Genomic DNA, 57,107 nt, shown 5'->3' on the forward strand with positions numbered 1-57,107 from the left:
CGATGGGGAGGTACTCGCGGCTCGTGCCCTCCTGCCGGATGGCGCCGGTGGCAATGACGATATCGCCGCCCTTTACCTTGTCCACAATGCCGCCGGACGTGCCCACGCGGATGAACGTATCCGCACCGCACTCGACCAGCTCCTCCATGGCAATGGCCGCAGACGGACCGCCGATGCCGGTCGAGCAGACCGCAACCGGAACACCGTCCAGAGAGCCTGTCCACAGCGTGTACTCGCGGTTGTGGGCGATCTGCTTCGGGTCGTCGAAATACTGCGCGATCTTCTCGCACCGTGCCGGATCGCCGGGCAGAATGACGTACCGCCCGATATCGCCCTTGGTGATTTGAATGTGCATTTGCTTGCCGTCGATCAACATACGATTTCACCCTCCCGTTCTACGGTTCTGATGTTTTTCTCCGCCTTGCTGCGCGGCAGCATGACCTCATGCCCGCAGCCGAGGCATTTCAGCTTGAAATCCATACCGATACGCAGCACCTGCCACTGCTTGCTGCCGCACGGGTGCTGTTTTTTCATGGTAAGAATGTCGTTTACCTGTATATCCATTGGGTTCACTTCCTTTGTGGGGGGGTAACACCGCACAATTAAACTGCGGCTTCTTGCGCAGGCTCCGGTCGCGCTGCCGCGGCGCTTTGCGGAAATTTTGTGCCCTGACTTCGTTACGGCTTTTTGCAATACACAAAGTATTGCTGCAAATCCGTGCCTCGTCAGAACGCAAAATTTGCTCGCAAATCGCTCTTGTTCAATTATGCGGTGTTGCCCCTATTATCCATATTATCCATAATGTATATGTAAGACTGTTCAGATTCGCTCTAAAAGGCACACGCAGTGCGCGGCAATGCCTTGTTTGGAGCCGGTAAAGCCCAGCCCCTCCTCGGTGGTCGCCTTGACCGAAACCTGCTCGACCGCGCAGCCGATGGCGGCGGCAAGGTTCTCGCGCATCTGCAGAATGTGCGGCGCGAGCTTGGGCGCCTGTGCGAGTACGGTCGCATCCAAATTGCCGAGCTGCCAGCCGCTTTCGCGCACGAGCGCGGCAACGTGACGCAGCAGCGCGATGCTGTCCGCGCCCTTGTAGCGCGGGTCGGTATCCGGAAAATGCTTGCCGATGTCACCGAGCGCGAGCGCGCCGAGCAGGGAATCCATGACGGCGTGCGTGAGCACATCCGCGTCCGAGTGACCGTCCAGACCAAGCTCAAACGGAATGTTCACACCGCCGATGATGCACGGTCTGCCGGAGACCAGTCTGTGTACGTCGTAACCGTGTCCGATGCGCATATCACTTGTCCTCCCTTGTGAGGAGCGCTTCCGCAACGAGAATGTCCTCCGGCGTGGTGATCTTAATGTTCTGGTAGCTGCCGTGGGTCGCCTTGACGATGGTGCCGAGCGACTCGACAGCCGCGCAGTCATCGGTGAAGCTGTAGCCGCGCTCAGCAGCCGAGGTGAGCGCGCGGCGGAGCAGGTCCTTGCGGAATACCTGCGGGGTCTGCACCGCGGCAAGCGTGTCGCGGGCGACATCGGCGGCGATATTTCCATCCTTGATGCGCTTGATGCTGTCCTTGACCGGAACGACCGGCGCGGCAGCGCCGTACTCGGCGGCGGTGGTAACCGCCTCGGTGATAACGGCCTCGGAGACGAGCGGGCGGGCACCGTCGTGTACGGCAACGAGCACGGCGTTTTCCGGTGCGGCCGTGATGCCCGCGAGAACGGATTCCGTGCGGGTCTCGCCGCCGCGCGTCACCGTGCACAGCTTGTCAATGGAGAAGGCCTTCGCCAGCTCGGTGTAGGGCATGATGTCCTGCTCACGGCAGACGAGCACGATATCGCGGATGGCGGCGCATTTCTGGAAGGCGGAAAGCGTGCGTGCGAGGACGGGTACGCCGTCAATCTCGAGCAGCAGCTTGTTTTCGCCGCCCATGCGGCGGGAGGAGCCTGCCGCTACGATAACAGCGCATACGGCGGGGAGATCAGTTTTTTTTCTGCGTTTTCCCAGCATAATTATTCGGTCCTTTCTATCAAAAGGCATTGTGAGCCTTTTGGTTCGTTTGGATAAATCTTTGTACCGTTATTTTACACGATTTCGGCAAAATTTACAAGGGTTGTGAGAATTTATCGCAGGGCGAGGCACTCCGGAGCGGCTTCATCTGCAACGATTATCCCGCAGGGGAGCACAGTGTGCTCCCGAACAGCGTAAAATCGAACGGTTTGCGGGCGAACAATGTTCGCCCCTACGGTTACGCTTGTGCATGCGGGTTGCATGCGGTGCGCCGAGGTCGGCGCCCCCTACGGAATGCACTGCCGGTTATCATAATGCCAACGAGCAACAGCCACCCGCCAAATCCCGACTTCCACAGGAGGACGCCGCCCGCAAGGAGGACGAGAACGGACACGCCCGCAATCCCGTTCAGCAGGCGTGTAAACCGCCCGTCCGCGAGGTGCCGGAGCGCCATGCCGCCATCGAGCGGGGGAATGGGCAGCAGATTGAACAGCCCGAGCAGCGCACTTGCGCCGGCAAGCCGGTACGCGCCGAGCGGGTTCGCCAGTGCGGTGAGCGCAAAGCTGGCCGCCGGTCCGGCGAGGCAGATGGCGGCGCGCGAAAACGGCGATGGCGGCAGGCTGCACCGCAGGACAGCGCCGCAGGCGGTCAGGCACAGGGCGTGCACCGTGCCGCCGGACAGACGAATGACGAAAAGGTGTCCGCACTCGTGTACAGCCGCCGCCAGCAGAAAAATGGGGAGCACGCCGCTCTCATCCGCGCACCAGAGCGCAGCCATGAGCACAAGAAAGCCGTCGCGGACCTGAATCCGGCTCACAGTGCGAGATAGTCGGCGGGATCGAGCGCCGCGCCATTGTGCCACAGCTCGAGGTGCAGGTGCGGACCGGTGGCGTTGCCTGTCTGGCCGACCTTGGCGATCTGCTCACCGCAGGTGACGGTATCACCGACTTTGGCGGAAATGCTGCTGCAGTGCGCGTATAAGGTTGCAAAACCGTCCGCGTGATCGACAATGACGTACAGGCCGTAGCCGGATTCACCGGTCTCGCGCACCGTGCCGTCCGCGAAGGCGGTGATGGGCGTGCCCTCGTCCGCGGCAAGGTCAAGCCCGTAGTGGAAGCCCGGCTGACCGGTGATGGGACTGAGCCTGCTGCCGAAAGAGGACGTCAGCGTGCCGGAAGTCGGCGTGGTGTGCTCGAACTCCATCGGATAGACGGTCTGGTCAACCGTGTCGGGGAACAGGGTCTGGTCGCGGTCTAAAATATCGTCCGCACCGCCGGAGGATTCCGCGGGAACGGTATCTGCGGGCATGGCAGAGCCGCCGAATACCGCAAGAACATGGTCCGCGTTTGCCGCGCCGGACAGGGCGGAAGCCGCCTTTTCGCGCACGGTCTGCGCGAAGGGGATATCGGCGTACTTGATCACACCGGCAGCGAGAACCAGCGTTACGATGAATAACAGTCCTTTTCCGTGGCGTTTTTCGGTCATGGGGTACCTCCTTGAAATGTTGCACAGATTGAATGAACACCGCAGGGCGGGGTACCCCGCCCTACGAATATCTTATGAATAGCGAAGATAGTCTATGATGTTCTCAGCGTGAGAAAAATTTTGCAGGCTCTCCCTGCAAAAATGACGGCAGTATGGAAGTAATTTGCAGGAATCCTTGCAGGGCGGACAAGTGTTCTTGTGAGAAGATACAAAAAACGTAAAGTTACTCAAAAGATAATCAGTAGATTGTCTGAAATTGTATTCTCAGCGCAAAAAAAGTGCGCCGAAATTCGGAAATGGTAGTATAATGTGAAGCATAATCCAAGACACCCGATAGGGTATGCCGATTCGGGGGAAACAAAGGAGAAGATTTCACCATGAAGAAAACACTCAGTATGCTTCTTGCCGGCGCTATGCTGGCTACGGCGCTGACCGGCTGCGGCGGTTCCGCTTCGAGCAGCTCCGATTCGCAGAACAGCGGCTCCGACAGCACCGCTTCCGGCACTGCCTTCAAGATTGGCGGCACCGGCCCGCTGACCGGCGCGAATGCTATTTACGGCAATGCCTGCAAGAACGGCGCACAGATCGCGGTTGACGAGATCAACGCTGAGGGCGGCGATATTCAGTTTGAGCTGAACTATCAGGACGACGAGAGCGACGCAGAGAAGGCGGTAAACGCCTACAACACCCTGAAGGACTGGGGCATGCAGCTGTCCCTCGGCTCCGTAACCTCCAAGCCGTGCGAGGCTACCGCCGCTGAGAACTACAGCGACCGCATTTTCGCTCTGACCCCGTCCGCATCCTCCGTTGCAGTAACCGAGGGCAAGGACAACGTATTCCAGATGTGCTTTATGGACCCGAACCAGGGCACCGCATCCGCACAGTACATCGCAGAGCAGAAGCTCGGCACCAAGGTTGCGATCATCTGGAAGAACGATGACGTTTACTCCACCGGCATTCACGACAAGTTCGTAGAAGAGGCAAAGACCAAGGGCCTCGAGGTCGTTTCCGACAAGACCTTCACCGATGCTTCCGCGAACGACTTCTCCGTTCAGCTGAACGAAGCAAAGAGCAAGGGCGCTGACCTGGTATTCCTGCCGATATACTATCAGCCGGCATCCCTGATCCTGACCCAGGCAAACGCAATGGGCTACAAGCCGAAGTTCTTCGGTGTAGACGGCATGGACGGCATCCTGACCATGGAAGGCTTTGATCCCAAGCTGGCCGAGGGCGTTATGCTGCTGACCCCGTTCAACGCAGACGCAACCGACGACAAGACCGCTTCCTTCGTTAAGAAGTACAAGGAGCAGTTCGGTGAAACCCCGAACCAGTTCGCAGCCGACGCTTACGACTGTGTTTACGCTTACAAGCAGGCACTCGAGAATGCAGGCGCTACGCCGGATATGTCCGCTGAGGACCTGTGCGACAAGATGATCGAGCAGTTCACCTCCATGACCTTTGACGGTCTGACCGGCGAGGGCATGACCTGGGATGAGACCGGTGCCGTATCCAAGTCCCCGAAGGGCATGGTTATCGAGAACGGCGCTTACGTTGGTATGTAAGACCCTCTAAGGGGGACTCTGGGAATCAAGCTGAACAAACAGCCACCGGCTGTTTGTTCACCACTTGCTCGTAAATCGCAAGTGGCCGCTTGAAACTCACACACGCAAACATTTCATGTTTGTTTTAAGGCGTGTGTTCGCCCACTTAGATACCAAAAAAGTTCCGAAGTAACTTTTTTGGATAACCCCCTCGCCTTTGCACGGCAAAGGCGGTCGCGCCACGATGGCGCGGGCAGCGGTGTCCCGGACGGGCAAAGCTCGCCCGGGACATATTAAGAACGCAAGGGCGAGTGAAGGAGGTCTGGAAGCAGTCCTCCTTTACGCCTATTATAAAGAGGTATCATCCACCAAACGTTATGGGGTGGGGCGGTGGCTTGACCATTGCCGAACCACTGCCCCATTTCATAAACAAGAGAAACAAAGATTTGAGGTGTTCCAAACCATGAGCTTTTTGAATCATTTGATCAGCGGCATCAGTCTGGGCAGCATCTACGCCATCATCGCACTCGGCTACACGATGGTTTACGGCATTGCAAAAATGCTGAACTTCGCGCACGGCGATGTTATCATGGTAGGCGGTTATATGTGCTTCTGCGCTACCACCTATCTTGGCTGGCCGGCGTGGATGGGCGTTGTGCTGGCTGTTATTGTCTGCACCGCGCTCGGTGTTGTTATTGAGAGACTCGCCTACAAGCCGCTGCGTATGGCGCCGTCGCTGGCGGTGCTGATCACGGCCATCGGCGTTTCGTACTTCCTGCAGAATGCGGCGCTGCTGGTCTGGTCCTCCAACCCGAAGACCTTTACCTCGGTCGTTACCGGCGAGGCGCTCAGCCTGTTCGGCGGTCAGATGCAGATCTCCAAGGTGACGCTCGTTGCCATCGCAGCCTGTCTTGTCATCATGGTCGCTCTGATGCTGTTCACCGGCAAGAGCAAGGTCGGCACGGCGATGCGTGCGGTTTCCGAGGACAAGGGCGCGGCCCAGCTGATGGGCATCAACGTCAATACGACCATTTCCATCACCTTTGCCATCGGCTCGGGTCTTGCCGCTATCGCGGGCGTGCTGCTGTGCTCCGCGTACCCGACCCTGATGCCGACCACCGGCTCTCTGCCGGGCATCAAGGCATTCACCGCTGCCGTATTCGGCGGCATCGGCTCGATTCCGGGCGCGTTCATCGGCGGCATTCTGCTCGGCATCATCGAGATTTTCGCCAAGGCGTACATTTCCACGCAGCTGTCGGACGCAATCGTGTTCGCAGTGCTCATCGTGGTGCTGCTGGTCAAGCCGGACGGCCTGCTCGGCAAGCACGTCAGCGAAAAGGTTTAAGGGGGCAGTCATATGAACAAGTTAAAATCCTATGCTGCGTCCAGGCGTGGACGTGACACGCTGCTGTGCTTCGGCATTGTCATCATTGCGTACATCATCGTGCAGGCAGCCATCGCGGGCGGCGGCATCTCCAGCCAGATCAAGGGTCTGCTCGTGCCGATCTGCTCGTATGTTGTCATGGCGATCTCGCTCAACCTGACCGTCGGCATCCTCGGTGAGCTGTCGCTCGGCCATGCGGGCTTTATGTCGGTCGGCGCGTTTGCGGGCATTGTCACCACCACCTGTCTGGCGGATGCGATTCCGCTTGCACCGCTGCGTCTGGCTGTCGCCATGGTCGTTGCCGGACTGTTTGCGGCGATTGCGGGTGTCATCGTCGGCGTGCCGGTGCTGCGCCTCAAGGGCGACTACCTCGCTATCGTAACCCTCGCCTTCGGTGAGATCATCAAAAACATTGTAAACGTTATGTATCTCGGTCTGGATGATGCCGGTCTGCATTTCAGCCTGGTCAACCAGAATTTCCAGCTGGGCGACGGCGGCAAGATGATCATCAACGGCCCGATCGGCGTATCCGGCGTCACCAAGATCTCCACCTTCACCTCGGGCGTTGTGCTCATCCTCGTTACGCTGTTCTTCGTGCTGAATTTTGTAAACAGCCGCACGGGACGTGCTGTTATGGCGGTCCGCGACAACAAGATCGCCGCTGACTCCATCGGCATCTCCACCTCGCACTACAAGCTGCTCGCGTTCGTGGTCTCTGCGGCGTTCGCAGGCATGGCGGGCACGCTGTACGCGATGAACTTCTCCACCGTTACGGCGGCAAAGTTTGACTTCAACACCTCCATTCTGGTGCTCGTATTCGTCGTTCTCGGCGGTCTGGGCAACATCTGGGGCTCCATTATTGCCGCAACGCTGCTGACGCTGCTGCCTGAGCTGCTGCGCGGCCTGAGCAACTACCGTATGCTCATCTACGCAATCCTGCTGATTGCAATGATGCTGTTCAACAACTCCTCCTTCAAGGTTCGCCTGCTGGAGAAGCGCGCGATGCGCCAGATGGAAAAGGCCGAAAAGGCCGGCGGCAAAAAGGAGGGTGCGTAAGCCATGGCAATGCTGGAAGTTACTTCGCTCGGCATTTCGTTCGGCGGTCTGCGTGCCGTTGACGAGCTGAGCATGAAAATCGAAAAGGGCGGTCTGGTCGGCCTCATCGGCCCGAACGGCGCAGGCAAGACCACCGCATTCAATATGCTGACCGGCGTGTACCGCCCGACCGACGGCGGCATCCGTCTGGACGGACAGAACCTCATCGGCAAAAAGCCGCATGAAATCTGCAAGCTGGGCGTTGCCCGCACGTTCCAGAACATCCGCCTGTTCTCGCAGCTGAGCGTGCTGGATAACGTAAAGACCGGTCTGCACAACCAGATCACCTACTCGTTCGCAGAGAGCATGTTCCACCTCGGCTCCTACCGCAAAAAGGAGAAGCAGATGGACGAAAAGGCGATGGAGCTGCTGCGCGTGTTCGATCTGGACGGCGTAGCCGATTACAAGGCAGCCAACCTGCCGTACGGCAAGCAGCGCAAGCTGGAGATTGCGCGTGCGCTCGCTACCAACCCCAAGCTGCTGCTGCTCGACGAGCCTGCCGCGGGCATGAACCCGAACGAGACCGAGGAGCTGATGGAGACGATCGAAATCGTCCGCAAGAGGTTCGGCGTAACCGTCCTGCTCATCGAGCATGACATGAAGCTGGTCTCCGGCATCTGCGAGTACCTGTATGTGCTCAACTTCGGCCGTCTGCTGGCGGAGGGAACGCCCAAGGAAGTGCTGAGCAATCCGGAAGTCGTTAAGGCATATCTGGGCGAATAAGAAAGGAGGAAACAAGTATGGCAATGTTGGAAGTAAAGGACATCAACGTGTATTACGGCCTGATTCATGCACTGCGTGATGTTTCCTTCGAGGTAAACGAGGGCGAGGTCGTAGCGCTTATCGGTGCAAACGGCGCCGGCAAGACCACCACGCTGCACACGGTCACGGGTCTGCTGCCGAGTAAGGGCGGCACGGTGACGTTTGAGGGCAAGGACATCACGCACAAGCCGGGTCACGCCATCGTGAAGCTGGGCATGAGCCACGTTCCGGAGGGCCGCCGCGTGTTCGCGGGTCTGACGGTCGCGGAGAACCTGCGTATGGGCGCGTATACCCGCCCAAAGAATGAGATCCCGGAGTCGCTGAAAATGGTCTACGAGCGTTTTCCGCGTCTGGAGGAGCGCAAAAATCAGGCAGCCGGTACGCTGTCCGGCGGCGAGCAGCAGATGCTCGCGATGGGCCGTGCGCTGATGAGCAAGCCGCGCATCCTGCTGCTCGATGAGCCGTCCATGGGTCTGTCGCCGCTGTTCGTAGGCGAAATCTTCAAGATCATCGAGGAAGTGTCCAAGGCAGGCACCACTGTCCTGCTGGTAGAGCAGAACGCAAAGAAGGCGCTGTCCATCGCGGACAGAGGCTACGTCCTTGAGACCGGCAAAATTGTCAAGACCGGCAAGGCGTCCGATCTGCTGAATGATGACTCTATTAAGAAGGCATATCTGGGAGAATAAAGGCAATCCCTGAATCATAGGGCGGGATGACCGCACCCCGCCCTGCGGAAAACGTGACCCATTGATAAAAGGGGGTAAAAACAATGAAACCATACGTTATCACCATCGCGCGCCAGTACGGTTCGGGCGGCAAGACGGTCGGCAAGATGCTGGCGGACAAGCTGGGCATTCCGTTCTACAACCGCGAGATCATCACCATGGCGAGTGAGGACAGCGGTGTAAATGCCATGCTGTTCTCGGACGAGCGTCTCAAGGGCGATTTCCTGACGCGCCTGCGCGCGCATTATCACGGCAACACGCCCGTGCCGAACGACTCGTCCAAGTCCTACCTCAAGGATGAGGCGCTGTTCGCCTATCAGGTGAAGATCATCCGCCGGCTGGCGGATCAGGGTCCGTGCGTTATGATCGGCCGCTGCGCCGACTATATTCTGGCAGGCCGACCGGATGTTGTGCGCGTGTTCGTCCATGCGGACAAGGATTTCTGTCTCGAGCAGGCCATGAAGGTGGACTCGCTGCCCGAGAACGAGGTGGCAAAGAAGATCGCCGAGATCGACGAGTACCGCGCCCGCTACTACAAGCACCACACCGGCCACGACTGGTATGACGCGCGGAATTATGATCTGTCGCTCAACAGCGGCGTGCTCGGCTTTGACGGCACCGTTGAAGAAATCATCAAGTATATGGAAGTGCGCGAGCAGTTTCAGAAGTAAATAGGGGAGAACCGTCTGTGAGAGCAGGCGGTTTTCTTTTTTGCGTTTGGCGGTTGAAAGGATTTACCGTACGGTATCCCATAATCGTTATGATTTACAGGTCGAACCCTTTGGTGGAATGTATGCCGTTGGATGGTCTGCGCAACGCCAAATCCTACGCCTGCAATCCGCCCCAATTCGACCTGAAAAAACTTTTTCAAAAAAATTTGAAAAAAGGGTTGACGAAACGGGGATTCTGTTATATACTAAACAAGTCGTCAGCGATGAGTCATCAAAAAACGACAACAACTTAACAAGATGGAGAGTTGGCTGAGTGGTCGAAGGCGCACGATTGGAAATCGTGTAGGCGTGATGAGCGTCTCTAGGGTTCAAATCCCTAACTCTCCGCCATAAAGGACTGAAATCGAAAGGTTTCAGTTCTTTTTGCATTACCTGTCGCGAAACTACAGTTTCGCCGACAAGGAGGAACGGACCGTAGGCCGTTCCAAAGTCGTACGAAAGTTCCTATGCAGGAACTTTCTCCCTCCGGAAGTGAAAAAACCGAGATACATGCTTCCGGTTTTTTCGGATTGCAGAGCAATCCTATTGAATACGCGCTTACGCGCGGGCTGCGAACAGATTTTAACATCCTCTGACTGTGAACAGGGGATGTTTTTTTGATTTCCCGGAAAATTTTTTTCGGAGTTGACCATTTGCGGTCAATTTTTTATCCGTTCCGGCGGTAGGGTAAAGGGAGGTGCTCACATGGGCAGAAACAGAAAAGTTGGATTGGACTGGTGGCCGCGCGACATCGGCCTGTACCGCGACCCGAAGCTGCGCGCCGCACGGCAGAAATTCGGCGTGCTCGGGCCGTATGTGTACGAATGCCTGCTCGACATTGCCTACGGCGACAAGGGCTACTACATCGCCTACAGCGGCGAGGGCCGCGAGGACACGCTGTGGCAGCTCCGCGAGTATACCGCCGGACTGGAAAACGTGACGATCGAAACACTGGCCGCGGTAGTCGATCAGCTGGTGGCAAGCGGCTTGTTCCATGCTGCGTTATATGAACGCGGCTTTCTCACATCCAAAAGAATACAGATGGGGTATTTCATCGCAACCGTGACGCGTAATGCAGTGCCCATCAATTTTGACATTTGGCTTCTCACCGAGCAGGAAATGCGGGAGAAGAATCCGAGTGGCAAGTCTTTTGTGCTGCGTGCATTTATTTCCCACACGGAAAATGCGATTTATCGTACGGAAAATGCGATTTATTGTACCGAAAATCCACAGAGCAGAGAAGAGCAGAGAACAGTAGAGCAGAGAACAGTAGAGGACAGTAGAGCAGAGCAGACCAGAGAAGAGAAAGCAGTTACGGCTGATTCTGGTCTGACGACCGAACTGGAAGAAAAACTGAATTGTAAGTTTGACCATAATTTCTGTCTGGAGCTGCGCAGGCTGCAGAACAAGGGTATGCAGCGTGAGGTGTTCTTAGATACCGCCCGACAGACGGCTGAGAATGCACCGCGCAATCCGGCAGGGTATTTCCGCACGCTGCTGCAGAACTGCGAGCGTGACGGCATTCTCACCGCTGAGGATATGCAGAAACGGGCAAAGCCTGCACCGGCGCAGCCTGCGATCGGGCCGTCGAGCGAACAGCTGTCCGCGTTCGATCGGGAATGGTACGAGCGGGTCAAGCGGTACACAAGGGAGAAGGCAGTGCCGTCATAACCCTTTTCAACCGCGCCCGTGTCTGCTATAATGAGACAGACAAGAGAGGTGATTAGGATGGGCTACATTCGCCGTCCTGCGTATTACAAGGCATTCCGGTGCATCGGCTCGGACTGCACGGAAAACTGCTGTATCGGCTGGGAGATCGACGTAGACGAGGATTCCCTTGCGTACTACGAGACCGTTCCCGGCGATTTTGGCGAGCGTTTGCGCGCGAGCATTGCGCCTGCGGACGAGCAGACCGGAGAGCCGGCGCATTTTCGTCTGGACGCCGAGGAGCGGTGTCCGCTGCTGAACGACTGCAACCTGTGTGAAGTGCTGCTTCACTTAGGGGAGGACAAAATGGCGCAGATCTGCACCGACCACCCGCGGTATTACGAGTGGTTTTCGGACGGCCGTGAGGACGGTCTCGGCTTGTGCTGTGAGGCTGCCGCCGAGTTGATTCTCGCGCAGACCGGCGCACCGGCGTTTGACGTGACCGAGGCGGACGGCGTATCCGAAACCGGCACGGAGGCGGAAACCGAACTGGAGAACGTGCTGTTTTCCATGCGCGATACGCTGTTCCGGCTGGCGTGCGAGGACGCGCCGTTCGATGACAAGGCCGACAGGCTCTACCGCACGGCAAAGGCGCAGCAGGAGCAGTACGACGACCTGCTGTTCCCGTTCCCCGAGGACGAGGATGCAGACGAGACGGACGAGGACACGGCTTCGTGGTCGCAGGCGTTCTGGCGGGAGAGCACGCTCACGAGTTTGCTTGAGATGCTGCTCGGCTTTGAGATCAACAAGGACGACTGGCGCACGCTGCTGACCGGCGCAAAGGCGCGCCTGCCGGAGATTATCGCCCGCAGGAATGACTTTTTGCAGACGTATCAGGGCAAACGCCATGAATACGATAACCTGCTGACGTACTTCCTGTACCGGCACTTTATGAAGGCGCTCGGAGACGACGCTGTGCAGGACAAGGTGCAGCTGGCGCTCGTGAGCACGGCGGTCATTCAACTGCTTGATGTGTACGAGTGGCTCGCCAAGGGCGAGGTCACGCACTGGGCGCAGATCTGCATCTGCAAGGCGTACTCGCGCGAGATTGAGTATAACGAGGACAATACCGAGCAGCTTGCCGCGTTTTCCGTCCTTGACGAAATGGAATAAAACTGAACACCGCGGACTGGGGTCTGCGGTGTTTTTTTGCGGCGGTAACGTGCCGCAGCTGTGCAGCAGCGGCCACGCCGAACGGCTCCGTGAGCATATTGACGATCGGTTCCGGCAGTCCGGCGATAAGAGAAACCCGCCCGAGGTGAGGGTGCAGTCGCCGGAGAAGCCGGGGAACGCTTCGGGAGAGAGCCGGCCGAGTGAGAGCGCAGAGCAGGCATAAAAATGCTCCCGCGCTTGACTTTGCGCGGGAGTGTGGTATAATTTTATGAAAGGGAAACGCCGTGTACAGCGGTCAGACCCTTTCTAAGTAGTCATTTGTTAGATGACCGTTTGGGGGCCAGCCCAAGCGGTCATCGCGCATTTACGGCAAATCACGCCGCTTGACAACATGCGCTCGTGTGGTATAATAAAGATACAAAAAGGGAAACGCTGTGCGCAGCGGTCAGACCTTTTCCATTAAATCAGCGTTTTTTGGACGATGACCGTTTGGAGGCTACCCAAGCGGTCATCGCGCATTTATAAGGAACATGTACAGTACAATGACCGCACAGATAAAAAGCTCAAAGGCTTTCTTCCTCATGCGCAGCACCTCCTTCCGCCTACAGACCGTAGGGAAGAAGAAGATCTGACCGCCTGCAGTGATTGCTCACTGCGTGTGCAACAGCGTTTCCACGAGTTAAGTATAACAGGGCGTGCGAAAAATGTCAATTTCCGCAGGTTGACAGCACCTGAAAGTGTGCTATAATGTAATTAAAGGGAAACGCCGTGTACAGCGGTCAGACCTTCACGAAGTCAATAATTGTTAGTCATTGACCGTTTGGGTACCAGCCAAGCGGTCAATGCGCATTTACGAGAAAAATGTACAGTACAATGACCGCACAGATAAAAAGCTCAAAGGCTTTCTTCCTCATGCGCAGCACCTCCTTCCGCCCACAGACTGTGGGGAAGAAGAGGGTCTGACCGCCTGCAGTGATTGCTCACTGCGAGTGCAACAGCGTTTCCACGAGTTAAGTATAACAGGACGTGCGAAAAATGTCAATTTCCGCAGGTTGACAGCACCTGAAAGTGTGCTATAATGTAATTAAAGGGAAACGCCGTCCGTTGGACGGTCAGCTCCCAAGTTCAGTCAAAAGTTTTCACAGATGACCGTACGGTTGCCGCCGGACGGTCATCGCGCATATACGGAGAAAATGTACAATACAATGACTGCACATACCAAAAGCTGAAGTGCTTTCTTCCGCATTTACGCCACCTCCTTTCCGCCTCAAACCGAGGGAGGAAAAGAGGAGCTGACCGTTTGTCCATGCAAACAGGCGTTTCCTTATGACAAGTATATCACACAGGCGCAAAACCTGTCAATTTACGGCTGACCTTACCCGGTCAGCCGCTTTTTGTATGAAAATGCTTGCCTTTTGCATGGAAAATGCCGTATACTTGTATATACCGAATCCACACGCTAAGGAGCGAAACCTATGAATATCACCAAGGGCGATGTGCAGGAGCTGCGCCGCCGTTTGAAAAAGACCGAATGCACGTTCGGGCGTCTGTGCGGCTGCTACGTCAACAGCGGCAAGCAGATCGTGACCAAGTTCACCGAGCAGTTTTCCGAACTGGAAGAGGATGAATACTACAAGTACCTCGAGATCGCCAAAAAGACGTTCAGCGGCACGCTCGGCGCAAACCTGCTGGAACTGGAGTTTGACCGCAGCGACAGCGGTATCGAGCACCAGAAATACCTGCTGACGCTCAAGGACAGCAAGCTGGCGAACGAGGAGCTGCTCGACCGTCTGTACGAGCAGGTGATCGAGGAGTACAGCTACCCGGGCAACTACCTGATCGTGGTTTACCACGATGTGTACGACGTGCCGAGCAAGGCCACCTCGGGCGAGGACCAGGACGAGTCCACTGAGCTGTATGCGTACTGCGTATGCGCGGTCTGTCCGGTCGAGCTGGCGAAGCCTGCGCTCGGCTATAAGGAGGACGAAAACCGCATCGGTGCGCGGGAGCGCGACTGGGTGGTCGGTCTGCCCGACCTCGGCTTTGTGTACCCGGCGTTTGCGAACCGCGGCAGCGATGTCAATGCCGTGATGTACTACGTCAAGACCGGCCGTCCGTCGCACCCGGAGTTCATCGAGAACGTGCTCGGCTGTGTCGCGCAGCGCACGGCTGCCGAGGACAAGCTGGCGTTCAAGAACGTGGTGCACGACGCCTTCGGTGAGGATGAGGAGCAGGCGGACGCGGCGTTCTTCCAGATGCAGAAGACCATCAGCGCCATGGTGGCCGAGCGGGAGGAGGACGAGAGCCTGCCGCCGGTCGAGCTGACCGCCGAGGCGGTTTCCGGTCTGGCGACCGAGGCCGAGGTGCCGGACGAGGTGCGCGCACAGATCGAGAAGTCGTACGAGCAGGTGTTCGGTGATCAGCCGCCGCAGGCGCATAACGTGCTGGACAGCCGTCTGGTCGAGGAGGGCACGGTCAAGGCGCATACCGCCGCCCTGGAGCAGAAGGTGGCAGTGCTGCAGCAGGAGTTGGCACATCAGGCGGCAAACGCCGCCGACACGGACGAGGACGACGTTCCGTGGGAGACCGGCACGGTCATTGACGTTCGCATGCCGCAGGAGAGAGCCGTAAACGTCCATACCGAGGTCGTGGAAGGGCAGAAGTGCCTTGTCATTCCGCTCACCGGGGATGAATCCGCGCGGATCAACGGCGTGGAAGTGGAATAATTTATACATAGGGTATACCGAAAGGTATGCCCTTTTCGTTTTTTCAGCACCGGATGAGCGGGGTGCACGAACTGCGTCAGCGTGTTCGCCCCTGACGGGCGGGAAGTTTTTCGCTGAACCTCAGCGGGGAGTGCGCCTACCCGGCGGGGGCACAAGAGGGTAGACACCTACGGTTTCCACCCTCTTGTGAATCACCCCTTTCCCTTGGATAGTCTGGCGCAGATTGCCGACATGTGACCGCTTCGAAATGGGGGAACGGCACAGAATTTTTTCTACCGTAGGGGAGCACAGTGTGCTCCCATGTCCCGACATATTCGCAGTGTCAGATAACGTGCTGCTACACCTGCGGTTTCATCTACGCAGAGCGCGGCATAACTGTGCCGCGCAACTTTTTAACACGTTATACCGCACGGCACCTACGAATTAAGCGTTTGGTACAATTTATCTTCGTAGGCTCTGTCTATCATAACTCGCTAACGAATTGCGCGGCACTGCTATGCCGCGCTCTGCGTTGATTAACCCGCATGTGTAGCAGTACGCTGTCTGTGAACTGCGAAAAGGCGGAGAAAGACACGCTGAGGTAACCCGACTGCCGCGTCCTTTTCCTGCTTACGCAGTCTACCGTCTGCACCCAAGCTATCCCAATAAGGGAAAGGTAGGAGTTCAAAGAGGAAGGAAAACCGCAGGTTGTCCTTCCTTTTTGCCCCCGCGGCGGGCGCCGCAACGCTCCCGCCGTCCGCAGACGGCGAACCCCCGCTGAGGTTCAGCGAAAAACTCTCCGCCCGGAAAGGGCGAACCCGCCTGCGGCAGTTCGAGTGCCCGGCACAATCGGTGCAGAAAAGGAGCCGCCCCGTCAGGGCGAACACGCTGACGCAGTTCGAGTGCCCCGCACAATCGGTGCAGAAAATCTGGGAAATCCCGAAAAAATTTTCCCTGCCGAAAAGGCGGCAAAAACGCCCGTTCTCACGCTGAGAAAACGCCTATCCGAACGGTATAGTTAGCAAAACCTAACCACCCGGAATTCAGCCGAAAATTTCTCTCGAAAAAGTGCTTGACATATTGGTTAGGATATGCTAACTTATATACATGGTTAGCCGAGGCTTACTGATACGCCCCGTTGACCGGCACGCTTCCTCACGGAACGGGAACGTGCTGAAAAGTTATAAAAGAAACAGCTTCCTCTGTATTTTGCGCATCATTCCGAACAAAACCGTTAAGGCATTGCGCGGCTGAATGGCTAACCGCAGCCGCGCTGTTCGGGAAAACCGCATACCAAACATACAGACCGGAAATACTGTAAACGGGAGGTGCATCAGCAATGCAAAATGGCTTGGATCGACTTTTAGCGACCTACTGCTCGCCGACACTGGCGGGCATCAAACCGGCAAGTCTGGTGTCGTGCGACCGGAATTTATATCCCGATCTGCCGCAGCGGCTCAGTGAATACCGCAATGCTTTCGCAGCGCGAGAGATTCACTTCGAGATCGTCTGCGCCTGCAGCGCACGCTTCCTCTTACTGGTATACAGCAAGCCGCAGCTTGAACGCCGCATGGCGGACCCGCAGGTGCAGCATGTGCTCCGGCACTTTGCGTACCCGGTCGGTCAGCCGCTCGACGTACTGCTGCGCAATCTCAAGCGCCGCATCGCCATGTCCAAGGACTTTCCGCACGAGATCGGACTGTTCCTCGGATACCCGATCGAGGACGTTGTGGGCTTTATTCGATACGCCGGAAAGGGCTGCAAATTAAGCGGTCTCTGGAAGGTGTACGGCGATGCCGAAGCGGCATCCCGGCTGTTTGACCGCCTATCGCGGGTATGCCGCGCTGTGACCAGACGCGTAGACAAGGGCGAAACCCTTTTTGAAGTGTTTGCAGCATAGCATAACTCGATAGAACTACAAATATAGAACAATACATGCGAAGGAGCAAAATTATCATGAGCAAAGCAGCAGTTATTTTCTGGAGCCAGACCGGCAACACCGAGCAGATGGCAAACGCAATCGCAGACGGCATCCGCGAGGGCGGCATGGAAGTTGACGTACTGAACGTTGCGGACACTACCCCGGCTGACGCTGTTAAGTACGCAAAGATCGCTCTCGGCTGCCCGGCAATGGGCGCTGAGGTTCTCGAGGAGACCGAGTTCGACCCGTTCTTCACCGAGCTGGAGAGCAAGATTTCCGGCCTGAAGGTTGCGCTGTTCGGCTCCTACGGCTGGGGCGACGGCCAGTGGATGCGTGACTGGGTACAGCGTACCAACGACGCAAACGCTGTCATCTACACCGATGAGGGTCTCATCCTCAACGAAACCCCGGACGACGACGGCATCGCAAAGTGCAAGGAGTTCGGCAAGGGCTTCGCAGCATTCTAAATTAGATTTTCTCTTGCGGCGTGTGCATACCTGCGCGCAGCGCCGAAACAATTTCTCACGGTCGTAACTGATACGACGGTATCAGTTATGATACAAATATCCTTTCTTGTCCCGGGGGAAACCCCATGGCATACTGCCCGGTATGTCAAAACATAACATGAGCCCGCGGTCATCCGGAACAATGGCCGCGGGCTTCCTCCTATCTGCGGAAAAGGCTGGTCAGCAGCGGCGTTACCCCGATAACATGCAGTCTGTCAAAAAGTATTATTTTAGTTTTTGCGCTTCGTGCGGCAGCACGCATAAAATAGAATTTGCGGAGCAAATTCATAAATTCCGGGAGCAGGCATCTCGGAATTTATACAAGGGAAGAAAAAATGTGCCCGTCAGGGCGCGGTTTTTCTTCAGTATTCGCTCGAAAGCGTGGTTTCGAGCGAGAGGCTGCTCGAAAAACGATAGTTTTTTGACAGCCTCAACATGAGCCCGCGGTCATCCGGAACAATGGCCGCGGGCTTCCTCCTATCTGCAGGATGCCCACAGTTAGCGACAGCATACTGCACAATTAGCCGGGGCAAACTCTGTGCGGATTGGTTAGCTTCGACAAACTTTTTTTTCCGTATTGACAACAAAAGGTTAGCTGGTGTAAACTTCAAATGATAAATAGGTTAGAGCGGTCTAACCTGATACAAAACACTTTTTTTTCGCGCAGAGATTACAGAAAAGGAGAGGATTACCATTATGCCGCTTACGTTAATGGATGTTGGTGTAGAGACCACCGTAAAGACCATTCGAGGAAAAGACCAGACGAGAAAGTTCCTGCAGAATCTCGGCTTTGTCGAGGGCGCAAAGGTCACTGTTGTGTCTTCTCTGGCAGGCAACGTGATCGTAAACGTGAAGGATGCGCGCGTCGCAATCTCCGAGCAGATGGCTTCGCGCATTATGGTTTAATTGCAAAGGGGGCAAACGCAAATGAGCAATCTGAGACACACGCCGGTCGGCGCCACCGTAACCGTCCGCAAGATTGAGGGCGAGGGTGCGACCCGCCGCCGCATCATGGATATGGGTATCACCCGCGGTGCGGAGATCTACGTCCGCAAGGTAGCGCCGCTGGGCGATCCGGTTGAGATCACCGTGCGCGGCTACGAGCTGTCGCTTCGCAAGGCAGACGCTGAGATGATTCAGGTTGACTGATTTCGATTGAAACCACGGTTTCAATCGAGGACTGACGAAAAACCGCGCCCTTTGGGCACATTTTTTCGTCCCTTGTATAAATTCCGTGATACATGCTCCCGGAATTTATGGATTTGCGCTGCAAATCCGATTTTATGCGTGCTTCGCACGAAGCGCGGATATCGCTTTGCGGCAGACGAAAATTCGTTAAAATTTTTTTACATAGGGGTTAGCGGATACTAATCCCAAGAAAGGGGAAAAAACATGTCAATTCGTTTGGCACTTGCCGGCAACCCGAACTGCGGCAAGACCACGATGTTTAACGATCTGACCGGTGCGACCCAGTATGTCGGCAACTGGCCGGGTGTTACCGTGGAAAAGAAGGAAGGCAAGTTCAAGGGCGACAAGGAAGTCCTGATCACCGACCTGCCGGGTATCTACTCCCTCTCTCCGTACACGCTGGAGGAGGTCGTTGCGCGTGATTATCTCGTAAATGAGAAGCCGCAGGCCATCATGAATCTGGTGGATGCCTCCAACATCGAGCGCAACCTGTACCTGACCACCCAGCTGCTCGAGATGGGTATTCCGGTCGTTGCGGCGCTGAACATGATGGATATCGTCAAGAAGCGCGGCGATGTGATCGATGTAAAGAAGCTGTCCAAGGAACTGGGCGTTACGGTCGTTGAGACCGCAGCCATCAAGGGCGAGGGCACCAAGGAGCTGGTCGAGGCGGCAAAGAAGGCTGCCAGGGAAGGCAAGGCTCCGGCACGCATCAAGTTCTCCGACACCGTTGAAAATGCGGTAAACGAGATCGAAAAGCTGATTGCAGACGTTACCGAGCCGGCACAGCGCCACTGGTTCGCTGTCAAGCTGTTCGAGCGCGACAGCAAGGTGCAGGCGCGCTTTACGCTCGGCAAGGACGTGCAGGACAAGATCGAGAAGCTCATCACCGCCGTTGAGGAGGAGCTTGACGATGACGCGGAGTCCATCATCACCGATGAGCGCTATCAGTACATTGGCAAGCTGGTCAAGGACTGCGTTAAGAAGAAAAAGACCGGTCTGTCCACCTCGGATAAGATCGACCACATTGTTACCAACCGAATCCTCGCTCTGCCGATCTTCGCGCTGGTCATGTGGCTGGTCTACTACGTTTCCGTAACCACCGCGGGCGGCATCTTCACCGACTGGGCGAACGACGGTGTGTTCGGTGACGGCTGGCACCTGTTCACCATCGGCGCTGCCGACTATGAGGAAGCAACCGCTGAGTACGACGACCAGATCACCCGCCGCGATGCATGGCTCGAGGCTGCTGACGAGGCCGGCATCGACACTGCTGCTCTGACCGAGGCGCTCGAGGCCGAAGAGGCTGACGAGACCGCCATCGCTGACGCAGCTGCTGCCATCGAGGCAGACCCGGCTGCTGCATCGGTTGTCGGCACTGCCGAGTTCGAGGACGAGGACTCCGGTGAGGTTACCACCGAGGACGTTACTCTTGCGACCTTCGAGGAGACCATGACCGCCGAGGAGCCGGACCCGGCTGATTTCGGTGTATGGGTGCCGGGTATTCCGGTGCTGCTGGAGAAGCTGTTCGCTTCCATGGGCGTTAACGAGGACGGCTGGGTTTACAGCCTGGTAATGGACGGTATCGTTGCCGGTGTCGGCGCGGTTCTGGGCTTCGTTCCGCAGATGCTCATCCTGTTCTTCTTCCTCGCTATCCTCGAGGACTGCGGCTACATGGCGCGTGTTGCATTCATCATGGACCGTATCTTCCGCAAGTTCGGCCTTTCGGGCAAGTCCTTTATCCCGATGCTGATTGGCTCCGGCTGCGGCGTACCGGCTGTCATGGCTTCCCGTACCATTGAGCAGGAGCGCGACCGCCGTATGACCATCATGACCACCTGCTTCGTACCGTGCGGCGCTAAGCTGCCGATCATCGCAATGTTCGCAGGCGCGTTCTTTGGCGGCTCCGGCACCATCGCATTCTCCGCTTACGTTCTGGGCGTGCTGTCCATCATCATTTCGGGCATCATGCTCAAGAAGTTCAAGATCTTCACCGGCGACCCGGCTCCGTTTGTCATGGAGCTGCCGAGCTATCATGTTCCGACCGCCGGCAACGTATTCCGCTCCATGTGGGAGCGCGGCTCCTCCTTCATCAAGAAGGCAGGCACCATCATCCTGCTGTCCACTATCTTTATGTGGTTCACCCTCGGCTACGGCTGGGAGAACGGCGCATTCTGCGCGGTAGCCGATATTGACAACTCCATCATGGCGCGTATCGGCTCTGTTATCGCTCCGATCTTCACGCTGCCGGGCTTCGGCACATGGAAATCCACCGTTGCCGCCATCTCCGGTCTGGTTGCGAAGGAGAACGTTGTTGCTACCTTCGGTCAGCTGTATCACTTCGTCGGCGAGGTTGCCGAGGACGGCTCCGAGATCTGGAGTGAGCTGGCTGCTGACTTCACGCAGGTCGGCGCGTATGCCTTCATGGCGTTCAACCTGCTGTGCGCACCGTGCTTCGCGGCAATGGGCGCCATCAAGCGTGAGATGAACAACGGCAAGTGGACTGCTTTCGCAATCGGCTACATGTGTGCTTACGCTTACGTTGTATCCACCATCATTTATCAGATCGGCGGTCTGATCACCGGCGAGCTGACCTTCGGTGTCGGCACGGTCGTTGCCATCGCGTTCATCGCGCTGATCATCTTCCTGCTGTTCCGCAAGCCGGCCAAGGCTGACTCCACCGAGGGCCTGCGCCGTATGAGCGTGGACGCCAACTGATCCTTCGCGTTTGAAAGGAGGCTTTGACCATGAGTATTGGTGATGTAATTCTGGCTTTGATCGTAGTGGCTGTCGTGTTCTTTGCGGTTCGTTCGGTCTTCGTCAAGAAGTCCGTCGGCTGCAGCGGCGATTGCGCACATTGCGGCGGCAGCTGTCATCACACAGCGCCTCCGGACAAGAAAAAGTAAACACCTCTCTAAACCGTTCGGCACTCCGGTGCCGGACGGTTTTTGCGTTAAGATCGTACTCTCGGACAGGGATTCGCAGGCAGAGCTTTTGCGGTGTGCCCGAACCGCGCAGGCGGTTCGCCCTTTCCGGGCGGAGAGTTTTGCCGTGAACCACGACGGGGAGTGCCGCTACGCGCGGCGGGCGCACAAGAGGGTAGACAACCTACGGTTTTCCACCCTCTTGTGAATCACCCCTTTTCCCTTAGAGGGCTTGGGTGCAGATGGTAGACTGCGTAAGCAGGAAAAGGACGCGGCAGTCGGGTTACTCTTGCGTGACTTTCGCAAACCTTTCGCAGTTCTCGGATAGCGTACTGCTACACATGCGGGTTAATCAACGCAGAGTACGGCACAAGGTGAATTGCCCAAAGGGCAAGAGAGGGTCCTCTGGAGGATAACCGTGCCGCACAATTCGTCAGCGCGTTATGATGGACAGGGCCTGCGAGGATAAAAGCTACTAAATAGATAGATTCGTAGGTGCTGTCCGTAACCTCCAGACTTACGAGTTGCGCGGCACTGCTATGCCGCGCCTGCTTAGATGAAATCACATGTGTAGCAGTAATGTATCTGACACTGCGAATAGGTTGAGAAAGATACGGAAGAAAAAATCCTCTGCCGTACTCCTTTTCCTGCTTACGCAGTCTACCATTTGCACCCAAGCTCTCGAAGGAAAGGTAGGAGTTCAAAGAGGAAGGGAAACCATGGGTGTCCCTTCCTTTTTGCTCCCGCGGCGAGTGCCGCAGTCCCCGCCCGGAAATGGCGAACCGCCTGCGCGGTTCGGGCACACCGCAAAGCCGGTGCCTGCGACCGCTTCGCTATCCTCGAAAACGCCCTTTGCCTTTCCCACTCGGCGTGCTATAATCAATATAATGGTACACAACAGGGGGAATGCGCGTGAAACAGCTGACCAAGAACCAACTGAAGATTCTCGCCATGGTGTGCATGACGCTCGACCACATCGGCGCGGCATTTTTTCCGCAGGCGGTGTGGCTGCGCGTAATCGGACGGCTGGCGTTTCCGCTGTTCTCCTACTGCATTGCAGAGGGCTGCCGCTATACGCGGAACAAAGCCCGATACTTCGGCAGCGTGTTCGCGTGCGGCGCAGTGTGCGTTATCGCGTTCCTGCCGTTCGGCGGCTTCTGCGGAAACGCGCTCATCACGCTGAGCATGTCCATTTTGCTGCTGTACGGAGTCGAGGCGTGGAAAAGCAGCGGAAAACTGCGCTTTCTGGCATTGACAGCCGCGCTTGCCGCCGTATTTTACCTGCTGTGCCGGACGGTCTACATCGACTACGGCTTCGCCGGCGTGCTGCTGCCGCTGTACGCCGAAGCCGGACGTCTGCTCTGGGAGCGCGTGTTCGCCGACATTCCGCCGGTCATCGGCGAGCGGCTCGGCTTTGCGGTCGGTCTGCTGGCGCTTGCGGGTGTGATGGGCGGCGTGCAGCGCTTCTGCGTGCTGGCGATCTTCCCGATTTTGCTGCTCGGCAATGAGCGCGGTAAATGGAAGATGAAGCACTTTTTCTATATTTACTATCCCGCCCATCTGGCGCTCATCGGCGCGATGCGGATGGCGCTTGAAGCAGTGGCAAGATAAACGAAAATGTGGTATACTATATTTAATGTATCAATGAGCGAGGAAAATACACATGAAAATCATGGTGATAGACGGCAACAGCATATTGAACCGCGCGTTCTACGGCATCCGGCAGCTGACCAACCACGAGGGACTGCCTACCAACGCGGTTTACGGCTTTCTGGCTACGCTGTTCAAACTGCAGGACGAGGAGCAGCCCGACCGCACCATCGTCTGCTTTGACGTGAAGGAGAAAACCTTCCGTCACCTCAAATTCGACACCTACAAGGCCACCCGCAAGGGTATGCCGGACGAGCTGGCGGCGCAGCTGCCGATTACAAAGCAGGTGCTTGATGCCCTCGGCGTAACACGCTGCGAAAAGGCAGGCTTTGAGGCGGACGACCTGCTCGGCACGATCAGCCGCCGCGCAGACGAGCACGGCGACACCTGTGTGGTCGTAACCGGTGACCGCGACAGCCTGCAGCTGGTCGGCGGCGGCACGACCGTTATGCTGGTCTCCACCCGCATGGGACAGACCACCTATCAGACCTATGACACCGCCGCCTTCCGCGAGAAATACGGCTTCGACCCGATTCGCCTGATTGATCTCAAGGCGCTCATGGGCGATTCGTCGGACAACATTCCCGGCGTGCCCGGCATCGGTGAAAAGACCGCCATGCAGCTGCTGCACGACTTCGGCACGCTCGAGGGCGTGTACGCGAATATCGACGACGAGCGCATCAAAAAGGGTGCGCGCACCAAGCTGCAGAACGGCGAGCAATCCGCGAAGGACAGCTACTGGCTCGCCACCATCGACCGCAATGTGCCGCTCGATTTGGATGTGGAGCACCTGCCCGCGCAGGACATCGACGAGACCGCGCTCTACGACCTGCTGACGCGGCTGGAGTTCAAGAATTTCATCAAGCGGTTTGACCTTTCGGGCGAGAGCGTGTCCGCGCCGCGCCTGCCGGAGCTGAAAACAGAACGAGTGGAGAATGTGCTCGAAGCGTTCAACTTAATGGATTCGCTGACCGACTGCGACCGCGTGTACGCCATCGTGCCGGAAACCTTAGGTGCAGTTTGCCTGCTGGACGGCGACACGGCGCACATCCTGTTCGCCGAGGCGTTCGGTGACGCGTGGAACGACATTCTGCGCCGCCTGTTCGACGGCACGCTGTCCCTCGTGCTGCACGACGCGAAGGCCGCCGTGCGGGCACTGCTGCAGCGCGGTATGGACCCGAAGGGCATCGTGTTCGACACCGCCATCGCGGCGTACCTGCTCGACCCGACCCAGTCCGGCTACGACCTGCCGCGGCTCGCGCTTGCGTACTGCAATGCCGAGCTGCCGGAGCTGGATCTGGACGATCCGGCAGCGGTTTCACTCCTCGGCGGTCAGGAGGACACCGAGAAGGCCGTGGCGCAGCACGTCGGTGCGCTGCGCGCCATTTACGCCGAGGCGGCTGACCGGATCGAGCAGCTCGGCATGAGAAAGCTGTACTACGAAATCGAGCTGCCGCTCCTGCGCGTGCTGGCTGAGATGGAAGCGGCGGGCTGTGCGGTCGAGCCGGATGAGCTGCGTGCCTTCGGTGACAAGCTGGATGTTCGTATCCGCGACCTGACCGAGCAGATTTATCATGACGCGGACGGCGAGTTCAACATCAACAGTCCGAAGCAGTTGGGTGAGGTGCTGTTCGAGAAACTCGGCCTGCACGCCCCGAAAAAGACAAAAACAGGCTATTCCACCAACGTTGAGGTGCTTGAGCGTATCGCGGAGGACCACCCGATCGTGCCGCGCATCCTCGAGTACCGCAAGCTGACCAAGCTGAAAAGCACCTATGTTGAGGGACTTCTCAAGGTCATCAGTCCGGTGGACGGACGCATTCACACGCATTTTCAGCAGACCGTGACCGCCACCGGACGCCTGTCCTCGACCGACCCGAACCTGCAGAATATTCCGGTCCGCACCGAGCTTGGCCGCGAACTGCGCCGCATGTTTGTCGCACCGGACGAAAATCACGTCCTGATCGACGCGGATTATTCGCAGATCGAGCTGCGCGTGCTCGCGCATATCTCGCAGGACGAGCACATGATCGAAGCCTTCAAGCACGGGCAGGATATTCACGCCGCAACGGCTGCCAAGGTCTACCATGTGCCGCTTGAGGAGGTCACGCCGCAGATGCGCTCCTCGTGCAAGGCGGTGAACTTCGGCATCGTGTACGGCATCTCGGATTTCTCGCTCGCGCAGGACATCGGCGTGACGCGCAAAGAGGCGGGTGAGTTTATCAAAACCTACCTTGACACCTATCCGGGCGTGAAGAAATATATGGAGGACATCAAGCAGACCGGCAGGGAGCAGGGCTATGTTTCCACGCTGTTTGGCCGCCGCCGCGCGCTGCCCGAGCTGAAGAGCAAGAACTTCAATATGCGCTCGTTCGGTGAGCGTGTCGCCATGAATACCCCGATTCAGGGCACCGCCGCGGATATCATCAAAATCGCCATGGTACGCGTCCGCGACCGCCTGCTGAGAGACGGTCTGCAAAGCCGATTGATTCTCCAGGTGCACGACGAACTTATCCTCGAGGCACCAAAGGACGAGCAGGAAACCGCTATGCGTCTGCTCACCGAGGAGATGGAGAACGCATTCCGGATGGATGCACCGCTCGTGGCAGAGGCCAAGGCGGGGCACAGCTGGTACGATGCGAAATAATTTGCTGCATCGCCCTGCGGAACAGATTCCGAATTAGAGAAGGGATAAAATGGACACCATAATTTTTCTTTGCACCGGCAACACCTGCCGTTCCCCGATGGCGGAAGGCTTCTTCCGCGCACATAACGGCGAGGAAAAGACCGGTTTAACGGCGGCTTCTGCCGGATTATACACCGAAAACGGCCTTCCGGCTTCCGCGAACGCGGTTGCCGCAGCCGGAGAACGCGGCGCGGATATTTCGGCGCACCGCTCGCGTCAGCTGACCGCCGAGATGGCGCGCGGCGCGAAGTATCTGGTCTGCATGACCGGCGCGCACTACGATCGGCTGTGTGAGTTATTTCCGGACTGCGCGGACAAGATTTTCACACTGCTGCCCGAGGACATTTCCGACCCGTTCGGCGGCGATCTCGCCACCTACCGCCGCTCTGCCGCCGAGATCGACAAGGGCGTGCAGGCGGTCATCAAGAACCTGAGCCGATGAACATTGTTGTGATGCAGGAGCGCCATCTCGCGGCGCTGGCGGAGATCGAGCGCGCGTGCTTTCACGCGCCGTGGAGCGAGAACATGCTGCGCGAGGAGCTGGGCAAGGGCATTTTTCTCGTGGCGGAGCAGGACGGCAGAACGGCGGGTTACGTCGGCTGCCAGACCGTGCTCGACGAGGGGTATATTACCAATGTTGCCGTGTCGCCCGACTTCCGGCGGCAGGGCATCGCGCGGGCGCTGATTGCCGAGCTGACAGCGAAAGCCGGAGAAAACAAGCTGGCGTTTGTGACGCTCGAGGTGCGCGAGAGCAATACGCCGGCGATAGCGCTCTACACCGGAGCCGGATTTTCGCCGGTCGGAAAACGAAAGAATTTTTACAGCAATCCCACAGAAAATGCGGTTTTAATGACGATTTCACTGATTTGAAGGAGGATTTTGCCATGCTGGAGCTTCGCTTTGTTGACGCGGAAAACGGGGATTTTCACGACCTGACCGCCAAGCTGGACGAGTATTATTTCATGCTCGTCGGTGAGGTGGAGAAGCGCTACGCCAAGTACAACCTGCCGCATCTGTTTAACTGCCGCATCGTCGCGTATGAGGACGGCAAGCCCGCAGGCTGCGGCGCGTGGAAGAAGATCGACGAGGGGACATTCGAGGTCAAGCGCATTTACATCGCGCCGGCGTTCCGCCGAAAGGGCGTTGCGAGCGCGGTCATTACGGCGCTCGAGCAGGATGCAGCAAAGCACGGCTTCACCAAGGCCATCCTCGAGACCGCCCGCACGACCGAGGATTCGGCGGCGCTGTACACCAAGCTCGGCTATCGCGTCATTCCGTACTACGGCAGTCCGGCGGGCGCGGAAAACTGCCTGTGCTTTGAGAAAAATTTAGGAGATTAACCATGAAAATACTTGCAATCGAGTCCTCGTGCGATGAAACGGCGGCAGCCGTCATCGAGGACGGACGAAAAATCCTGTCGAGCGTGGTGGACACGCAGATCGCCACGCACGCGCTGTACGGCGGCGTTGTGCCGGAAATCGCGTCTCGGCGGCACATGGAGGCGGTCGTGCGCGTGACCGAGCAGGCGCTCAAGGACGCGGAAATGGACAAGCACGACGTGGACGCGGTTGCCGCGACCTGCGCGCCCGGACTGATCGGTGCGCTGCTCGTCGGCGCGAACTTCGGCAAGTCGCTGGCGTTTGCGATGAACAAGCCGTTCATTCCGGTGCACCACATCCGAGGACACATTGCGGCCACTTATCTGGCGTATCCGGAGCTGAAACCGCCGTTTTTGACACTGATCGCGTCCGGCGGTCACAGCGAGATCGTGATGGTGAAAAGCTATACCGAGTTTGAAATCCTCGGCGGCACACGCGACGACGCAGCAGGCGAGGCGTTCGATAAAGTCGCCCGCGTGCTCGGTGTCGGCTATCCGGGCGGCCCGAAGATCGACAAGCTGGCGCAGGACGGCGATGCGAAGATGTATAAGCTGCCGGATTCGCACATCAAGGATGCGCCGCTGGATTTCTCCTTCTCGGGACTCAAAACGGCGGTCATCAATCTGGCGCACAACGCCGAGCAGAAGGGCGAAACCATCGACCGGAACGGTCTTGCGGCCTCGTTCTGCACGGCGGTGGTGCATACGCTCGTGCCGCGGCTGGAGATGGCCGTCAAGCAGACGCATGCGCGGCGCGTTGTGTGTGCAGGCGGCGTGGCAGCCAATTCCTTCCTGCGGGCGGCCCTGCAGGACATGGCAAAGCGCGAGCACGTCCAGCTGTTTATGCCGCCGCTGCAGCTGTGCGGCGATAACGCCGCCATGATCGGCAGTCAGGCGTATTATGAATATCAGGCGGGCACCCGCGGCAAAACCCTGCAGAATGCCTACGCCACCGCGGATATCGGAAAGAATATCTGCGATTGAGATGAATTGAGAATGCACTTCGTCTGCATAGCAAAACCCCGGCCGTCCCTTTTACCCTTTGTGTTGATGGGGTATAACTCCGGTGATTTCACTAAATCACGCACATAACCGATACTGGATACCAAAAAGATGCCGAAGGCAGCTTCGGCATCTTTTCATGCCTCGAAAGAAGCACAAAAATATTGTATGATACAAAAGAATTCTCTCTTTTCAGAATTGTGTACTTATGGGAAATGAGCTTATAAATATACATTGCAAACAGCAGACATCTATTTTATAATCAAATATAAAAATCGAAATTTACTTCTACTTAGACGTACAAACTGTTGACAGCAAAACTCCTATATAGTATTATTTGATAAAATACTATATAGGAGTTTTTGCGTGAAAATGAATGGCGGATTTCTTGTTACCAAAATAAAACAGCTTGGAGACCGGATTTTCGAGAAAATTCTCAGCGAAAAGAATATTGATGCGTTTAACGGAGCCCAGGGGCGTATTCTTTATGTACTGTGGCAGGAAGATGGAATCTCAATCAGGTCACTCTCGATTAAATGTGGATTAGCGATAACTTCTCTTACTACGATGCTGGAAAGAATGGAAAATCAAGGGCTGATAAGACGTGTTCAGTCTGAAGCGGACAAAAGGAAAACACTCCTGTTTCTGACTGAAAAAGCACATGCCTTAAAGGACAAATACGATTCTGTATCTGATAAAATGGGCAGTATTTACTACAAAGGTTTTTCGGAGGAAGAAATTACCCAGTTTGAGGAATGCCTCGACCGCATCAGAAAGAATCTTGAGGAGTGGCAGAAGTCATGAGTATTTGTATCAAAGATCAGATTCAGAACATGAATCTCGTCATCGGCTGCACAGTGGGGTGTGCATATTGCTATGCCCGCAACAATGTGAAACGCTGGCATATGATCGATGACTTCGCTGATCCTGAGTTCTTTCCGGGTAAGCTCAAGATGATGGAAAAGAAACGTCCGCAGAACTTTCTTCTTACCGGCATGAGCGATCTTTCCGGCTGGAAGTCAGAATGGAGAGACGAGGTATTTGAAAAAATCCGTGAAAATCCACAGCATCAGTTCCTGTTCCTTACAAAGCGACCAGATCTGCTGGATTTTGATACAGATTTGGAAAACGCATGGTTTGGCGTTACGGTGACGAGGAAAGCAGAACTGTGGCGTATCGACGCCCTTCGAAAAAACGTCAGAGCAAAGCATTACCATGTTACCTTTGAGCCGTTATTCGACGATCCCAGTACAGTTGACCTTTCCGGAATCAACTGGATCGTTGTCGGCACCATGACTGGAGTTCAGAGCAGGAAGGTTCATACGGAGCCGGAGTGGGCATGGTCTCTGACAGACCAAGCACATGCGCTCGGCATTCCGGTGTTTATGAAGGAAGACCTTGTCCCTATCATAGGGGATGAAAATATGATTCAGGAAATGCCGGAGGAATTCAATAAAGTATTAGAGGTGCAGAGATCATGGCAGAAGTAATCGATGGAATCCTCATTCGTGAGGTGGAAACAAAGAACATCATGACCAAGTCCAGTCTGCCGGTAGGCGGTTACTCGGTCAATCCTTATGTAGGCTGTACACATGCCTGCAAGTATTGCTATGCTTCTTTTATGAAGCGTTTTACCGGACACACGGAGGAATGGGGCACTTTCCTTGATGTGAAGCATTGGCCGGAAATTAAAAATCCGAAGAAATTTGCCGGACAGCGGGTGGTCATCGGTTCTGTGACAGATGGCTACAATCCACAGGAGGAGCAATTCGGGAATACCCGAAAACTTCTGGAGCAGCTGATCGGCAGTGACGCAGATATTCTGATCTGTACAAAGTCGGATCTTGTGGTAAGGGATATTGATCTGCTGAAGAAGCTTGGACGAGTAACCGTTTCATGGTCGATCAACACACTGGATGAAAATTTCAAGAACGATATGGACTCTGCTTCGAGCATTGAACGGCGTATCGCTGCTATGAAGCAGGTATATGACGCAGGAATCCGTACAGTCTGTTTCGTATCCCCGGTATTCCCCGGTATCACGGATTTTGAAGCAATCTTTGAGCGGGTAAAGGATCAGTGCGATCTGTTCTGGCTCGAAAATCTCAATCTTCGAGGCGGCTTCAAAAAGACGATCATGGATTATATCGCCGAAAAATATCCTGATCTTGTACCGCTTTACGACGAGATCTATAACAAGCATAACCGCAGCTACTTTGAAGCACTTGAAGTAAAAGCTGAGGAAATGGCTAAGAAGTATGATTGTCCCTTTGTGGATAATGAAATGCCTTATGGCAGAGTCCCGCAGGGACATCCGGTAATCGTGGATTATTTCTATCATGAGGAAATCCGAGGGACAGAAAATACCGGAAAAAGAAATCGTTAAACAGAAATTTTGTAAGAACTTTGAACGAGGGAGACTCCTTGTCCGAAGGGCAAGAAGGTGCAACCGAGAAGATTTAGAACAACTTCCAGTTTGTTGAACTGAATAGCATATTCTGACCGATAGGAGCAAGGTTAAACCCCACCTCGCTCCTTTTCCAATGCTTAAAGTTCCGTCAAATCGACTGAGGGATTGGCGGATAGGCTTATATCAACACAAAAGGTAAAAGGGAACCCCGGCCTTGTCGCTTGACAAAGCCGGGGCTGCTCGGGTATAATATACCCAAGAGGACACTGTTCAGCAGTCAGACCCTCAGTCATCGAAATTTGTTATGATGACCGTTCGTGAGTCAGACGAGCGGTCATCGCGCTTTTATACAGAAGATGTACAGCAGGATTACTGCACATACGAAAAGCTGAAATGCCTTTTTCCGCATTCGCGCCACCTCCTTCCTGCCGCAGACAGCGGGAAAGGAAAGAGGGTCTGACCGCTATGTGAACTTGTCCGTTTCGATTATAGCATATACAATCGAAATCTGTCAATAAGCCGCCTTTTAGGGCGGTTTTTTGCATTTCATGACAGAAAAAAGACGGATACATGCGTCCGTCTCTTGCAGCAAAAAAATAAAAAACCGCCTGAAAAGACGGTTGATTGACACAATATGACACACATGCTATAATCAAGGTGCAAACGGTGAAAAAAGGTTGTTCCTCCCTCGATAAAAAGGGAGGTGATCTGGATGTCAATTTCCGAAACACTGCTGTTGTTTCAGTTGATCACCACGATCGTCTTTGGTATCTTAGGATACATAAAGAAATAACCGCCCCGTAACCGGAGCGGCGTTTCCTCAAACACTTAACTATGGGGAACGACCGCCCGTTACCAGCAGGCCGCCGTTTGTACTTAAGATTATAGCGCAGAGTCCCGGCTTTGTCAAGCGACAAGGCCGGGACTCTGTTGTTTACGCATCATAGGAAATCAGTCCAAGCTGCATTTTCCAGTCGATGACACGCACGGCGGAAGCGTGAATCTGCGATTTGGAAATCGTGCCGTCCTGCACGGCAGCAAGCACGGCGTTGTACTGGGTCTCGAAATCCGACGAGGTGAGCATATCATTGCCCGCCTGCACGGCAAGCACCGCCGCGTTTTCGCCGCCGGTGTAATCGCGGATGGCATCCATGATGAGGTCATCGGTCAGGATTACGCCGTCAAAGCCGAGTTCCTCGCGGAGAATGCGGTGCACCTCGGCGGAGAGCGATGCCGGCCGGTCGGCGTCCATGCAGTTTACCACATTATGGCTGACGAGAACCGACTGCGCCCCGCTTTCGATGCCCGCCTCGAACGGCAGGAAATCCGACTGCCGGAAGGTGTCCATCGGCCGCTCGTCGATGGCGATGCCGGTGTGCGTGTCCGCGTTATTGCCGTAGCCGGGGAAGTGCTTGAGCACCATGCCGGTCTTGTCGCTGACCATCTGCGTAACCACCGTGCGGACGTATGTGCCGGTCTGCTCGGCGTCCATGCCGAAGCTGCGCGCGTAAATAAAATCGCTCGGGTCGGTCGAAACGTCGCACACGGGTGCAAAATTGACGTTGATACCCAAATCGCGCAGCAGCGCGTCTTTCTCGGCGGTGTCGCTCGTGATGCGGTCAAAGCCGCCCTCGCTGTACAGCGCCTGCGGCGAGCGGAATTTCGCTGCACGGAACGCCGGGTTGGAGCTGACGCGCACGACCGTGCCGCCTTCCTCGTCCACGCCGATGAGCATGGGCGTTTTTGCGGCATTCTGGTAGGCTGCGATGGTATTTGCGACGGATTCTTTGGTCTGTCCGTCAAAATCGCGCGCAAACAGCAGATAACCGCCGATGTCGTACTGCGCGGTCAGCGCCGCCGCGTCGGTCTCCGGACAGCGCACGAAGAACATCTGCGCGACCTGCTCCTCGAGCGTCAAGCCGTCCGCATACTGCTCCGCCGCCGTCCGGCGGACCTCCTCCGGCGTGGGTTCCGGCTCGGGCTGCTCGACGGTCGGCGCGGACGGCGTTTCGTCCTTTGCGGCGGTGTCCGTGCTGCTGCAGGCCGTCAGTCCGGCACAGAGGAGACCCAGCAGCAGCGCAAGCATTCGTTTTTTCATGTGCGTCACCTCGTTTGCCTACATTATACAAGAAAGCAGGGGAGTTGTAAAGCATAGGGTGAATGTGGTAATATTACAAGGTAGGAGTTTGAAGGCAGGAGGATGCGTGAGAGCGGAGAGCGTGTCACTCGTCAATGATCTGCACCTGTGCAGCCGCAGGGGCGAAAAGTGCTCGCCCGCGCAGCGGAGAATCACACAATCCTGTCATTTGTTCCACACAAGAAAGGGTGTTCACTGTGAACATAACCATAATTTATCCGCACAAACGGAAAACCCAATCGTCCACCTACGGCATTGCACAGATGGTGCTCGACCGCCTGCTTTCGGGCGGCACGCTGCACGAATTTTATCTGCCGCAGGACATGCCGCATGTCTGCGCGGGCTGCTATGCGTGCATGAACGGCCGCGAGGACAAGTGCGGCGGGCACGATTACATGCAGAAGCTCATCGCTGCGATTGATGACTCCGAGCTGATCGTTTTCTGTGCGCCGACCTATGTTTACCACATTCCGGGGCAGGTCAAGACCCTGCTCGACCACTTTGCGTACCGTTGGCTGGTGCATCGTCCTGACCTGTCGCTGATGTGCAAGCAGGCGCTCATCATCACGACCGCAGCGGGCGGCGGCATGAAATCCACCGTCAGGGATTTGCGCGACAGCATGAACTACTGGGGCGTCGGCCGCACGCACGTTATCACGCAGGCTGTATGGGGATACGACTGGAGCAGCATGCCCGAGAATTTCATGCACAAAATCGAGCAAAAGGTGGAGAAAACGGTTTCTGCCATTCGGAAAAATGCCGGAAATGTTACGCCGTGCGCGAAGGTCAAGGGATTGTTTTATATGTACCGCCTGTTCCATAAAAAGCGCAAAATGAATCCCGTTGACGACGAATACTGGTATCAAAAAGGCTATGTGACGGGGAAACCTTGGAAAAGAGGACGATAATGGCAACCACAAAAGAATTTCTTGCGGAAATATTAGACCGCCTGTCCGGACTGGACGGCGTAACGCATCGACCCATGATGGGGGAGTACATACTCTATTACAACGGCAAAATCGTCGGCGGAATTTATGATAACCGCCTGTTGGTCAAGCCGGTCAAAGCTGCGCTAAGCTGCCTTCCGGATGCGCCTTATGAATTTCCGTACGACGGCGCAAAACCCATGCTGCGGGTGACGAAAACCGACGATGCCGCCCTCCTGCAGAAGCTGCTGCGTGCCATGTATGACGAACTTCCGGCACCGAAACCCAAGAAGAAAAAGCAATAAGGAGTGAAAAACATGCACACCATCGGACGTTTTGCACCCAGTCCGAGCGGCCGCATGCACCTCGGCAACGTGCTGTGCGCGCTGCTGGCATGGCTGAGTGCGCGGCAGCAGAACGGCGAATTTCTACTGCGGATTGAGGATTTGGACGAAATGCGCTGTCCGCGCAGCTTCGCGGATTTAATTATCGACGATCTGCGGTGGTTAGGGTTAGACTGGGACGGCGAAATCCCGTATCAGTCCGAGCGCACGGCTGTTTACGAGAAATACGAGGCGATTCTGCGCGAAAAAGGTCTGCTGTACCCGTGTTTCTGCTCGAGAGCGGCCCTGCACGCCGCAAGCGCGCCGCACCTGTCGGACGGGCGCGTGGTCTATGCGGGAACGTGCCGCGACCTGACACCCGAAGAGGTCGCGGAGAAGCGAAAGAAGCGTGCGCCTGCAACGCGCGTGCGCGTTCCCGAGCGCACCATCACATTCATGGACGGCGTGTACGGCGATTACACTGAAACGCTCACCGAGGAGTGCGGTGACTTCATCATCCGGCGGTCGGACGGCGTGTTCGCGTATCAGCTGGCGGTTGTGGTGGATGACGGCCTGTCCGGCGTGAACGAGGTCGTGCGCGGGCACGATCTCATCGGCAGTACGCCGCGCCAAATCTGGCTGTATGAGCTGTTCGGCTTCACGCCGCCGAAATTTATCCATATCCCGCTGCTGTGCGACCATGACGGACGCCGCCTGTCCAAGCGCGATGAGGACCTCGACCTCGGCCTCCTGCGGGAAAAATTCACACCCGAGCAGGTCATCGGCGCACTCGCCTGCGCCGCAGGACTGACCGACACCGCAGAGCCGGTTGCCGCGAAGGAGCTCGTGAAAGCGTTTTCGTGGGAGAAGATTCCGAAGCATGAGCTGTACCTGCCGAACGTGTTTCGAGACATCGAGAAAAATTGAGAATGGAAAATGGAGAATGGAGAATTACCGTAAGGGTTTTCCGTTCTCCGTTTTTGTTTATCGGGTGTTATTTTATGGCATATATTTTTATCATTTGCACGATTTATGCCGTAGGGTGCGATAAGGTAAAGTCTAACATCAATTATAATTCGCAGGTGCCGTCCGCAACAACGCGCAAACGAGTTGCGCGACACAGACATGTCGCGCCTGCGGAGATGAAACCGCATGTGTAGCAGAACGGTATCTGACATTGCGAATAGGTTGCGAAAGACACGGAAGAAAAAATCCTCTGCCGTTTCCCATGTCGGAGCGGTCACATGTAGGCAATCTGCGCCAGATTAGGAAGCAAGGGAAAGGTAGGAGTTCAAAGAGGAAGGAAAACCGTAGGTTGTCCCTTCCTTTTTGCCCCCGCGGCGGGCGCCGCAACGTCCCGCCGTCCGCAGACGGCGAATCCCCACCGCTGAATCTCAGCGAAAAACACCCCGCCCGTTAGGGCGAACCCGCCTGCGGCAGTTCGCGTGCCCCGGTCAGCCGGTGCAGAAAAAAGAGCCGCCCGTTAGGGGCGACCCCGCCTGCGGCAGTTCGCGTGCCCCGGTCAGCCGGTGCAGAAAAAAGAGCCGCCCGTTAGGGGCGACCCCGCCTGCGGCAGTTCGCGTGCCCCGGTCAGCCGGTGCAGAAAAAAGAGCCGCCCGTTAGGGGCGACCCCGCCTGCGGCAGTTCGCGTGCCCCGGTCAGCCGGTGCAGAAAAAAGAGCCGCCCGTTAGGGGCGACCCCGCCTGCGGCAGTTCGCGTGCCCCGGTCAGCCGGTGCAGAAAAAAGAGCCGCCCGTTAGGGGCGACCCCGCCTGCGGCAGTTCGCGTGCCCCGGTCAGCCGGTGCAGAAAAAAGAGCCGCCCGTTAGGGGCGACCCCGCCTGCGGCAGTTCGCGTGCCCCGGTCAGCCGGTGCAGGAAAAGGAGCCGCCCGTTAGGGTCGAACCCGCTTACGCAGTTCGCGCACCCCGCAGGGCGGTGCAGAAAAATTTCAGCAAAGGCTATTGACAAATCTGTATACTTGTATTATTATCATAATACAATAAAACGAAAGGAGAGAGCTTATGCAATGGGAATTGCGGGGGGATCGTCCGATCTATCAACAGCTTGTGGAAAAGCTGACCGAGCAGATCGTCAGCGGACAGCTTGCGGCGGGTGAAAAGGTACCGCCGGTGCGCGAGCTGGCGGCTCAGGCGGGTGTCAACCCGAACACCATGCAGCGTGCGCTTGCGGAAATGGAGCGCGAAGGCCTGATGTTCACCAACCGCACGAGCGGACGCTATGTAACGGAGGACAGAGAAATGATTGGTAAGGTAAGAGAGCAAATCGCGGGAGAGCGCATCACGGAATTTCTGTCCGGCATGAGCCAGCTTGGCTTCACCGAGCAGGACATTGTGGCGCTTCTGGAGAAACGCAGTGGGGAGGAGAAGAAAAATGGATAACAACGAACTGGTTATCTGTCAGGGTCTGACAAAAAACTACGGTAAAAAGACCGCGCTCAATAATCTGAATCTGACGCTCGGCCGCGGACAATTTATCGGTCTGCTCGGCCCGAACGGTTCGGGCAAAACAACGACTATCAAGCTGCTGAACGGTCTGCTGCAGCCGACAAGCGGCTCGGTGCTCATTGACGGTCAGGCGCCGGGCACCTACACGCACAGCATCATCAGCTATCTGCCCGACAAAAACTATCTCAACGATGCGATGAAGGTCAACGACCTGATTTCGTTCTTTGCGGATTTTTACACGGATTTTGACCGCGTAAAGGCAACCGACATGCTGGATTCGCTGCAGATCGACCCGCTCAGCCGTCTGAAAACGCTCAGCAAGGGCAATCAGGAGAAGGTGCAGCTCATCCTCACCATGAGCCGCAAGGCGCAGCTGTATGTGCTCGATGAGCCGATCGCGGGTGTTGATCCGGCGGCGCGCGACTACATTCTGAGCACCATTCTCTCGAATTACAGCGAGGACGCGTCCGTTCTGCTGTCTACGCACCTCATCGCGGATGTGGAGCGTGTGCTCGATGAGGTTATTTTCCTCAAGGAAGGCGCGATGGTGCTGCACGATACGGTTGACCATATCCGCGAGGAACACGGAAAATCGGTTGACGCACTGTTCCGGGAGGTGTTTGCATGTTAAAGCTGCTGAAATATGAGTGGAAAGCCTGTGCGCGTATCTGTCTGCCGCTGTACGGCGTGCTGATCTTAATGTCGTTCGTCACACACCTGCTGTACAGTATCCCGCAGAACAGCACGTTCGGCTTTATGCTGCCGGCCATCAGCTCCATGCTGTATATGGGCGTGATGATGGCGGCATTTGTGGTAACGGCTGTCATTCTCATCCAGCGTTTTTACAAAAACCTGCTCGGCAGTGAGGGCTACCTCATGTTCACCCTGCCGGTCACGGTGACGCAGCATTTGCTCAGTAAAACCATTATCGCGGTGGTTATGATCGCGCTGAGCGGCATCGCGGCGTTCCTCAGCATCGGCATTTTTGCCGATATGTCCTTCGGCACCCTGTTTGTCGATATGATAAAGGGTGTGGCGCGGAGCGGCGGCCTGCTGTTCGGGCTGGAGCTGCTCGTGCTGGCTGTCCTCGGCATTGCGGGTATGGCGCTGTTCCTCTACCTGTGCATCGCGCTCGGCCATCTGGCGAGCAAGCACCGCCTGCTGATGTCGGTCGTGTGGTACGTTGTTCTTTCTACCGCCCTGCAGGTTCTCCTGCTTCTGGTGATGATGGGCGGGGGCAATGTCATGCCGGAGGCGCTTGCCGATGCGATGGTACGCTGGCTTGACAGCACCATGCAGACCATCACGCCGATGGATGCGGCGCATCTCATGCTGCGGTTCTGCTGCGTATTCGAACTCATCAGCGATGCGGTGTATTTCCTTGTGACGCGCTGGATTCTCACGCACAGGCTCAATCTCGAATAACAGAAAAAGGATACACACTTGTGTATCCTTTTTCTCTTGCCTGAACGGTATATCTCTGGTATGATGGAGGTAGTAAAAGGGAGGTGTGTCCTGTGAAATGTCAGCACTGTGGTATCCATTTTGACGATGAGGAACGCGTATGTCCGATGTGCGGCGCACGCGCGGGCAGCAAGGGCCGCATGACGAGACCCGAGCCGAAATGGCGCGGCAAGCCGCGCGAGACCTACACCGAATATCATCCGACGATAGAGAACAGCAGCTCGGCGAAAACGGCTAAGAGCAAGTCGCGTCCTATCCAGGATAAGCCCAAGAAAAAACGCGCAAAGGGTGCGGTGATTGCGATAATTGTTATCGCTCTGCTGCAGTTTGTGCCGACGCTGATCGCGTTCGTGGTGGATGATCTGGTGCCGGAAATCGAGAGCAGCTTCGGAAATTCCCCCGCGCCGGATTACGATTCGGATTACAGCTATGCGGCGCAGGATCTCAGCAGCATTCTCGGCACGGACAGCGGCATGGTGATCGATAACAGCGACACCTTCCGTCTGCACTACGACCAGTCGAGTGATGAATGGGCGATTCTGTATACCTCGGCGGACGGCGGCACGTTCAAGAGCACGGCCGACGCGTGGTGTCTGTACGACGACCCCGACGAGTATTACTATCCGGAGGCGTATCCGTCCGATCAGTACGATATGTACACGGTTGCGTTCACGCTGTACGATACCGAGGTGGTAGGGAGCCTGCCCGACTGGTGTCAGTCGGTAGCCGATAGCGGCGATGATATTTGGCTGAATTTGTATGTCAGCAAAACCGATGATACACTGCTCATCGAGGATATGGATGGGATTGGCCTGTTCGGCACAGCAGACCCGGTTCCGTATTATCGGGCGCAGGATGTGTGATTTTGTAAAAAACGTGAAAAACAACAGCCCCGGTTCTGTCACTTGACAAAACCGGGGCGCCGCGCTGTAATATAGCTGCAAACGGCGGCTCGCTGCACCGAGCCGCCGTTCCCAATAGCTGAAGTATTTGAGGAAATGCCGCTCCGGTCTACGGGGCGGTTTTTGTGTTTTACGGGAGAATTTTGTGCATATGCAAAAGAAAAGGGCAGACCCAATGAGTGAGATGGTTCAGTGCCGGAGATGCGACCACAAATAAATTGAAATTGATAATGAAAAATGGAGAATTACCGCTTTCCGGAAATTCTCGCAATGGTTTCCGTCACATTTTCCTGATGAACTTTTGCCGGACGGAACCGCACGGCTGCAAAATTGAGGTTGATCAACGGACCCAGTCCGACGGCGGAAATAATGGTGCCGATACCGACCGGACCGCCGAGAAAGAAGCCGATGACCGTTACGAGCACATCCACGACCGCGCGGCACACGCCGGCAGACCGCCCGAACTTACGCGCGAGCGCGACCATCAGCGCGTCACGGGGGCCGCTGCCGAGCGCGCTTTTCATGTACAGCCAGGTGCCGAGCGCAAGCAGCTCCAGACCGCCGATGAGCATGGCAATGCCGCTCACCAATCCGTGCATCTGCGGGATGAGGTGCGCCGCCTGAATCGCGTCGATTATGACTGCGCAGCCCGCAATGTTGATGATCGTGCCTAAGCCGAAGCTCTCGCCGAAGAGCACGGCCGTGAGGATGGCTGCCGCGCCTGCGATAGCGGACGCTGTGCCGTAGGTCATGCCGGTTCGCAGCGACATGCCCTGCTGCAGCACGCTCCACGGCTCGAGTCCGACATTCGCCTGCAGCATCATCGCAATGCCGATCGAACTGACCGCAACACCCAGAATCAGCCAGAACAACCGGCGCATGTACTCTCGAAACATAATGTATACCTCCTGTGAGCAATTTAGCAGATAAAAAAGTGAAACGGCAGAACCGCGAGCATTCCGCTCGGATTCTGCCGTTTTTGTCATTTGCATTGTGAAAATGTTATTCCGAAGCGGAATTGCTGTCGTCCTTTTTAATCTGGGAAAGATAGCGGTACACACTGGCCTGCGAGCAGTGCAGCGCGTCGGCCACATCCTTGACCGCGCCCTTCAGCAGGAAGATACCGCCGTTTTCAAGCGAAGCAATGATCTGCATGCGCTCGTCCGGCGTGAGACGGCCGGCGGTCACGCCGAGGCGGATCAGCTCGCGGCCGACCGCATCGCCTGCCACCGCGTCGATCGAGTTGTGGAAGCTCTCGGTCGTTGCCGGAACCGCTCGCGGGAACGGATCACCGGGTTCGGCCTGCTGCGGTGCGATATGGTCGTCGATAAAAATATCCGGATGACACAGCCGCAGCACGTTTTCGCTGGCGGCCAGATACCGGCTGTCGTCAAAGTTGATACACAGCATGCCGACCAGCTTGCCGTTGTGCTTGATGAACATTGTGCTCGAACGCAGCGTTTTGCCCTCGGCAGAGAGGCCGCAGTAGTGCAGGCGGTAGTCCTGCGTTTCGTAGCTTTTATCCATCAGGATTTTAAGCGCCACATTGGTAAGCGGTGCGCCGATCTCCCGGCCGCTGATGTGATTGTTGGCGATGGCTACTATGGAGCGGTTTTTGTCGGTCATATCATGCAGAGCAACCTCATAATCCGGTCCAAGTGCCTGTCCGAGAAATTCTGTCAGCTTGATGTAGTGCTGCAACAGCGGATTAGCCATTTGCCCACCCCGTTTCAAAGAATTTTCTTTGCAGTGCCTTTGATTGCATGGCATTGCCTTTTTATTGGTTTACTCTAATATTATTATAGCTTAACAATGATAAGTTTGTCAAAAAATAAACGCAAATAATTTCTCACAACAAAAATAAAAAGTTATTATGCAAAATAACTAAAATGAGGATAAAGTGCATAAAAAACTTGTGAGAAACCAGTAAACCATACAAAACTTGTTAAAATAATTGACAAGGCGCAAAAACTATGTTAAATTTATATCAAGAAATGAGACACAGACTGATAAAAAATTACAAAACTGCAGAAAAGGGAATGTAAAAATGAGGAGTAGAGAAAGGGAGACTGCCATGAATTCTGATTTTCGAGACAAGCTCTCCAACGCCGCAACAGCGGTTGAGATCACCCTTGGCATGGTGATCCTGATCGCGTGCATCGTGTCCGGTATCGGCATGGTCGCCATGACCGATATGAACAAGCTGTTCGGTGATCCGGCGTATCTGCAGGCACGCATGAGTTCGGCCTGCCTGATCATCATCGGCATCGAGCTGATCAAGATGATTACCAGCTACACCATCGACTCGGTGGTTGACGTTATGCTCCTCGCCATCGCGCGTCAGATGATCGTCGAGCATACCTCGCCGATCGAGAATCTGATCGCCGTGCTGTCGATCGGCATCCTGTTCGTGATCCGGAAGTATCTGTATATTTCGCGTCTGGACCGCCGCCGCAGCAAGAAGGAGATCGAGGAGGACGTCCGCGCAGAGGTTCTCGGCGTGGAAAACCGTAACGAGCCGAAAAAGCCGGAACCGCCCGAGATTGGCTCATTGATTTGACATAAGGAAAATGCATATCACCTGAAAACCGCAGCGCCCGAGAGGGCGCTGCGGTTTTTTGCACGCTTTATTGATTGCTGGAAGTGTCATCCGGCAGTGAGATTTCTTGGGTCAGATCAATATGGCTTTCTTCGACGGGATTTGGAATATCAGGATGACCAGTATAATAGGCCTGAGATAGCGTACTGTACAGTTCGCTACAGCTTGCACAGATATTTCTGTAAAACGCACTAGATGTTTTAACAGGCTGAGCAATAAAAGGTTCATCAATAAATTGGTCGTTAAATAGAGTAACGCGAACTTTCAGGGATTTGCATGCTTCGGAATCTGACAGGCCACTGCCAACACCGATGATGGCGCCAATACCGCCTGCGAGGATACCGCCGACAATAGCACGACCGACAGGACTACCATTTTGCATAGAGGTCATATCACTGAGCACAGATACATCCTTTATTTGAGAAAAGGAAAAAGTCAGGGTTGATTTCATATTTTCCATTAATACACAGATTTTTTGATGCGTGTCGTCAAAATGCCATCTTCTCCACTGTCTCGTACATGTAAATCCATCAGGATATTTTGAAGGAGTTAAGTTTTTCTGTTCTTCCTTAGCATTTTCATTTATTGCTTCAATCCAAAATTTGATTAGTAAAATTGATAATCCTATAATAAGGATGGAGAAAACAATTGCCATAATTACAGTTTGGTTCATCACTTCAGCTCCGTTTCTTTTCTGATAGTATACCACATAACACTACACTTGTAAACATTTGTAATATACAAACACTACAAATAATCGGGTAGAATAATACAGAGGTATGATGATTATGGATAAAGAAGAAAAGTTTATTATTCGCGCAAAAAAGAGCTATGGAGAGACCTCGGTTGTGTCCTGCCGGATGCCGAATGAGGTGCTAAAACAGCTTGATCGCGTTGCCGCACGCACCGGACGCACACGCAATGAGCTGATCCTAAAGTGCGTGGAATTCGCACTCGACAAGCTGGAAATCGTGGACGAGCCTTAAATTATCTAAATAATAACACCGGCGCAGACTGTTATGGTCTGCGCCGGTGTTTCGTTTTTCGGTGATTGTTTTTTACGCCCCAAAACGCATCTGCAGGCGCAGCCGGTCGGCAATCATCGAGATAAATTCGCTATTGGTCGGTTTGCCCTTGATGCCCGAAACTGTGTAGCCGAAGTAATTCTGCAGGGTTTCGATGTCGCCGCGATCCCATGCGACCTCGATCGCGTGCCGGATGGCGCGCTCCACGCGGGAGGAGGTCGTCTTGAACTTTTTGGCAATCGACGGATACAGCACCTTGGTGATGGCGCTGACCGACTCGATATCCTCGACCGCCATCATGATGGCCTCGCGCAGATACTGGTAGCCCTTGATGTGTGCCGGCACGCCCACCTGATGAATCACCTCGGTCACGCGGAGCTCAAGCGCCATGCTTTCCTCGGCCTTGACCGCGCGCAGCTGACCGGTCCGCCACAGGCGAAGTCGTTCGCAGACCGCCTGCGGCTCCATCGGCTTGCGCAGGAACAGATCCACGCCGAGCGCCGCGCATTCCGCGCCGATCTGCGGACTTGCAAACGCCGAGAATACCATCACCGCCGGATGCGGTCCGTCCTGTTCGTGCAGGCGGCTGAGTACGCTCATGCCGTCCATCACCGGCAGCATCAGTTCAATGATAAGTACATCCGGCCGCAGTTCATTGACCGCGGAAAGTGCCTTTTCGCCGTTTTCCGCAATGCCGACCAGCTCAAAATCGTCCGCACTGTCCAGCACCGCCGACATGCGCGCGCAAAATTCGGTGTCGTCGTCTGCAAGTAAAATTCTCATTTTCTCATTCATATATCATAACCAGCTTTCCGATAAAGTTTATCTCTTTTTCTTGGCAATAGATTACCATATACTACCATAACTTGCAAGACCTTTTGTAAAAATATGGACAGAAAATTGCAGACAGAATTCGACAAAATCTGTCGATTTACCCGAAACGACCGGTCAGACCGACCGCTTTTGCAATTCCCGCATATTTTCAAAATTCCCCGGAAATAGACAAAATACAAGCAAAACTGCGGTTTTCGACAACAAAACAGTGGTTATCAACCCGAAAGAAAGGGCGCACAATGTGCGCCCCTGCGGAAATGGTAAGCCGTTGCAAAACGCCTGCCTGTGCGAATTCTCCACTCTTTCTGTCAGCTTGCCGCCAGCATTTTCTCCATCGAAATGCCATACCCTTCCATCGGATTATCGACCAGCACATGCGTTACCGCGCCGATCAGCTTGCCGTTCTGCAGGATCGGACTGCCGCTCATGCCCTGCACGATGCCGCCGGTTTTCTCCGCAAGCTGCGAATCGGTCACGCGGAGCATCATGCTGCGCCCGTATTCGTCGTTCGCCGGATAGAGCTTGACAATCTGGACAGAATAACGCTGCACGCTGTCGCCGTCCACGTTGGACAGGATTTCCGCGTCACCGATTTTGATTTCGTCTGCCGACGCGACCGGCACGCACTGCAGCTCGCTGTACAGCGAATCGTCCGTTATGGTGCCGAAAATGCCGCTTTCTGTGTTCTGCGCCACGGTTCCGAGCGCTTTTTCGGTCGAAAATTCGCCCTGCAGCGAACCCGGTTCACCCGCCTTGCCGCGCTGCACGCTGCTCACCGTCGAGTGGATGATCGTGCCCTCCTGCAGCGGCAGCAGCACGCCGGTCTCGCTGTCGCAGATGCCGTGACCGAGCGAGCCGAACGCGCCGGTCTGCGGGTCAACGTAGGTCAGTGTGCCGATTCCTGCCAGACTGTCGCGCGCGAGCACGCCGATGCGGTACGCACCGGTCTTGTCCCTGCACGGCGTTACCGTGACGCTTTTCTCTGCGTCTCCGCGCTCGAGCGTCAGCTTGATCGGCTGTCCCGCCGAGAGCGCGACCTGCTTCTGCAGATCATCGTTCGAGTGCAGCGCGGTCTCACCGGCGCGGCACAGCACATCGCCCTCCTGCACGCCCGCCTCCTTCGCAGGGGAGTGCGTGCCGTCCGCGCCCTGCACCTCGGTCAGCTGCACGATCAGCACGCCCTCCGCCTGCATTTTGATGCCGACCGTGTGCCCGATCGGGATGACCTCGGCGATTTTTGCCGCCTGCGCGGAGACTGTCACCGCAAACAGCAGGAACAGGGCGAGCGCCGTGCGTTTTGCGTGATTTTTTTGCATTTTTTCACCTCCGCTATTACTATGCCGCGCGGAGCATGAAAACAACGCTGTGAACCTTTTCTATTCTGCCGGACATTTGGCGGCACGGAAATTCTCTGGGCGCGGAAAGGTTTTCCGGGAACGCAAAACGGCAGTTTCTCTGCGAAAAATGAGAGAAACTGCCGCAATTAGCAATTATTTATTCTGCTTTTGCAGGTGCACGATGACCGAGGAACGATGCTACCGCACGGGCGAGCACGCCGCCGACCGCACAGCCGACGATGATCTCGATCAGACCCTGTACGCCGACCAGTGCAACCACGAAGGACAGCGGGTTAGCCACGCCGAGAGAGGCAACGCGCTCCTGAATGTAGTCGGTCTTGTAGAACACCAGAACGATGTAACCCATGAAGAAAATGGTATTCAGCAACGGCGCGGACATCGCACCGACGAAATAGCTCCAGCTTTTCTTGCGGTCCATGCGGCGCAGCACGCGGAACAGCAGGCCGACACACCAGCCCATCAGCACGCGCATGACAACGCACAGAACGAAGGTGTTGATCGGGCTGATCTGGAAGAACATGCCGGTCATACCGCCGCCTGCAAGCGCATCCTTAAAGCTGACACAGCCGAATACGCCGCCGAGAATCGCACCGGCGGTCGGGCCCATGGTCATCGCGCCGACAGCGATCGGCACGGTCAGGAACGACATGTACAGCGGGCCGACCGGCACGCTGCCCAGACCCATCAGCTTCATCACGACCTCGATCGCCGCCAGCAGCGCCAGCTGCGCGAGATACCGTACATTGGTAGTTTTGTTATTCATTTGTAATTCCTCCTGCTGCCGTCCTGCTTTGACAGGTACAGCGCAATACAAAAATTGTGGTGGTCAGCGATAGAAATTCGCTGCCAAATCTCTTTCAACCCCGATTTTTCTTCCAAATCAGGTGCAGACCGTCGAGCACAAGGCTTTCATCGTACTCGAACGGGATACGCAGATAGGGAGTGACGAGCGGCGCAAGCTCTCCGGTGAGCACGACGTAGGGCGTTTCTCCGAGCGCCTCCGCAAAGCGTTCGACCATGCCGTCCACGAGCGACGCCGCGCCGTAAACCGCGCCGACGCGCATGGCATCGACCGTGTTCCGGGCGAGAATGCCCTCGTCCTTGGCGTCGATGGCGACCGCCGGAAGCTGCGCTGCCTGCTCGCGGAGCGCGAGCAGACTCAGCTGCACGCCCGCCGTGATGGCCGAGCCGACCAGCGCACCGGCCCCATCGAGCGCGGTGAACGTGGTCGCGGTGCCGAGCGTAACTGCCACGCACGGCAGCTTTCCCTTTGCACGGGCGGCCACCGCAGCGGCTACGCGGTCCGAGCCGACCTGCCGCGGCTGCTCGGAGCGGATGTTGAGTCCGGTCTTGACGCCGCTTGATACCTCGATGACATCGCGGATGCCGAGCAGGCGCAGCGCACCCTCGAGCACGCCGACCATGCTTGGAACGACCGAGCTGACAATACCGCCGTGGATGCGGCGCACGTTCACGCCGTACAGCAAAAGCACCTGCTGCAGCTTGCAGGCGTAGTCATCGCGCGTCAGCTTGGGCTCGGTTGCGATGGAGGCAGAAAAAACCTGTCCGTCCTCCTCATAGCCGCCGAGCAAAACGCGGCTGTTTCCTGCATTGACTGCAATCAGCATGGTGTGTCTCCTTTTCTGCATAGTTTACCACTATTATAAGACATTGAAAACCGTATTGCAAGGGGAGAGGTACACATTTCTGCCTTATTTCGGCAGCATGATCGGTGCGGAGAGCAGCGCCCACAGCGCCGCGTATTTCGGGCAGATCTGTCCTTGAACGTTGCCGAATTCATGCGAGTAATCCCACACGCGCAGCCGGAAATGCCGGTTGACCGTGCAGCCGACCACATATTCTGCCGCCGTGATGCATGCCGCGCCGCACAGGCAGCGGGAGAGCGGGTTTTCCTCGTGTACGCGCCGCCGCAGCTGCCGCAGACCGACCAGAACCGCACCGCCGGTCAGCGCCATGGTCCAGTGGGTGCGTCCGCGCCAGAGAAGCTCAAGCGCGGCGTAGCCGGCCGCGCCCAGCGCAAAGACTGCGGGAGTTTGTAGTTTCATTTTCATCACCGCATTTATTTTGCCCGGAATGGCTGGATTTACGCAAGGGTGGAGTAATTGAGAATTGAGAATGAGCGTGGAGATTTGACATTTTCCATTCTCAATTTGGCATACGCGCAAAATAAAAAGGAGAGAGCACAGCGTTCTCTCCTTGAATACAGCAAAGGGATCAGTCCTCCCTTGTACCTTTTGTGTTGATATAAGCCTATCCGCCAAAACCTTCATCGATTTGACGGAACTTTAAGCATTGGAAAAGGAGCGAGGTGGGGTTTAACCTTGCTCCTATCGGTCAGAATATGCTATTCAGTTCAACAAACTGGAATTTTCAAATTAGTCTTTGCAAATAACCTTTGAATCTTCACCATCAATTACAATTCCCTGACGGTTGTTAATTGGGCATAGATTCAAATCCGAAAACTCAGTCATTATTTTCTCAGTAACTTTCTTAAATGGTGCTGTAAGATAATGCGGAAGAACATAGAAATCAATCAAATCAATCCCTGCATCATCTTCTTGTGAGTAGTCCTCCGGCTTTTCATCCATTTGCTCGATATATTGGATGCTTGGAGCGCATATAATTGCGCCTGCCGACTCGCCGATCATCAATTTTCCATTTGCCAATTCCTTTTTCAGCAGTCCATCAGTTCCCGTTTTACGGAGCTGGTCCATAAGAAAGAAAGAATTTCCGCCGGTAAAATATATCACATCTGCTTCTTCAAAAACAGACTGTATCGTTGAATAAGCCTCCGTTGAAATATCAATTTCAGTTACGATCGCTCCCAACTTTTTGAATAATTTTCGAGCCGAGCCGACATAACCGGTGTAGCCTTCACGCAGTGAAGCTGTTGGAATAAATGCGACTTTCTTATTTTCAATTTCTTCCTTTATCAGACTTCCTACACTTGAAAAGTGCGAACATAAAAATAATTTCATCAATATTCTCCTTTATAAATTTCGATTGAGATTTCATCTGTTTTAAGAAATTTAATAACTGTTATATTTTATTATTAAATTCTTCGCACCCCCTTGAAAACACTGGATTTGTCGCAGGTGAGCTTTCCCTTATTATTTCCCTTGTGTTATATCGTCCCATCAGTGTTTATGCACTCTGATAAGGGCAAATACAAGGGCAAGAAAAATCTATAAGACAGTATAACACAAAATAAAAGTGACATGGTGAACTGATTGAAATGCTTCTTAATTTTTGCTACTACTGATTGATTAAATGATAAGGAGATGGGATACGATGAGAACAATATTTGCAGAATACAATCCACAGTGCAACAGCATTGATGTATATACTAATACGGGCTATATACTCCGTATTGATTGTTGGGAAGCAGAAAAAAATTTAAGAACCACACCTGGATCTGATTGTGCTTTGACATCGCTTGCAATCGATGAGCCATTAGAATATGCAAGGTTATATCTTGATGGGAATTTACAGATGTGGGTAGATGCTGAAGATTCATTAGAGTTATGATTATTCCAATCAAAATCTACTAGAATTTATTAAAAATTAGCTTCATAATTTTAAAAGGACAGCCCTATTGCTATGAGGCTGTCCTTAAAAATACAATAGATAAACCTAGATTATTCTTGCTACTATCTGATTGTTAAATTTTCTGTATTCCATATTGCAAATCTCCCTTTTCGCAATATTTTATTAGTATGAATGCCAGAATCGCTGAAAAAACACGTGCCAATACCGTACTCCACCATATCATAATCTGTCCACCAAATAAAGGTGGTAAAACAAGCATAAATATCAGCATCAATACTGGTTCAATGAATGTAAGAATGTATGACAATCCACTTTTTTCAGTAGCATAAAATCCAGCTGTCGCTATTCTGGTAATCGCAACAAATGGTAATGACACTAAAAATATAGGTACAATTTTAGAAATCTCAATACTTACTTCATAAGAAGCTCCGAAAACCCCTCCAATATTTGCTCTGTTTACATACATGATAATTCCACCACAAACAGCAAGAATTATTGCAAAAATGTATGCCATTCTCTGAACTCCTCTCAGGCTTTCTTGATCCTTCTCACCATAAAAACGGCTCATTAAAGGTTGACTTCCATCACCTACGCCCTGCAATATGAGATATATGATACAGATAATATAGGATACACATGCATAAGTTGCAATAGCTTTTTCTCCCCCATAAGAAGCGGAGAATCGGTTTATAAACACCAATGAAATATTAGGAGTCAATGCTAGCCCAAATGGTGCAAGACCTACTCTGAATATAGCGCCATACATTTCTTTTACATTTTTTAAGGATACATACACATAAAACTTTTTATTATATAATGCGTATATGATTGCAATTGCTGCAGTCACACCCTGTCCGGCTATTGTAGCTGTGGCTGCACCTTTCATGCCCATTTCATATATCCATACAAAGATAAAATCCAGAACAATATTGGTTATGAATCCACCAACCATCGCAAACATTGACCAGAAAGAGTTTCCATAATTTCTAATGAATGGCATCATTCCAGTTCCAAGAATCTGCAATATTGCTCCAAGTGCTATAATTTTGATATAATCTGTCGCATTTGTTAATATAATTCCATCTGCTCCAAGCAATCCTAAAATTTTAGACGAAAAGGAGTAAATAATTATGGTACTGATAACACTTACTATTACAAGAAGCCACCAGCTTGTAGCAATAAATTCTTCTGCCCGTTTTCCTTTCTTTTCTGCTGCATTAATTGAGTAATAAACAGCTCCTCCCATACCAATTCCTGTTCCAAGAGCCTGAATCAAAGCCACAATCGGATATGCAATATTAATAGCCGAAAGTCCAGCATCTCCTATGGTATTGCCTACAAAATATCCATCCACTATCGCATATATTCCTGATAATGCAAATGCTATAATAGATGGAATAACATATTTAAAAAATAATGATTTATGATTCATTTTTCTTACAATCTCCTTCCTTGAAAAGTCTGATAAACAGCTCTGTATTATCATTAAGACTTTCTATATTCTCTAATCCCATTTTTTCGATTACATATATTTCTTTTGAGTGCAGTTTTTCTATGATATCTTTCGTATATTCCATTCCTGATTCTGTGAGGCATATCAGCTTATTTCTCTTGTCTGAATCATCAGATACCATATTGATGTATCCTTTTTTCTGAAAATCTTTTAGTATCGTATTTACCGTTTGCTTAGGTATATTCCATTTTTCACTTATCATTTTCTGCGTGCATCTTCCATTACTTTCATAAAATGAATACAAAGCAAAAACTCCATTTGAAGACAGTCCCTGATCCTTTGACCATTCCTCATACATTGCTGTACATTCTTTCCATAAAGCATAATATCGTTGCAACTGTATTATCATATTATTATCTTTTCTCATCTTTTTTCTCCTTAAATTAGTACGAATCCGGACTTTTATAGTATAGTCCGAGTTCGTACTAATTGTCAAGATTTATTTATATACTTTTTCTTTATATAAACAATCAATAGTCCCTTACTAAGGACAGGAAGATTATGAAATTTCTCTGTCCTCTTTTAATAATATCCTCGTTCTTCCATCCAGTCTTTCACATAACATCTGATTCCAATATAAATAATATGCGACAGTAATAGCAATACAATAAGATTTATCGGATTAGCGTTTTTAATCCATTCTCCAAAGTAAATTACAACAGCTGTACTCGTTATCGCTACCACGATACTGATGATATCCCAACAATATTTCCGGTAGATTTTTCCTACCTGATAACCAATCCCGATTATCAGCCACCCGGTTATTACGAATAAAATTGCCATGACAGTACCGGCAATCAGCCAGTACACAATCCCGGAAAGAATACTGTTAGGTATTCCACTGCTTAACTGTCCGAAAGAGTCTGCACCTGTCACAAACTCCCGAAATAAACTTCCCATTCCTTTTCCTAACGCACCGAAAAAGACGATACAGTCGTTAAGGAAAACCGGCGAAAGAATCGCAGTAAACAGTGTTGTTGTTATGCTGTACCATGCCAGTAGAAACAAGATACTTTCATAACCAATCGTCATATTTTTATATTTCTTTTCTAACTGGCTTTTACGGCTATCGCATTTTTCTTTTGCTTTCCGGTAAGCAGTACGGTCACATTTTTCACATTTCTCATAAGGCACTTTTTTCTCAACAGCTACCTCTACCGTCTTTTGGTGTGTCTGTGCATAAAGTTTTTCCTGCTCTGCTTTTTCATACTTAAATTTCCATGCCACGGCTTCTGCGTCGGCTCTTTTCCTGCTGTCTGTCTCGCTGGTCAATCGTTCCTCTGTTTGCCTTAATCTTGTCCGCAATGCTTCGATATTCTCGGCTCTGTTTTCGCTGTTCAATTTCTCGTTCAAGGTCAGCGATTCGCTTAGCTGCCTGTTTAGTTCCTGGATTGTCTGGTCTTTCTGATCCAGTTCGTCCTGCATCTGTTCGGTCATCAGCAGAAGTTCTTCCACCTGCCCGACGTTCTCTAAGTTTCTGCATTCGCTCATCGATCTCCCTCGCTTTCTCTATCTGCTGTTTAAGGTCAGCAATTCGCTGTTCTGTTTCTGCAATAAGCTGTTCTCGTTGTTCAGCTTCTGCGTTAATTCCTGCCATTGCTGATTCTCGTTTTCCAACTGTTCGATTCTGGTTTTCTGTTGCTCGATCTGTGAGAGCAGTTCTTCTGTATCTGGCAAAAGATTTAGCAGCCTGGATAATTCGCTGTTTAAGCTTTTTAAACTCTGGTTCTGCTCCTGAAAAGACAGGAGCTGCCTGTCCCGTTCCTGCAATTCCTGTACCATCTCTGCCATAAGATTCTGCTGTTCCTCGATCTGGTTTATCATTGTCTCCATCATGGGAATGACTTCCCGGCTTTCTTCTAATGTCACGCAATCGCTCCTTCCATTGTGTTAATGCACTGGATACTTTTCCAAAAGAAATCTGTATTTTATCCAGCAGTGCATTTTGTCTTTTTATGATCTGGTTTTCCTCTACTTTCCATGAAGTAGAGGATGTCTGTCCGTTTTGAAATTTCTCGTCAATTTTTCTGGCATCTGCGCCCTCATGGATCGTCGGTATCTCTAATTTTCCCTGCCTTGCATAAGAACGGTGGTCAATGTGATTTTCCGTTTTCAAATGTGCATTACAGACGTTTGCCCATTCGCTCCGCCATAGCTCACAATTTTTCGGATTGTTCCACCCGGTAGCATCGGTTAATACACGTTTCCACTGTTTGCGGTTCCTTGTCCCGACTTTCTGGACTCCATTTTCATCAAGTACGGGGATTCGGATTCCATGACGGTCAGGGTTCTTTTTATCCTGCCACCAGTCCGGATGGGATTCATCCACCACAATATTTCCATTTTCATCTCTGACAAACTCCCAATCCTTGATTTCTTTGTTCCCCCATGAGTGGTCTGGATTGAATGGTCGCATCGTCACAAGTAAATGCACATGGGGATTTCCATCTCCTTTATCGTGGATACTCCAGTCCGCACACATTCCCTTATCTACAAAGGTCTTTTGAATATATTCAGTTGTATAATCAATCTGTTCCTGTCGGCTCCATTCTTTCGGAAGCGAAAATTCAAATGACCTGCCGAGTTGTGCATCCGAGGTCTTCTCAATCTTCAAAACTTCATTCCATAAACGCTGTTTCTGAAAAGTAAGTTTAAATTTTCCCAGTGCAGCATCTTTGTTATCTGCTCTTTTATATCGGGCAGATTTCTGAAACCGTCTGATATTTTCAGCAGGTACGTTCAGCCATTCCTGTGGTGCATTTTCACACATCAACAGGCTGGTATAAACGACTTCTTTTTTGGCAGTGTAGTAGCTGATCCTGCCTGTTTCTTCATTTTTCATCACATCACCATTGAGATACGCAGATGCTGATATGATGGATTTCCCTTTGCTGCGTCCAACAATCTTTACTGTATAATGAAAAATCGCCATGCTCCGTTTCCCCCTTTCTGCCGTATCCGGCTTTGATTTCCGGCAGGTAACGTTTTCCCAAAAAGAAAATGGTATCTGCCGGAACGCCCTCTGCGTAAGAGTGCCCTGTGCATAACAGCCTGCATGGAATGCGCCCCTCTGGCGAAGAGTGCCTCCTGCGGCATGAGCAGGTCTGGCTGAAAGCCCCGCCGACGGAACGAGCCCGGCAAGCATAAGCGCAGACCGGTTGCCACCTGTGGCAAACTTATACGGACGACCTCTGGTTGTCCATAAGTGCGCCCTTCATGAAAAAGCAATGAAGGGAATGGAAAATCCACTCCCTCCGGCATTACACTTCCTCCGTATTCGCAACTGGCTCTTTCTGCATTGCCTTTGAGAAGAATTTCCCATTTGCTTCCTGCCTTTTTAAGAAGCCGATCAGCTTTGGGATATCATCTTCCTCAATCGCAGAACCCAGCACCGATTCCACCGCACCACCAATCTGGCAGAGCCTGTGTGTCCGCTTTTTAGTTTCCACATCTTTCTGACGTTTCTTCAGTTCCCGTTTCTGTGCTGCATACTGTTTTGCTTTCTCAAGGCTTTCCTGTTCTTTCTTTTCCAACTGGAGCATACGCTCCTCATAACTCTTTGTTGATCTTGCCATAAATATCATCGTCCTTTCTTTTTCTTCCAAACATAAGTTTCCTGTTGTCTGTCAGACGAAGTACATGGTATAATCTGTTTGCGTGTAGGTATATCATGACTCCGGTCTGATAGAACCTTTGGCGGTTTCTTCGGGAACCGCTTTTTTAAGTTGAACCGTTTCTTGTGACTGCTTTCACATTTCCCTTATCCCTCAAGTCTCTGCCCTCGTTGGCTTCCATAAAAAGTTCCAGCATATCCGTTTTGATCAGGACTTTTCTCCCAACCTTTAATACCGGAAGTTTCTTCCATTCCACCAGTTTTCTCAGGGTGTTCCTGCCGATTCCCGTATAATCAGCAGCTTCTTCAATAGATAAGGCAATCTTTCTTTGTGTCATATGACCACCTCCTTTTAAATTGCATTATGCAATTTCATTTGTGCTGTCAGTATAGCGTGTTTATATTGCTTTGTCAAGCATTATGAAATTTCATTCGTTTTCTATAAATTGCATATTGCAATATATTTTGTTGCGTGGTATAGTAATGACATACCGAAAAAGGAGGCACATCAGCATGAAAGATAAAGAACTACGCAAGCTGATCGGCAGCAGGGCAAAACAGCGCCGTCTCGAATTAAATCTGACACAGCCTTATGTCGCAGAGAAGATGGGAGTTACCGCTTCCACAATCCTGCGTTATGAGAATGGTTCGATTGACAATACCAAAAAGATGGTACTGGAAGGTCTTTCGGAAGCACTTCATGTATCGATTGAATGGCTCAAAGGGGAAACCGATGAATATGAAACTGATATTACGGATAAGAAGGAATTGCAGATTCGTGATGTGATGGGCGATATTCTCAAACAGTTACCTCTTGATCTTAATAAAACAGAAGACGCTTTTTCTAAAGACTTACTGCTGTTAATGTTAAAGCAATATGAACTGTTTCTGGATTCGTTTCAGTTCGCCTGTAAAAATTACAAAGGCAGTACCAAAGATGCGGACATTGCCAAAGTAATGGGATTCGAATCGAAAGATGAATATAATGAGATTATGTTTCTCAGAGAGATCACACATACTGTCAACGCATTTAACGATATGGCAGATGTGATAAGGCTCTATTCAAAGAAACCGGAAGCAGCCGAACAAAGACTTGCCAATCTTTTATCCGAAGTTATGTATGAGGATTCTGAATCGGTATAGTAAGACAACCGGAGTTGTGATATACTTACACGCAAGAAGCATTTCAACAGTTCCGATTGTCTGATATCGAAAGGAGAAATACAATTATGGCAAAAGGATCTGTTAGAAAAAAAGGAAAAAAATGGTACTATCGCTTCTATGTAGAAGATGCAAGCGGTAAAATGGTTCAGAAAGAATATGCTGGAACCGAAAGTAAAAGTGAGACGGAAAAACTTCTCCGCAAAGCACTGGAAGATTACGAAAATAAGAAGTTTGTCGCAAAGGCAGACAGCCTTACGGTAGGAGAGCTTCTGGATATGTGGGCGGAAGAAGAACTGAAAACCGGGACACTCAGCAACGGCACAGTGGAAAATTATCTTGGTGCAATCCGCTGTATCAAAAAACACCCGATTGCAGACCGCAAACTGAAAACAGTTACTGCCGAACATTTACAGGCATTTCTTGATCTGCTTACATTCGGTGGTGAGTTTCCAGACGGGAAAGTAAGAAAGGGATACAGCAAAGATTATATCCATTCTTTTTCCGCAGTGTTACAGCAGTCATTCCGTTTTGCAGTATTTCCAAAACAACTAATCAGTTTCAATCCGATGCAATATATCAAACTGAAACGACAGGCAGAGGAAGTTGACCTCTTTTCCGATGATGAAGTGGAAGAAGGCACACAACCGATTTCGCATGATGATTACGAGCAACTTATCAAGTATCTGGAAAAGAAAAACCCACCTGCCATTCTACCGATTCAGATTGCGTATTATGCCGGGCTCCGTATCGGAGAAACCTGTGGTCTTACATGGCAGGACATTAACCTTGAGGAACAATGCCTGACCATAAAACGCAGTATCCGCTACGACGGCATGAAACACAAAAACATTATTGGACCAACGAAGCGGAAAAAAGTTAGGATTGTTGATTTTGGCGATACCCTGACTGAAATACTGAAAGCTGCCAGAAAGGAACAACTCAAAAACCGGATGCAGTATGGCGAATTATATCACCGCAATTACTACAAAGAAGTTCATGTGAAAAACAGAGTCTATTATGAATACTATCACCTTGACGGAACGCAGGAAGTCCCGGCAGATTACAAAGAAATCTCCTTTGTCTGCTTAAGACCGGATGGCTCTTTGGAACTGCCGAGTACACTCAGCATTGTATGCAGATCAGTGTCAAAGAAACTGGAAGGATTTGAAGATTTCCATTTCCACCAGTTACGTCACACCTACACCAGCAATCTGCTTTCCAATGGGGCTGCACCGAAAGATGTACAGGAACTGTTAGGACACTCTGATGTCAGTACCACAATGAATATTTACGCTCACTCAACAAGAAAAGCAAAACGGGATTCCGCAAGACTTCTTGATAAAGTAGTGAGCAATGCTTAACTAAAAATTTCCCTTATTTCCCTTGCGGATTCCGCATAAGGGCAAAGATAAGGGAAAATACATATCATTTCACTATCTAAGAGGCTGTAAGCCTTGAAAAATAAGGAAAGTTCAGGAAATCTCTCCACAAATTCCGATTTTTATATTTGATTATAAAATAGATGTCTGCTGTTTGCAATGTATATTTATAAGCTCATTTCCCATAAGTACACAATTCTGAAAAGAGAGAATTCTTTTGTATCATACAATATTTTTGTGCTTCTTTTGAGGCATGAAAAGATGCCGAAGTTGTCTTCGGCATCTTTTTGGGTATCCAGTATCGGTTATGTGCGTGATTTAGTGAAATCACCGGAGTTATACCCCATCAACACAAAGGGGAAAAGGGACGATCAGTCTTCCAGCTTGACACGAGCCTCAAGGTACTTTCTCCGCTCCTCGAAACCCGATCTGCCCAGAAGTGCAAACATATTCTTCTTATAATCCTCAACACCCGGCTGATTGAACGGATTTACGCCGAGCAGGTAACCCGAAATGCCACAGGCCTTCTCGAAAAAGTAGACCAGATAGCCGAAATGCCAAGCATCCGTGCGGTCGATCTCAATGATGATATTCGGTGTGCCGCCGTCCATGTGGGCGATCAGCGTGCCCTCGTACGCCTTCTGGTTGACGTACTGCACGGTCTGACCTGCCAGATAATTCAGGCCGTCGATGTCCTCTTCGGTATGCTCGATGGTAATCTCGGAGCGCGGCTCCTTGACCCACAGCACGGTCTCGAACATGATGCGCGAGCCGTCCTGAATGAACTGACCGATGGAATGAAGGTCGGTGGAGAAATTCGCTGAGGTGACGAACAGACCCTTATGGTCCTTGCCCTCGGACTCATCGAACAGCTGCTTGAGCCATTCGCCGAGCATGACGAGCGACGGCTCGTAATTTACCATGATCTCCAT

Annotated in this window: 61 protein-coding genes and 1 tRNA gene (2 of these 62 cut by a window edge); 39 read left to right on the top strand and 23 right to left on the bottom strand. The window is 53.3% G+C overall.

The window, feature by feature from the left end; all coding sequences use genetic code 11:
• The 6 genes from udp to PG722_RS07135 all read right to left on the bottom strand — a co-directional run.
• Positions 1–376, bottom strand: partial view of a uridine phosphorylase gene (gene udp / locus PG722_RS07110; RefSeq protein ID WP_270580096.1) — the 5' end (the start) only. The gene continues 386 nt to the left of window position 1, outside the view; 376 of the gene's 762 nt are visible here — the first part of the coding sequence; the start codon lies at positions 374–376; the stop codon falls past the left edge of the window.
• Positions 370–564, bottom strand: a complete 195-nt coding sequence (locus PG722_RS07115) for a DUF951 domain-containing protein (protein ID WP_117488760.1) — start codon at positions 562–564, stop codon at positions 370–372. Before PG722_RS07115 ends, udp begins: the two co-directional genes overlap by 7 nt.
• A gap of 255 nt (positions 565–819) precedes the next feature.
• Positions 820–1,293: a 2-C-methyl-D-erythritol 2,4-cyclodiphosphate synthase gene (ispF, locus tag PG722_RS07120; protein WP_117751979.1), complete on the bottom strand. Its 474-nt coding sequence runs from the start codon at positions 1,291–1,293 to the stop codon at positions 820–822.
• 1 nt (position 1,294) lies between these two features.
• Entirely contained in the window at positions 1,295–2,011 is a 717-nt protein-coding gene (gene ispD, locus PG722_RS07125; RefSeq protein ID WP_117488758.1) for a 2-C-methyl-D-erythritol 4-phosphate cytidylyltransferase, read from the bottom strand.
• A 238-nt stretch (positions 2,012–2,249) separates the two neighbouring features.
• A complete protein-coding gene (locus tag PG722_RS07130) occupies positions 2,250–2,828 on the bottom strand; it encodes a site-2 protease family protein (protein WP_270580097.1) in 579 nt (192 codons plus the stop codon).
• Positions 2,825–3,496, bottom strand: coding sequence for a M23 family metallopeptidase (locus tag PG722_RS07135; RefSeq protein WP_118648206.1), 672 nt, complete (start codon positions 3,494–3,496; stop codon positions 2,825–2,827). Before PG722_RS07135 ends, PG722_RS07130 begins: the two co-directional genes overlap by 4 nt.
• 377 nt (positions 3,497–3,873) lie before the next feature.
• On the opposite strand from PG722_RS07135, the gene PG722_RS07140 reads away from it, so the two are divergent.
• From PG722_RS07140 to PG722_RS07270, 27 genes are all read left to right on the top strand, one after another.
• A complete protein-coding gene (locus tag PG722_RS07140; protein WP_270580099.1) occupies positions 3,874–5,058 on the top strand; it encodes an ABC transporter substrate-binding protein in 1,185 nt (394 codons plus the stop codon).
• Positions 5,059–5,500: 442 nt separating this feature from the next.
• The gene (locus tag PG722_RS07145; protein WP_270580100.1) at positions 5,501–6,382 is read left to right on the top strand and encodes a branched-chain amino acid ABC transporter permease; all 882 of its coding nucleotides are present in this window, start codon (positions 5,501–5,503) and stop codon (positions 6,380–6,382) included.
• 12 nt (positions 6,383–6,394) lie between these two features.
• On the top strand, positions 6,395–7,477 hold the full coding sequence (locus PG722_RS07150; RefSeq protein ID WP_270580101.1) for a branched-chain amino acid ABC transporter permease: 1,083 nt from the start codon (positions 6,395–6,397) through the stop codon (positions 7,475–7,477).
• A gap of 3 nt (positions 7,478–7,480) precedes the next feature.
• A complete protein-coding gene (locus tag PG722_RS07155; protein WP_110435077.1) occupies positions 7,481–8,239 on the top strand; it encodes an ABC transporter ATP-binding protein in 759 nt (252 codons plus the stop codon).
• 17 nt (positions 8,240–8,256) lie between these two features.
• Positions 8,257–8,964 carry an ABC transporter ATP-binding protein gene (locus PG722_RS07160; protein WP_118285663.1) on the top strand — a complete coding sequence of 236 codons (708 nt, stop codon included), beginning with the start codon at positions 8,257–8,259 and terminating at the stop codon, positions 8,962–8,964.
• A gap of 83 nt (positions 8,965–9,047) precedes the next feature.
• Complete coding sequence (locus PG722_RS07165; protein ID WP_117751971.1) at positions 9,048–9,674, top strand: cytidylate kinase-like family protein; 627 nt, start codon at positions 9,048–9,050, stop codon at positions 9,672–9,674.
• A gap of 40 nt (positions 9,675–9,714) precedes the next feature.
• Positions 9,715–9,987, top strand: a complete 273-nt coding sequence (locus PG722_RS07170) for a hypothetical protein (protein ID WP_270580102.1) — start codon at positions 9,715–9,717, stop codon at positions 9,985–9,987.
• Positions 9,974–10,064, top strand: a tRNA-Ser gene (locus PG722_RS07175). The genes PG722_RS07170 and PG722_RS07175 overlap by 14 nt, the downstream gene beginning before the upstream one ends.
• A 354-nt stretch (positions 10,065–10,418) precedes the next feature.
• Complete coding sequence (locus PG722_RS07180; RefSeq protein WP_270580103.1) at positions 10,419–11,384, top strand: DUF4373 domain-containing protein; 966 nt, start codon at positions 10,419–10,421, stop codon at positions 11,382–11,384.
• Positions 11,385–11,414: 30 nt separating this feature from the next.
• Positions 11,415–12,533: a flagellin lysine-N-methylase gene (gene fliB / locus PG722_RS07185; RefSeq protein WP_270580104.1), complete on the top strand. Its 1,119-nt coding sequence runs from the start codon at positions 11,415–11,417 to the stop codon at positions 12,531–12,533.
• A 28-nt stretch (positions 12,534–12,561) separates the two neighbouring features.
• On the top strand, positions 12,562–12,756 hold the full coding sequence (locus PG722_RS07190; protein ID WP_270580105.1) for a hypothetical protein: 195 nt from the start codon (positions 12,562–12,564) through the stop codon (positions 12,754–12,756).
• 1,252 nt (positions 12,757–14,008) lie between these two features.
• Entirely contained in the window at positions 14,009–15,259 is a 1,251-nt protein-coding gene (locus PG722_RS07195; protein WP_118360794.1) for a DUF4317 domain-containing protein, read from the top strand.
• A gap of 1,318 nt (positions 15,260–16,577) precedes the next feature.
• Positions 16,578–17,138, top strand: a complete 561-nt coding sequence (locus tag PG722_RS07200; protein WP_270419009.1) for a DUF3793 family protein — start codon at positions 16,578–16,580, stop codon at positions 17,136–17,138.
• Between the two features lie 56 nt (positions 17,139–17,194).
• Entirely contained in the window at positions 17,195–17,626 is a 432-nt protein-coding gene (locus tag PG722_RS07205; RefSeq protein ID WP_116704598.1) for a flavodoxin, read from the top strand.
• A 735-nt stretch (positions 17,627–18,361) separates the two neighbouring features.
• Positions 18,362–18,571 (top strand): FeoA family protein, encoded by a 210-nt coding sequence (locus PG722_RS07210; protein ID WP_188885631.1) that lies wholly within the window; start codon positions 18,362–18,364, stop codon positions 18,569–18,571.
• A 21-nt stretch (positions 18,572–18,592) separates the two neighbouring features.
• On the top strand, positions 18,593–18,814 hold the full coding sequence (locus PG722_RS07215) for a FeoA family protein (RefSeq protein ID WP_110435064.1): 222 nt from the start codon (positions 18,593–18,595) through the stop codon (positions 18,812–18,814).
• A 243-nt stretch (positions 18,815–19,057) separates the two neighbouring features.
• Positions 19,058–21,571, top strand: coding sequence for a ferrous iron transport protein B (gene feoB, locus PG722_RS07220; protein WP_270580106.1), 2,514 nt, complete (start codon positions 19,058–19,060; stop codon positions 21,569–21,571).
• A gap of 29 nt (positions 21,572–21,600) precedes the next feature.
• Positions 21,601–21,759 carry a FeoB-associated Cys-rich membrane protein gene (locus tag PG722_RS07225; RefSeq protein WP_243036879.1) on the top strand — a complete coding sequence of 53 codons (159 nt, stop codon included), beginning with the start codon at positions 21,601–21,603 and terminating at the stop codon, positions 21,757–21,759.
• Between the two features lie 930 nt (positions 21,760–22,689).
• Complete coding sequence (locus PG722_RS07230; protein WP_270580107.1) at positions 22,690–23,388, top strand: TraX family protein; 699 nt, start codon at positions 22,690–22,692, stop codon at positions 23,386–23,388.
• A 52-nt stretch (positions 23,389–23,440) separates the two neighbouring features.
• Positions 23,441–26,074, top strand: coding sequence for a DNA polymerase I (gene polA / locus PG722_RS07235; RefSeq protein WP_270580108.1), 2,634 nt, complete (start codon positions 23,441–23,443; stop codon positions 26,072–26,074).
• Positions 26,075–26,123: 49 nt separating this feature from the next.
• Positions 26,124–26,555 (top strand): low molecular weight protein arginine phosphatase, encoded by a 432-nt coding sequence (locus PG722_RS07240; RefSeq protein ID WP_270580110.1) that lies wholly within the window; start codon positions 26,124–26,126, stop codon positions 26,553–26,555.
• Complete coding sequence (gene rimI / locus PG722_RS07245; RefSeq protein WP_270580112.1) at positions 26,552–26,983, top strand: ribosomal protein S18-alanine N-acetyltransferase; 432 nt, start codon at positions 26,552–26,554, stop codon at positions 26,981–26,983. Before PG722_RS07240 ends, rimI begins: the two co-directional genes overlap by 4 nt.
• Positions 26,984–26,997: 14 nt before the next feature.
• Positions 26,998–27,453 carry a GNAT family N-acetyltransferase gene (locus tag PG722_RS07250; protein WP_270580113.1) on the top strand — a complete coding sequence of 152 codons (456 nt, stop codon included), beginning with the start codon at positions 26,998–27,000 and terminating at the stop codon, positions 27,451–27,453.
• Positions 27,454–27,455: 2 nt separating this feature from the next.
• Positions 27,456–28,475 carry a tRNA (adenosine(37)-N6)-threonylcarbamoyltransferase complex transferase subunit TsaD gene (tsaD, locus tag PG722_RS07255; RefSeq protein WP_227109967.1) on the top strand — a complete coding sequence of 340 codons (1,020 nt, stop codon included), beginning with the start codon at positions 27,456–27,458 and terminating at the stop codon, positions 28,473–28,475.
• Between the two features lie 384 nt (positions 28,476–28,859).
• Positions 28,860–29,297: a radical SAM mobile pair system MarR family transcriptional regulator gene (locus tag PG722_RS07260; protein ID WP_186873841.1), complete on the top strand. Its 438-nt coding sequence runs from the start codon at positions 28,860–28,862 to the stop codon at positions 29,295–29,297.
• A complete protein-coding gene (locus PG722_RS07265; protein WP_270580114.1) occupies positions 29,294–29,983 on the top strand; it encodes a radical SAM mobile pair protein A in 690 nt (229 codons plus the stop codon). Before PG722_RS07260 ends, PG722_RS07265 begins: the two co-directional genes overlap by 4 nt.
• Complete coding sequence (locus tag PG722_RS07270) at positions 29,971–30,879, top strand: radical SAM mobile pair protein B (protein WP_270580116.1); 909 nt, start codon at positions 29,971–29,973, stop codon at positions 30,877–30,879. The genes PG722_RS07265 and PG722_RS07270 overlap by 13 nt, the downstream gene beginning before the upstream one ends.
• A 958-nt stretch (positions 30,880–31,837) precedes the next feature.
• Here the strand turns inward: PG722_RS07270 and PG722_RS07275 are convergent.
• Positions 31,838–33,001, bottom strand: coding sequence for a glycoside hydrolase family 3 protein (locus PG722_RS07275; protein WP_270580117.1), 1,164 nt, complete (start codon positions 32,999–33,001; stop codon positions 31,838–31,840).
• 236 nt (positions 33,002–33,237) lie between these two features.
• Here PG722_RS07275 and PG722_RS07280 point away from each other — a divergent pair, with 236 nt between their 5' ends.
• The 7 genes from PG722_RS07280 to PG722_RS07310 all read left to right on the top strand — a co-directional run bounded on the left by PG722_RS07280 (position 33,238) and on the right by PG722_RS07310 (position 39,081).
• A complete protein-coding gene (locus PG722_RS07280) occupies positions 33,238–33,948 on the top strand; it encodes a flavodoxin family protein (RefSeq protein ID WP_270580118.1) in 711 nt (236 codons plus the stop codon).
• Entirely contained in the window at positions 33,948–34,271 is a 324-nt protein-coding gene (locus PG722_RS07285; RefSeq protein ID WP_117555256.1) for a TfoX/Sxy family protein, read from the top strand. The genes PG722_RS07280 and PG722_RS07285 overlap by 1 nt, the downstream gene beginning before the upstream one ends.
• Positions 34,272–34,283: 12 nt before the next feature.
• Complete coding sequence (gene gluQRS, locus PG722_RS07290; RefSeq protein WP_270580121.1) at positions 34,284–35,216, top strand: tRNA glutamyl-Q(34) synthetase GluQRS; 933 nt, start codon at positions 34,284–34,286, stop codon at positions 35,214–35,216.
• A gap of 1,094 nt (positions 35,217–36,310) precedes the next feature.
• Positions 36,311–36,688: a GntR family transcriptional regulator gene (locus tag PG722_RS07295; RefSeq protein ID WP_117752382.1), complete on the top strand. Its 378-nt coding sequence runs from the start codon at positions 36,311–36,313 to the stop codon at positions 36,686–36,688.
• Complete coding sequence (locus PG722_RS07300) at positions 36,681–37,385, top strand: ABC transporter ATP-binding protein (RefSeq protein WP_110435051.1); 705 nt, start codon at positions 36,681–36,683, stop codon at positions 37,383–37,385. Before PG722_RS07295 ends, PG722_RS07300 begins: the two co-directional genes overlap by 8 nt.
• The gene (locus PG722_RS07305) at positions 37,379–38,179 is read left to right on the top strand and encodes a hypothetical protein (RefSeq protein ID WP_270384088.1); all 801 of its coding nucleotides are present in this window, start codon (positions 37,379–37,381) and stop codon (positions 38,177–38,179) included. The genes PG722_RS07300 and PG722_RS07305 overlap by 7 nt, the downstream gene beginning before the upstream one ends.
• A gap of 92 nt (positions 38,180–38,271) precedes the next feature.
• Positions 38,272–39,081, top strand: coding sequence for a hypothetical protein (locus tag PG722_RS07310; RefSeq protein WP_270580122.1), 810 nt, complete (start codon positions 38,272–38,274; stop codon positions 39,079–39,081).
• A gap of 284 nt (positions 39,082–39,365) precedes the next feature.
• Here PG722_RS07310 and PG722_RS07315 read toward each other — a convergent pair whose 3' ends face one another.
• Together PG722_RS07315 and PG722_RS07320 are read right to left on the bottom strand one after the other, a co-directional pair.
• A complete protein-coding gene (locus tag PG722_RS07315) occupies positions 39,366–40,016 on the bottom strand; it encodes a YczE/YyaS/YitT family protein (protein WP_270580123.1) in 651 nt (216 codons plus the stop codon).
• 106 nt (positions 40,017–40,122) lie between these two features.
• Entirely contained in the window at positions 40,123–40,836 is a 714-nt protein-coding gene (locus PG722_RS07320; protein ID WP_270580124.1) for a helix-turn-helix transcriptional regulator, read from the bottom strand.
• A gap of 358 nt (positions 40,837–41,194) precedes the next feature.
• On the opposite strand from PG722_RS07320, the gene PG722_RS07325 reads away from it, so the two are divergent.
• Positions 41,195–41,680, top strand: coding sequence for a phosphate-starvation-inducible PsiE family protein (locus PG722_RS07325; RefSeq protein WP_270580125.1), 486 nt, complete (start codon positions 41,195–41,197; stop codon positions 41,678–41,680).
• A gap of 67 nt (positions 41,681–41,747) precedes the next feature.
• On the opposite strand, the gene PG722_RS07330 is transcribed toward PG722_RS07325, so the two are convergent.
• Positions 41,748–42,374, bottom strand: coding sequence for a hypothetical protein (locus PG722_RS07330; protein WP_270580127.1), 627 nt, complete (start codon positions 42,372–42,374; stop codon positions 41,748–41,750).
• Positions 42,375–42,507: 133 nt separating this feature from the next.
• Here PG722_RS07330 and PG722_RS07335 point away from each other — a divergent pair, with 133 nt between their 5' ends.
• A complete protein-coding gene (locus PG722_RS07335) occupies positions 42,508–42,705 on the top strand; it encodes an Arc family DNA-binding protein (RefSeq protein WP_158574392.1) in 198 nt (65 codons plus the stop codon).
• A gap of 72 nt (positions 42,706–42,777) precedes the next feature.
• Here PG722_RS07335 and spo0A read toward each other — a convergent pair whose 3' ends face one another.
• The 6 genes from spo0A to PG722_RS07365 form a co-directional block, all read right to left on the bottom strand.
• The gene (gene spo0A, locus PG722_RS07340; protein ID WP_270580128.1) at positions 42,778–43,527 is read right to left on the bottom strand and encodes a sporulation transcription factor Spo0A; all 750 of its coding nucleotides are present in this window, start codon (positions 43,525–43,527) and stop codon (positions 42,778–42,780) included.
• Positions 43,528–43,886: 359 nt separating this feature from the next.
• On the bottom strand, positions 43,887–44,894 hold the full coding sequence (gene spoIVB / locus PG722_RS07345; protein WP_270580129.1) for a SpoIVB peptidase: 1,008 nt from the start codon (positions 44,892–44,894) through the stop codon (positions 43,887–43,889).
• Positions 44,895–45,072: 178 nt separating this feature from the next.
• Complete coding sequence (locus PG722_RS07350) at positions 45,073–45,699, bottom strand: ECF transporter S component (RefSeq protein ID WP_118360774.1); 627 nt, start codon at positions 45,697–45,699, stop codon at positions 45,073–45,075.
• A 94-nt stretch (positions 45,700–45,793) separates the two neighbouring features.
• A complete protein-coding gene (locus PG722_RS07355; protein ID WP_270580130.1) occupies positions 45,794–46,564 on the bottom strand; it encodes a type III pantothenate kinase in 771 nt (256 codons plus the stop codon).
• Positions 46,565–46,648: 84 nt separating this feature from the next.
• Positions 46,649–47,002: a putative ABC transporter permease gene (locus tag PG722_RS07360; RefSeq protein ID WP_119215105.1), complete on the bottom strand. Its 354-nt coding sequence runs from the start codon at positions 47,000–47,002 to the stop codon at positions 46,649–46,651.
• 330 nt (positions 47,003–47,332) lie between these two features.
• On the bottom strand, positions 47,333–47,935 hold the full coding sequence (locus PG722_RS07365; protein WP_007888235.1) for a Type 1 glutamine amidotransferase-like domain-containing protein: 603 nt from the start codon (positions 47,933–47,935) through the stop codon (positions 47,333–47,335).
• 292 nt (positions 47,936–48,227) lie between these two features.
• Between PG722_RS07365 and PG722_RS07370 the strand changes: the two genes are divergently transcribed.
• Entirely contained in the window at positions 48,228–48,485 is a 258-nt protein-coding gene (locus PG722_RS07370; protein WP_009321643.1) for a DUF6061 family protein, read from the top strand.
• Positions 48,486–48,618: 133 nt separating this feature from the next.
• On the opposite strand, the gene PG722_RS07375 is transcribed toward PG722_RS07370, so the two are convergent.
• From PG722_RS07375 to PG722_RS07400, 6 genes are all read right to left on the bottom strand, one after another.
• On the bottom strand, positions 48,619–49,938 hold the full coding sequence (locus tag PG722_RS07375; protein WP_270580133.1) for an MATE family efflux transporter: 1,320 nt from the start codon (positions 49,936–49,938) through the stop codon (positions 48,619–48,621).
• A complete protein-coding gene (locus PG722_RS07380) occupies positions 49,928–50,386 on the bottom strand; it encodes a MarR family transcriptional regulator (protein ID WP_108817235.1) in 459 nt (152 codons plus the stop codon). The genes PG722_RS07375 and PG722_RS07380 overlap by 11 nt, the downstream gene beginning before the upstream one ends.
• A gap of 155 nt (positions 50,387–50,541) precedes the next feature.
• Positions 50,542–51,246: a DUF6040 family protein gene (locus PG722_RS07385; RefSeq protein ID WP_021369328.1), complete on the bottom strand. Its 705-nt coding sequence runs from the start codon at positions 51,244–51,246 to the stop codon at positions 50,542–50,544.
• Complete coding sequence (locus PG722_RS07390; RefSeq protein WP_009243741.1) at positions 51,230–52,951, bottom strand: MobA/MobL family protein; 1,722 nt, start codon at positions 52,949–52,951, stop codon at positions 51,230–51,232. Before PG722_RS07390 ends, PG722_RS07385 begins: the two co-directional genes overlap by 17 nt.
• Before the next feature lie 328 nt (positions 52,952–53,279).
• Positions 53,280–53,624, bottom strand: coding sequence for a hypothetical protein (locus PG722_RS07395; protein ID WP_431733225.1), 345 nt, complete (start codon positions 53,622–53,624; stop codon positions 53,280–53,282).
• 115 nt (positions 53,625–53,739) lie between these two features.
• Complete coding sequence (locus PG722_RS07400) at positions 53,740–53,970, bottom strand: helix-turn-helix domain-containing protein (RefSeq protein ID WP_002578307.1); 231 nt, start codon at positions 53,968–53,970, stop codon at positions 53,740–53,742.
• Positions 53,971–54,145: 175 nt separating this feature from the next.
• On the opposite strand from PG722_RS07400, the gene PG722_RS07405 reads away from it, so the two are divergent.
• Both PG722_RS07405 and PG722_RS07410 read left to right on the top strand, forming a co-directional pair.
• Entirely contained in the window at positions 54,146–54,775 is a 630-nt protein-coding gene (locus PG722_RS07405; protein ID WP_117347817.1) for a helix-turn-helix domain-containing protein, read from the top strand.
• 86 nt (positions 54,776–54,861) lie between these two features.
• Positions 54,862–56,157, top strand: coding sequence for a tyrosine-type recombinase/integrase (locus tag PG722_RS07410; protein WP_117347818.1), 1,296 nt, complete (start codon positions 54,862–54,864; stop codon positions 56,155–56,157).
• A 389-nt stretch (positions 56,158–56,546) separates the two neighbouring features.
• Here PG722_RS07410 and PG722_RS07415 read toward each other — a convergent pair whose 3' ends face one another.
• Positions 56,547–57,107: the 3' portion of a glucose-6-phosphate isomerase gene (locus tag PG722_RS07415; protein WP_270580134.1), read on the bottom strand. 786 nt of this gene lie beyond the right edge of the window; 561 of the gene's 1,347 nt are visible here — the last part of the coding sequence; the start codon falls outside the window, past its right edge — the gene reads right to left on this strand; it ends in the stop codon at positions 56,547–56,549.

This window comes from Butyricicoccus sp. OF27-2pH9A (genome assembly GCF_027693185.1).
GTDB classification, from domain to species: Bacteria; Bacillota; Clostridia; order Oscillospirales; family Butyricicoccaceae; genus Agathobaculum; species Agathobaculum butyriciproducens.

Bases quoted from the DNA above. Each gene is read 5' to 3' on its own strand.
- PG722_RS07200 (WP_270419009.1), top strand. From the start codon at position 16,578: ATGCAAAATGGCTTGGATCGACTTTTAGCGACCTACTGCTCGCCGACA.
- gluQRS (WP_270580121.1), top strand. From the start codon at position 34,284: ATGCACACCATCGGACGTTTTGCACCCAGTCCGAGCGGCCGCATGCAC.
- feoB (WP_270580106.1), top strand. From the start codon at position 19,058: ATGTCAATTCGTTTGGCACTTGCCGGCAACCCGAACTGCGGCAAGACC.
- PG722_RS07285 (WP_117555256.1), top strand. From the start codon at position 33,948: ATGGCAACCACAAAAGAATTTCTTGCGGAAATATTAGACCGCCTGTCC.
- PG722_RS07250 (WP_270580113.1), top strand. From the start codon at position 26,998: ATGCTGGAGCTTCGCTTTGTTGACGCGGAAAACGGGGATTTTCACGAC.
- PG722_RS07180 (WP_270580103.1), top strand. From the start codon at position 10,419: ATGGGCAGAAACAGAAAAGTTGGATTGGACTGGTGGCCGCGCGACATC.
- PG722_RS07330 (WP_270580127.1), bottom strand. From the start codon at position 42,374: ATGGCAATTGTTTTCTCCATCCTTATTATAGGATTATCAATTTTACTA.
- PG722_RS07275 (WP_270580117.1), bottom strand. From the start codon at position 33,001: ATGAAAAAACGAATGCTTGCGCTGCTGCTGGGTCTCCTCTGTGCCGGA.
- PG722_RS07205 (WP_116704598.1), top strand. From the start codon at position 17,195: ATGAGCAAAGCAGCAGTTATTTTCTGGAGCCAGACCGGCAACACCGAG.
- PG722_RS07400 (WP_002578307.1), bottom strand. From the start codon at position 53,970: ATGACACAAAGAAAGATTGCCTTATCTATTGAAGAAGCTGCTGATTAT.
- ispF (WP_117751979.1), bottom strand. From the start codon at position 1,293: ATGCGCATCGGACACGGTTACGACGTACACAGACTGGTCTCCGGCAGA.
- PG722_RS07150 (WP_270580101.1), top strand. From the start codon at position 6,395: ATGAACAAGTTAAAATCCTATGCTGCGTCCAGGCGTGGACGTGACACG.
- ispD (WP_117488758.1), bottom strand. From the start codon at position 2,011: ATGCTGGGAAAACGCAGAAAAAAAACTGATCTCCCCGCCGTATGCGCT.
- PG722_RS07315 (WP_270580123.1), bottom strand. From the start codon at position 40,016: ATGTTTCGAGAGTACATGCGCCGGTTGTTCTGGCTGATTCTGGGTGTT.
- PG722_RS07265 (WP_270580114.1), top strand. From the start codon at position 29,294: ATGAGTATTTGTATCAAAGATCAGATTCAGAACATGAATCTCGTCATC.
- PG722_RS07335 (WP_158574392.1), top strand. From the start codon at position 42,508: ATGGATAAAGAAGAAAAGTTTATTATTCGCGCAAAAAAGAGCTATGGA.
- PG722_RS07305 (WP_270384088.1), top strand. From the start codon at position 37,379: ATGTTAAAGCTGCTGAAATATGAGTGGAAAGCCTGTGCGCGTATCTGT.
- PG722_RS07360 (WP_119215105.1), bottom strand. From the start codon at position 47,002: ATGAAACTACAAACTCCCGCAGTCTTTGCGCTGGGCGCGGCCGGCTAC.
- fliB (WP_270580104.1), top strand. From the start codon at position 11,415: ATGAGACAGACAAGAGAGGTGATTAGGATGGGCTACATTCGCCGTCCT.
- PG722_RS07135 (WP_118648206.1), bottom strand. From the start codon at position 3,496: ATGACCGAAAAACGCCACGGAAAAGGACTGTTATTCATCGTAACGCTG.
- PG722_RS07270 (WP_270580116.1), top strand. From the start codon at position 29,971: ATGGCAGAAGTAATCGATGGAATCCTCATTCGTGAGGTGGAAACAAAG.
- PG722_RS07320 (WP_270580124.1), bottom strand. From the start codon at position 40,836: ATGGCTAATCCGCTGTTGCAGCACTACATCAAGCTGACAGAATTTCTC.
- PG722_RS07405 (WP_117347817.1), top strand. From the start codon at position 54,146: ATGAAAGATAAAGAACTACGCAAGCTGATCGGCAGCAGGGCAAAACAG.
- PG722_RS07365 (WP_007888235.1), bottom strand. From the start codon at position 47,935: ATGAAATTATTTTTATGTTCGCACTTTTCAAGTGTAGGAAGTCTGATA.
- spoIVB (WP_270580129.1), bottom strand. From the start codon at position 44,894: ATGCAAAAAAATCACGCAAAACGCACGGCGCTCGCCCTGTTCCTGCTG.
- PG722_RS07295 (WP_117752382.1), top strand. From the start codon at position 36,311: ATGCAATGGGAATTGCGGGGGGATCGTCCGATCTATCAACAGCTTGTG.
- PG722_RS07145 (WP_270580100.1), top strand. From the start codon at position 5,501: ATGAGCTTTTTGAATCATTTGATCAGCGGCATCAGTCTGGGCAGCATC.
- PG722_RS07350 (WP_118360774.1), bottom strand. From the start codon at position 45,699: ATGAATAACAAAACTACCAATGTACGGTATCTCGCGCAGCTGGCGCTG.
- PG722_RS07160 (WP_118285663.1), top strand. From the start codon at position 8,257: ATGGCAATGTTGGAAGTAAAGGACATCAACGTGTATTACGGCCTGATT.
- PG722_RS07225 (WP_243036879.1), top strand. From the start codon at position 21,601: ATGAGTATTGGTGATGTAATTCTGGCTTTGATCGTAGTGGCTGTCGTG.
- PG722_RS07300 (WP_110435051.1), top strand. From the start codon at position 36,681: ATGGATAACAACGAACTGGTTATCTGTCAGGGTCTGACAAAAAACTAC.
- PG722_RS07375 (WP_270580133.1), bottom strand. From the start codon at position 49,938: ATGAATCATAAATCATTATTTTTTAAATATGTTATTCCATCTATTATA.
- PG722_RS07355 (WP_270580130.1), bottom strand. From the start codon at position 46,564: ATGCTGATTGCAGTCAATGCAGGAAACAGCCGCGTTTTGCTCGGCGGC.
- PG722_RS07370 (WP_009321643.1), top strand. From the start codon at position 48,228: ATGATAAGGAGATGGGATACGATGAGAACAATATTTGCAGAATACAAT.
- PG722_RS07410 (WP_117347818.1), top strand. From the start codon at position 54,862: ATGGCAAAAGGATCTGTTAGAAAAAAAGGAAAAAAATGGTACTATCGC.
- PG722_RS07325 (WP_270580125.1), top strand. From the start codon at position 41,195: ATGAATTCTGATTTTCGAGACAAGCTCTCCAACGCCGCAACAGCGGTT.
- PG722_RS07215 (WP_110435064.1), top strand. From the start codon at position 18,593: ATGAGCAATCTGAGACACACGCCGGTCGGCGCCACCGTAACCGTCCGC.
- PG722_RS07240 (WP_270580110.1), top strand. From the start codon at position 26,124: ATGGACACCATAATTTTTCTTTGCACCGGCAACACCTGCCGTTCCCCG.
- spo0A (WP_270580128.1), bottom strand. From the start codon at position 43,527: ATGAGAATTTTACTTGCAGACGACGACACCGAATTTTGCGCGCGCATG.
- PG722_RS07195 (WP_118360794.1), top strand. From the start codon at position 14,009: ATGAATATCACCAAGGGCGATGTGCAGGAGCTGCGCCGCCGTTTGAAA.
- PG722_RS07165 (WP_117751971.1), top strand. From the start codon at position 9,048: ATGAAACCATACGTTATCACCATCGCGCGCCAGTACGGTTCGGGCGGC.
- PG722_RS07380 (WP_108817235.1), bottom strand. From the start codon at position 50,386: ATGAGAAAAGATAATAATATGATAATACAGTTGCAACGATATTATGCT.
- PG722_RS07115 (WP_117488760.1), bottom strand. From the start codon at position 564: ATGGATATACAGGTAAACGACATTCTTACCATGAAAAAACAGCACCCG.
- PG722_RS07210 (WP_188885631.1), top strand. From the start codon at position 18,362: ATGCCGCTTACGTTAATGGATGTTGGTGTAGAGACCACCGTAAAGACC.
- PG722_RS07140 (WP_270580099.1), top strand. From the start codon at position 3,874: ATGAAGAAAACACTCAGTATGCTTCTTGCCGGCGCTATGCTGGCTACG.
- PG722_RS07390 (WP_009243741.1), bottom strand. From the start codon at position 52,951: ATGGCGATTTTTCATTATACAGTAAAGATTGTTGGACGCAGCAAAGGG.
- tsaD (WP_227109967.1), top strand. From the start codon at position 27,456: ATGAAAATACTTGCAATCGAGTCCTCGTGCGATGAAACGGCGGCAGCC.
- rimI (WP_270580112.1), top strand. From the start codon at position 26,552: ATGAACATTGTTGTGATGCAGGAGCGCCATCTCGCGGCGCTGGCGGAG.
- polA (WP_270580108.1), top strand. From the start codon at position 23,441: ATGAAAATCATGGTGATAGACGGCAACAGCATATTGAACCGCGCGTTC.
- PG722_RS07155 (WP_110435077.1), top strand. From the start codon at position 7,481: ATGGCAATGCTGGAAGTTACTTCGCTCGGCATTTCGTTCGGCGGTCTG.